This window comes from Brevibacillus brevis, assembly GCF_001039275.2.
GTDB lineage: Bacteria > Bacillota > Bacilli > Brevibacillales > Brevibacillaceae > Brevibacillus > Brevibacillus brevis_C.
The window spans coordinates 2,343,014-2,400,317 of record NZ_CP030117.1; the positions used below are offsets into that span (position 1 = coordinate 2,343,014).

Annotated in this window: 61 protein-coding genes and 2 other annotated features (2 of these 63 cut by a window edge); of the genes, 45 read left to right on the forward strand and 16 right to left on the reverse strand. The window is 46.9% G+C overall.

The window, feature by feature from the left end; genetic code table 11:
* Both AB432_RS11835 and AB432_RS11840 read left to right on the forward strand, forming a co-directional pair.
* Positions 1 to 491 carry the 3' portion of a tetratricopeptide repeat protein gene (locus AB432_RS11835; RefSeq protein WP_048032449.1) on the forward strand. The gene continues 469 nt to the left of window position 1, outside the view, so only the last 491 of its 960 coding nucleotides appear in the window; the start codon falls outside the window, past its left edge; its stop codon occupies positions 489 to 491.
* A 65-nt stretch (positions 492 to 556) separates the two neighbouring features.
* Entirely contained in the window at positions 557 to 943 is a 387-nt protein-coding gene (locus AB432_RS11840) for a VOC family protein (RefSeq protein ID WP_048032450.1), read from the forward strand.
* Positions 944 to 1,023: 80 nt separating this feature from the next.
* Here AB432_RS11840 and AB432_RS11845 read toward each other — a convergent pair whose 3' ends face one another.
* From AB432_RS11845 to AB432_RS11855, 3 genes are read right to left on the reverse strand one after another with little or no spacing between them, the layout of a single operon-like run.
* Positions 1,024 to 1,830 carry an ABC transporter permease gene (locus AB432_RS11845; protein ID WP_048032451.1) on the reverse strand — a complete coding sequence of 269 codons (807 nt, stop codon included), beginning with the start codon at positions 1,828 to 1,830 and terminating at the stop codon, positions 1,024 to 1,026.
* A complete protein-coding gene (locus AB432_RS11850) occupies positions 1,811 to 2,614 on the reverse strand; it encodes an ABC transporter ATP-binding protein (protein WP_048032452.1) in 804 nt (267 codons plus the stop codon). The genes AB432_RS11845 and AB432_RS11850 overlap by 20 nt, the downstream gene beginning before the upstream one ends.
* A 6-nt stretch (positions 2,615 to 2,620) precedes the next feature.
* Entirely contained in the window at positions 2,621 to 3,613 is a 993-nt protein-coding gene (locus AB432_RS11855) for an ABC transporter substrate-binding protein (protein WP_048032453.1), read from the reverse strand.
* Positions 3,614 to 3,739: 126 nt separating this feature from the next.
* Between AB432_RS11855 and rnz the strand changes: the two genes are divergently transcribed.
* From rnz to AB432_RS11875, 4 genes are all read left to right on the forward strand, one after another.
* Entirely contained in the window at positions 3,740 to 4,696 is a 957-nt protein-coding gene (rnz, locus tag AB432_RS11860) for a ribonuclease Z (RefSeq protein ID WP_048032454.1), read from the forward strand.
* 43 nt (positions 4,697 to 4,739) lie between these two features.
* Positions 4,740 to 4,964 (forward strand): hypothetical protein, encoded by a 225-nt coding sequence (locus AB432_RS11865; RefSeq protein WP_048032455.1) that lies wholly within the window; start codon positions 4,740 to 4,742, stop codon positions 4,962 to 4,964.
* Positions 4,965 to 4,990: 26 nt separating this feature from the next.
* Positions 4,991 to 5,647, forward strand: a complete 657-nt coding sequence (locus AB432_RS11870; RefSeq protein WP_082195909.1) for a YczE/YyaS/YitT family protein — start codon at positions 4,991 to 4,993, stop codon at positions 5,645 to 5,647.
* A gap of 127 nt (positions 5,648 to 5,774) precedes the next feature.
* Entirely contained in the window at positions 5,775 to 5,864 is a 90-nt protein-coding gene (locus tag AB432_RS11875; RefSeq protein ID WP_100169674.1) for a YjcZ family sporulation protein, read from the forward strand.
* Positions 5,865 to 5,972: 108 nt separating this feature from the next.
* Here the strand turns inward: AB432_RS11875 and AB432_RS11880 are convergent, their stop codons facing one another.
* Entirely contained in the window at positions 5,973 to 6,245 is a 273-nt protein-coding gene (locus tag AB432_RS11880) for a stage VI sporulation protein F (RefSeq protein WP_048032456.1), read from the reverse strand.
* Between the two features lie 187 nt (positions 6,246 to 6,432).
* On the opposite strand from AB432_RS11880, the gene AB432_RS11885 reads away from it, so the two are divergent.
* Entirely contained in the window at positions 6,433 to 7,365 is a 933-nt protein-coding gene (locus AB432_RS11885; protein WP_048032457.1) for a S8 family peptidase, read from the forward strand.
* Between the two features lie 58 nt (positions 7,366 to 7,423).
* On the opposite strand, the gene AB432_RS11890 is transcribed toward AB432_RS11885, so the two are convergent.
* The gene (locus tag AB432_RS11890; RefSeq protein WP_048032458.1) at positions 7,424 to 7,750 is read right to left on the reverse strand and encodes a hypothetical protein; all 327 of its coding nucleotides are present in this window, start codon (positions 7,748 to 7,750) and stop codon (positions 7,424 to 7,426) included.
* 69 nt (positions 7,751 to 7,819) lie between these two features.
* Between AB432_RS11890 and AB432_RS11895 the strand changes: the two genes are divergently transcribed.
* Positions 7,820 to 8,272, forward strand: a complete 453-nt coding sequence (locus AB432_RS11895; RefSeq protein ID WP_048035779.1) for a YaiI/YqxD family protein — start codon at positions 7,820 to 7,822, stop codon at positions 8,270 to 8,272.
* Positions 8,269 to 8,937, forward strand: coding sequence for a phosphatase PAP2 family protein (locus tag AB432_RS11900; protein ID WP_048032459.1), 669 nt, complete (start codon positions 8,269 to 8,271; stop codon positions 8,935 to 8,937). The genes AB432_RS11895 and AB432_RS11900 overlap by 4 nt, the downstream gene beginning before the upstream one ends.
* A gap of 8 nt (positions 8,938 to 8,945) precedes the next feature.
* Here AB432_RS11900 and AB432_RS11905 read toward each other — a convergent pair whose 3' ends face one another.
* Positions 8,946 to 9,827, reverse strand: a complete 882-nt coding sequence (locus AB432_RS11905) for a LysR family transcriptional regulator (protein ID WP_017247917.1) — start codon at positions 9,825 to 9,827, stop codon at positions 8,946 to 8,948.
* A 133-nt stretch (positions 9,828 to 9,960) separates the two neighbouring features.
* Between AB432_RS11905 and AB432_RS11910 the strand changes: the two genes are divergently transcribed.
* On the forward strand, positions 9,961 to 11,178 hold the full coding sequence (locus AB432_RS11910; protein WP_201265933.1) for an MDR family MFS transporter: 1,218 nt from the start codon (positions 9,961 to 9,963) through the stop codon (positions 11,176 to 11,178).
* A 281-nt stretch (positions 11,179 to 11,459) separates the two neighbouring features.
* Here the strand turns inward: AB432_RS11910 and AB432_RS11915 are convergent, their stop codons facing one another.
* Positions 11,460 to 12,848 (reverse strand): amino acid permease, encoded by a 1,389-nt coding sequence (locus AB432_RS11915; RefSeq protein ID WP_048032461.1) that lies wholly within the window; start codon positions 12,846 to 12,848, stop codon positions 11,460 to 11,462.
* Between the two features lie 539 nt (positions 12,849 to 13,387).
* Complete coding sequence (locus tag AB432_RS11925; RefSeq protein ID WP_048032462.1) at positions 13,388 to 14,806, reverse strand: sigma-54 interaction domain-containing protein; 1,419 nt, start codon at positions 14,804 to 14,806, stop codon at positions 13,388 to 13,390.
* 196 nt (positions 14,807 to 15,002) lie between these two features.
* On the opposite strand from AB432_RS11925, the gene AB432_RS11930 reads away from it, so the two are divergent.
* Entirely contained in the window at positions 15,003 to 16,214 is a 1,212-nt protein-coding gene (locus AB432_RS11930; RefSeq protein WP_048032463.1) for an ornithine--oxo-acid transaminase, read from the forward strand.
* A 277-nt stretch (positions 16,215 to 16,491) separates the two neighbouring features.
* On the forward strand, positions 16,492 to 16,629 hold the full coding sequence (locus AB432_RS11935) for a sporulation histidine kinase inhibitor Sda (RefSeq protein WP_007725857.1): 138 nt from the start codon (positions 16,492 to 16,494) through the stop codon (positions 16,627 to 16,629).
* A gap of 77 nt (positions 16,630 to 16,706) precedes the next feature.
* On the opposite strand, the gene AB432_RS11940 is transcribed toward AB432_RS11935, so the two are convergent.
* Positions 16,707 to 17,216, reverse strand: coding sequence for a molybdopterin-binding protein (locus tag AB432_RS11940; RefSeq protein ID WP_048032464.1), 510 nt, complete (start codon positions 17,214 to 17,216; stop codon positions 16,707 to 16,709).
* A gap of 405 nt (positions 17,217 to 17,621) precedes the next feature.
* On the opposite strand from AB432_RS11940, the gene AB432_RS11945 reads away from it, so the two are divergent.
* The 5 genes from AB432_RS11945 to AB432_RS11965 all read left to right on the forward strand — a co-directional run bounded on the left by AB432_RS11945 (position 17,622) and on the right by AB432_RS11965 (position 23,976).
* On the forward strand, positions 17,622 to 19,148 hold the full coding sequence (locus tag AB432_RS11945; protein ID WP_048032465.1) for an AbgT family transporter: 1,527 nt from the start codon (positions 17,622 to 17,624) through the stop codon (positions 19,146 to 19,148).
* A 132-nt stretch (positions 19,149 to 19,280) separates the two neighbouring features.
* Entirely contained in the window at positions 19,281 to 20,450 is a 1,170-nt protein-coding gene (locus AB432_RS11950; RefSeq protein WP_048032466.1) for a MalY/PatB family protein, read from the forward strand.
* 78 nt (positions 20,451 to 20,528) lie between these two features.
* Positions 20,529 to 21,461, forward strand: coding sequence for a glutaminase A (glsA, locus tag AB432_RS11955; RefSeq protein WP_048032467.1), 933 nt, complete (start codon positions 20,529 to 20,531; stop codon positions 21,459 to 21,461).
* 93 nt (positions 21,462 to 21,554) lie between these two features.
* Entirely contained in the window at positions 21,555 to 21,836 is a 282-nt protein-coding gene (locus tag AB432_RS11960; RefSeq protein WP_007725848.1) for an Fpa/YlaN family protein, read from the forward strand.
* 108 nt (positions 21,837 to 21,944) lie between these two features.
* Positions 21,945 to 22,185: a binding site (T-box leader), on the forward strand.
* Between the two features lie 155 nt (positions 22,186 to 22,340).
* Positions 22,341 to 22,578 (forward strand) — a binding site (T-box leader).
* Between the two features lie 63 nt (positions 22,579 to 22,641).
* Positions 22,642 to 23,976, forward strand: a complete 1,335-nt coding sequence (locus tag AB432_RS11965) for a sodium-dependent transporter (protein WP_048032468.1) — start codon at positions 22,642 to 22,644, stop codon at positions 23,974 to 23,976.
* 56 nt (positions 23,977 to 24,032) lie between these two features.
* Here AB432_RS11965 and cax read toward each other — a convergent pair whose 3' ends face one another.
* A complete protein-coding gene (gene cax / locus AB432_RS11970; protein WP_048032469.1) occupies positions 24,033 to 25,076 on the reverse strand; it encodes a calcium/proton exchanger in 1,044 nt (347 codons plus the stop codon).
* Positions 25,077 to 25,179: 103 nt separating this feature from the next.
* Between cax and AB432_RS11975 the strand changes: the two genes are divergently transcribed.
* Entirely contained in the window at positions 25,180 to 25,440 is a 261-nt protein-coding gene (locus AB432_RS11975) for a hypothetical protein (protein ID WP_048032470.1), read from the forward strand.
* A gap of 60 nt (positions 25,441 to 25,500) precedes the next feature.
* Here AB432_RS11975 and sleB read toward each other — a convergent pair whose 3' ends face one another.
* Positions 25,501 to 26,211: a spore cortex-lytic enzyme gene (gene sleB, locus AB432_RS11980; RefSeq protein WP_375154923.1), complete on the reverse strand. Its 711-nt coding sequence runs from the start codon at positions 26,209 to 26,211 to the stop codon at positions 25,501 to 25,503.
* A 218-nt stretch (positions 26,212 to 26,429) separates the two neighbouring features.
* Between sleB and AB432_RS11985 the strand changes: the two genes are divergently transcribed.
* Positions 26,430 to 28,058 (forward strand): thiamine pyrophosphate-binding protein, encoded by a 1,629-nt coding sequence (locus tag AB432_RS11985; protein WP_048032472.1) that lies wholly within the window; start codon positions 26,430 to 26,432, stop codon positions 28,056 to 28,058.
* 75 nt (positions 28,059 to 28,133) lie between these two features.
* Positions 28,134 to 28,475 carry an Asp23/Gls24 family envelope stress response protein gene (locus AB432_RS11990; RefSeq protein ID WP_048032473.1) on the forward strand — a complete coding sequence of 114 codons (342 nt, stop codon included), beginning with the start codon at positions 28,134 to 28,136 and terminating at the stop codon, positions 28,473 to 28,475.
* 46 nt (positions 28,476 to 28,521) lie between these two features.
* Here AB432_RS11990 and ftsW read toward each other — a convergent pair whose 3' ends face one another.
* A complete protein-coding gene (gene ftsW / locus AB432_RS11995) occupies positions 28,522 to 29,691 on the reverse strand; it encodes a putative lipid II flippase FtsW (RefSeq protein ID WP_048032474.1) in 1,170 nt (389 codons plus the stop codon).
* Positions 29,692 to 29,758: 67 nt separating this feature from the next.
* On the reverse strand, positions 29,759 to 30,103 hold the full coding sequence (locus AB432_RS12000) for a YugN family protein (protein ID WP_048032475.1): 345 nt from the start codon (positions 30,101 to 30,103) through the stop codon (positions 29,759 to 29,761).
* A 151-nt stretch (positions 30,104 to 30,254) separates the two neighbouring features.
* Between AB432_RS12000 and AB432_RS12005 the strand changes: the two genes are divergently transcribed.
* From AB432_RS12005 to AB432_RS12105, 21 genes are all read left to right on the forward strand, one after another.
* Positions 30,255 to 30,695: a CBS domain-containing protein gene (locus AB432_RS12005; RefSeq protein WP_048032476.1), complete on the forward strand. Its 441-nt coding sequence runs from the start codon at positions 30,255 to 30,257 to the stop codon at positions 30,693 to 30,695.
* A gap of 114 nt (positions 30,696 to 30,809) precedes the next feature.
* Complete coding sequence (locus AB432_RS12010) at positions 30,810 to 31,847, forward strand: MerR family transcriptional regulator (protein ID WP_048032477.1); 1,038 nt, start codon at positions 30,810 to 30,812, stop codon at positions 31,845 to 31,847.
* A gap of 390 nt (positions 31,848 to 32,237) precedes the next feature.
* Positions 32,238 to 32,948, forward strand: coding sequence for a thermonuclease family protein (locus AB432_RS12015; RefSeq protein WP_048032478.1), 711 nt, complete (start codon positions 32,238 to 32,240; stop codon positions 32,946 to 32,948).
* Between the two features lie 240 nt (positions 32,949 to 33,188).
* Complete coding sequence (locus tag AB432_RS12020) at positions 33,189 to 34,880, forward strand: methyl-accepting chemotaxis protein (protein ID WP_048032479.1); 1,692 nt, start codon at positions 33,189 to 33,191, stop codon at positions 34,878 to 34,880.
* A 24-nt stretch (positions 34,881 to 34,904) separates the two neighbouring features.
* Positions 34,905 to 37,352, forward strand: a complete 2,448-nt coding sequence (locus tag AB432_RS12025) for a bifunctional diguanylate cyclase/phosphodiesterase (protein WP_048032480.1) — start codon at positions 34,905 to 34,907, stop codon at positions 37,350 to 37,352.
* A gap of 43 nt (positions 37,353 to 37,395) precedes the next feature.
* Positions 37,396 to 39,846, forward strand: coding sequence for a bifunctional diguanylate cyclase/phosphodiesterase (locus AB432_RS12030; RefSeq protein ID WP_048032481.1), 2,451 nt, complete (start codon positions 37,396 to 37,398; stop codon positions 39,844 to 39,846).
* Between the two features lie 143 nt (positions 39,847 to 39,989).
* The gene (gene copZ / locus AB432_RS12035; protein WP_007725825.1) at positions 39,990 to 40,193 is read left to right on the forward strand and encodes a copper chaperone CopZ; all 204 of its coding nucleotides are present in this window, start codon (positions 39,990 to 39,992) and stop codon (positions 40,191 to 40,193) included.
* Between the two features lie 99 nt (positions 40,194 to 40,292).
* Complete coding sequence (locus AB432_RS12040; RefSeq protein ID WP_048032482.1) at positions 40,293 to 40,919, forward strand: NAD(P)/FAD-dependent oxidoreductase; 627 nt, start codon at positions 40,293 to 40,295, stop codon at positions 40,917 to 40,919.
* A gap of 91 nt (positions 40,920 to 41,010) precedes the next feature.
* The gene (locus AB432_RS12045) at positions 41,011 to 41,334 is read left to right on the forward strand and encodes a metal-sensitive transcriptional regulator (protein WP_016739861.1); all 324 of its coding nucleotides are present in this window, start codon (positions 41,011 to 41,013) and stop codon (positions 41,332 to 41,334) included.
* A gap of 128 nt (positions 41,335 to 41,462) precedes the next feature.
* The gene (locus AB432_RS12050) at positions 41,463 to 42,209 is read left to right on the forward strand and encodes a PIG-L deacetylase family protein (protein WP_048032483.1); all 747 of its coding nucleotides are present in this window, start codon (positions 41,463 to 41,465) and stop codon (positions 42,207 to 42,209) included.
* A gap of 14 nt (positions 42,210 to 42,223) precedes the next feature.
* The gene (locus tag AB432_RS12055; RefSeq protein WP_048032484.1) at positions 42,224 to 44,041 is read left to right on the forward strand and encodes an ABC transporter substrate-binding protein; all 1,818 of its coding nucleotides are present in this window, start codon (positions 42,224 to 42,226) and stop codon (positions 44,039 to 44,041) included.
* Between the two features lie 92 nt (positions 44,042 to 44,133).
* A complete protein-coding gene (locus tag AB432_RS12060; RefSeq protein WP_048032485.1) occupies positions 44,134 to 45,111 on the forward strand; it encodes an ABC transporter permease in 978 nt (325 codons plus the stop codon).
* Positions 45,104 to 45,958, forward strand: a complete 855-nt coding sequence (locus tag AB432_RS12065) for an ABC transporter permease (RefSeq protein WP_048032486.1) — start codon at positions 45,104 to 45,106, stop codon at positions 45,956 to 45,958. The genes AB432_RS12060 and AB432_RS12065 overlap by 8 nt, the downstream gene beginning before the upstream one ends.
* A gap of 6 nt (positions 45,959 to 45,964) precedes the next feature.
* Complete coding sequence (locus AB432_RS12070; protein WP_048032487.1) at positions 45,965 to 46,921, forward strand: ABC transporter ATP-binding protein; 957 nt, start codon at positions 45,965 to 45,967, stop codon at positions 46,919 to 46,921.
* A 3-nt stretch (positions 46,922 to 46,924) separates the two neighbouring features.
* Complete coding sequence (locus AB432_RS12075; protein WP_048032488.1) at positions 46,925 to 47,971, forward strand: ABC transporter ATP-binding protein; 1,047 nt, start codon at positions 46,925 to 46,927, stop codon at positions 47,969 to 47,971.
* Positions 47,972 to 48,177: 206 nt separating this feature from the next.
* Entirely contained in the window at positions 48,178 to 48,966 is a 789-nt protein-coding gene (locus AB432_RS12080) for a cupredoxin domain-containing protein (RefSeq protein WP_235617671.1), read from the forward strand.
* Between the two features lie 101 nt (positions 48,967 to 49,067).
* The gene (locus AB432_RS12085) at positions 49,068 to 49,817 is read left to right on the forward strand and encodes a cytochrome c biogenesis CcdA family protein (RefSeq protein ID WP_048032489.1); all 750 of its coding nucleotides are present in this window, start codon (positions 49,068 to 49,070) and stop codon (positions 49,815 to 49,817) included.
* A complete protein-coding gene (locus AB432_RS12090) occupies positions 49,811 to 50,113 on the forward strand; it encodes a rhodanese-like domain-containing protein (protein WP_235617672.1) in 303 nt (100 codons plus the stop codon). Before AB432_RS12085 ends, AB432_RS12090 begins: the two co-directional genes overlap by 7 nt.
* Before the next feature lie 131 nt (positions 50,114 to 50,244).
* Positions 50,245 to 50,472 (forward strand): spore coat associated protein CotJA, encoded by a 228-nt coding sequence (locus tag AB432_RS12095; RefSeq protein WP_082195911.1) that lies wholly within the window; start codon positions 50,245 to 50,247, stop codon positions 50,470 to 50,472.
* Positions 50,469 to 50,741, forward strand: a complete 273-nt coding sequence (locus tag AB432_RS12100; protein WP_007725800.1) for a spore coat protein CotJB — start codon at positions 50,469 to 50,471, stop codon at positions 50,739 to 50,741. Before AB432_RS12095 ends, AB432_RS12100 begins: the two co-directional genes overlap by 4 nt.
* Positions 50,742 to 50,762: 21 nt before the next feature.
* Complete coding sequence (locus AB432_RS12105; protein ID WP_048032490.1) at positions 50,763 to 51,332, forward strand: manganese catalase family protein; 570 nt, start codon at positions 50,763 to 50,765, stop codon at positions 51,330 to 51,332.
* Positions 51,333 to 51,423: 91 nt separating this feature from the next.
* Here AB432_RS12105 and AB432_RS12110 read toward each other — a convergent pair whose 3' ends face one another.
* The gene (locus tag AB432_RS12110) at positions 51,424 to 53,091 is read right to left on the reverse strand and encodes a ribonuclease J (RefSeq protein WP_048032491.1); all 1,668 of its coding nucleotides are present in this window, start codon (positions 53,089 to 53,091) and stop codon (positions 51,424 to 51,426) included.
* 163 nt (positions 53,092 to 53,254) lie between these two features.
* Between AB432_RS12110 and AB432_RS12115 the strand changes: the two genes are divergently transcribed.
* Positions 53,255 to 53,674 carry a thioredoxin domain-containing protein gene (locus AB432_RS12115; protein ID WP_048032492.1) on the forward strand — a complete coding sequence of 140 codons (420 nt, stop codon included), beginning with the start codon at positions 53,255 to 53,257 and terminating at the stop codon, positions 53,672 to 53,674.
* Positions 53,675 to 53,768: 94 nt separating this feature from the next.
* Here the strand turns inward: AB432_RS12115 and AB432_RS12120 are convergent, their stop codons facing one another.
* Complete coding sequence (locus tag AB432_RS12120; protein WP_048032493.1) at positions 53,769 to 54,209, reverse strand: protease complex subunit PrcB family protein; 441 nt, start codon at positions 54,207 to 54,209, stop codon at positions 53,769 to 53,771.
* 61 nt (positions 54,210 to 54,270) lie between these two features.
* On the opposite strand from AB432_RS12120, the gene AB432_RS12125 reads away from it, so the two are divergent.
* Both AB432_RS12125 and AB432_RS12130 read left to right on the forward strand, forming a co-directional pair.
* Positions 54,271 to 56,166: a hypothetical protein gene (locus AB432_RS12125; protein ID WP_048032494.1), complete on the forward strand. Its 1,896-nt coding sequence runs from the start codon at positions 54,271 to 54,273 to the stop codon at positions 56,164 to 56,166.
* A gap of 72 nt (positions 56,167 to 56,238) precedes the next feature.
* Positions 56,239 to 56,694: a YlbF/YmcA family competence regulator gene (locus AB432_RS12130; RefSeq protein ID WP_048032495.1), complete on the forward strand. Its 456-nt coding sequence runs from the start codon at positions 56,239 to 56,241 to the stop codon at positions 56,692 to 56,694.
* Between the two features lies 1 nt (position 56,695).
* On the opposite strand, the gene AB432_RS12135 is transcribed toward AB432_RS12130, so the two are convergent.
* Positions 56,696 to 57,073 (reverse strand): hypothetical protein, encoded by a 378-nt coding sequence (locus tag AB432_RS12135; RefSeq protein WP_235617673.1) that lies wholly within the window; start codon positions 57,071 to 57,073, stop codon positions 56,696 to 56,698.
* 27 nt (positions 57,074 to 57,100) lie between these two features.
* Between AB432_RS12135 and AB432_RS12140 the strand changes: the two genes are divergently transcribed.
* On the forward strand, positions 57,101 to 57,304 hold the 5' portion of the coding sequence (locus AB432_RS12140; RefSeq protein WP_007725782.1) for a YlbG family protein. Its footprint extends 141 nt past the window's final position; only the first 204 of its 345 coding nucleotides appear in the window; the start codon lies at positions 57,101 to 57,103; its stop codon lies off the right edge, out of view.

Here is a 57,304-nt window from a genome sequence, read left to right on the forward strand (position 1 = left end):
ATGAGCTGAAAGCGCAGCTTGAGGCGCTAGCAAGTAAAGAAGGCGCTTGGAGACCACAATTGCAGTTGGCACGTGTTGCGTTGAATGAGGAGGATCTCCTGAATGCAATGAAATGGTACACGGTTGCGATTGAAGGAGCGAAAGATCGCTTTGAGGTTGTCATGACTGTAACAGGTGAATTGGGACAAGCGGGATATGTCTATCAGTTGATTCAGATTTGTGAAAAGTTCTGGACGCCACATTTCCCCTATCCGTATGCAGGCTTCAACTATGCCAACGCTCTGCTGGCGACCGATCAAATGGAAAAGGCAATCGTCATTCTGCGAAACATGCAAGAGCATTTACCAGATAACTACAAGCCTATGGTCGATCACTTCCTGAATCGAGTACCTGGAGCCCTCGAAGTGGAAGCAGCGGCCCAACAGAAAGTCGTCGAGAGCCAAATGGACGATTCGACGGCGAAGAAGAGCAAGTGGAAGTTTTGGAAGTAAATCGATAGATGTAGCGCCCGGCAATTCACTGTCGGGCGTTTTTCTGTAAAAAGGAGGACTGTGCGATGCTGCATCACGTGGAAGTGTATGTCTCTAATCTGGCACGCTCCAAAGATTTTTGGGGCTGGTTGTTGGAAGGAGAGCTGGGCTATACGCGCTATCAAGAATGGGCGAGCGGGGTAAGCTGGAAACAGAACGGTACCTATCTGGTTTTTGTCCAGGCAGAAGAGCGATTCCTCGACATTCCGTATCATCGTTGTCGAGTCGGTTTGAATCATCTGGCATTTTACGCACGGGATCGAGAACATGTGGAAAAGCTGCGGGAGGAAGCTGCTCGTCGCGGTATCTCTTTGCTCTATCAGGATCGGCATCCGCATGCTGGAGGCGAGGGACATTATGCTTTGTTTTTCGAGGACCCAGATAGAATGAAGGTCGAGATCGTCGCTCCCTAACCCCGACAGAACATATTGGTCCATGAAAAAACGGTGCAATCATCCCCGGTAGATGGTTGGCACCGTTTTTTAGAAGCCATCTATTTGAACTGGCTGGTGAGCCGCCGCTCTATATAGGCTACACCTTGATACATCAGGGTAGCGATGACCGCGATAATGGCTAAGCTCATCATGACCAGGGTGAAATTAAATACTTGGAACCCGTATATGATCAAATACCCCAAGCCTTGCTGGGATACGAGAAACTCTCCGACGATGACGCCTACCCACGAAAGTCCGACATTCACCTTCAGCGTTGCGAGAAGGGTTGGGATGGTAGCTGGCAAAATGACGAGCGTGAAGATTTGCCGTTTGCTCCCGCCGAGTGTTTGCACAACTTTGACGTAGTTTTGATTGACTTCCTTGAAGCTGGTATAGACGTTGATCGTGGTGATGATGATCGAGATCGCGCACCCCATCGCTATGACGGAGAGCAAACCTGGACCAAATCCGACGATGAAAACCGGACCGAGCGCTACTTTTGGCATACTGTTGGCAATCACGAGATAAGGCTCCAGTACGCGGGAGAGAAAAGGGGACCACCAAATGATCGTTGCCATGACGGTTCCCAGAATCGTTCCTAAGAGAAAGCCGATGATCGTTTCCCATACGGTCAAACCGACATGCGGGAGAAGACTGCCATCTTGCAGCTGCAACCAAAATTGAGCCCAAATCTTGGAGGGATAGCTGAAGATGAGCGCATTAATGGTATTGGTTCGAGCCAATAGCTCCCATAAGCCGAGAAAAACGAGAAAGAGGAACAGTTGGGTGGCAAAGACGGAATAGCTCATACGCTTTTCTAGCTGTAAGTAGCGACGATGGACGGATTCAATTTCCTTTGGCTGCATCAGACACTACCTCCATCTCTTTCCACACGCGATGGAACAAGTCTTGGAATCCATCATGATTTCTGGCGTCGAATGGCAGAGCATCCCGGATCGGGGTGGGTACGATAATCTCGTTGTTGATGCGTCCCGGGTTGCGTGAAAAGATATAGACGCGATCGCCCATCGCGATCGATTCGGAGAGATCATGTGTCACAAGGACTGCCGTTTTTTTATGCCGACGCAGCGTTGAAAAGATCAAGTCTTCGAGCTTGAGTTTGGTTTGGTAGTCCAAAGCCGAAAATGGTTCGTCAAGCAACAGCACATCAGGTTGACAGGCGAGTGTTCGGACGAGTGCAACCCGTTGCCGCATGCCGCCGGACAGTTGCAGGGGAGAGGATTTGCGCACATCAGACAGTTCCATTTCATCCAGTAGATGCAGCGCGTACTCCTCTGTTTCCTTGGAGCGGATGCCTTGGATATCGAGTCCGAGAAACACGTTATCTTCGATGGAGCGCCAATTGAACAAATAATCTTGCTGAAGCATGTAGCCAACTTGCCTTGACGTTCCGTTGACTTCTCTTCCGTCGATCCACACCTTGCCTGCTGTCGGCTTCTCAAGCCCTGCAATGAGTGAGAGCAGCGTCGTCTTTCCACAACCGCTGGGACCAACCAGACAAATGAATTCGCCTTCCTCCACGCGCAGGTTAATGTCTTGGACCGCCATGAACGCCCTGGTCGTGGATAAATAAAGATGGGTCACGTGGCCGAGTTCTATTTTTGCCGGCGTAGAAGAAATCTGCTTCATGACGGCCTATTTCCCTTCCTTGGATTGGGTAGCAAAAGTGGTGTTGACCAGCTTGTTGTAATCAGCACGTTGCTTTAATTCACCAGCGGAATCCATAATATCTTGTAGCTGGTTCCATTCCTTTTCGTCCAGTATGGGATCTGTCGCATAGGAGCCCTGTTCCAGGTAACGCTGTACAGCGGTCTCCAGAATCTTTGGATCGATTTGCTCGAAGTACTTGCCAATCACATCAGCCGTTTCTTTTGCACTGTGGCTGGCAACCCACTGTTGCCCTTTGTAGACCGCATTGGTAAACTTTTGGATAGCTGCTGCGTTGCTGTCGATATAGCTTTGTTTTGTCATGAAGACGGTATAAGGAACGGTTCCGCTCTCTTTGCCAAAAGAGGCGACGACATGGCCGATTCCTTCCTGTTCAAAGCGGGAGGCTTCCGGTTCAAAGAGCTGTACATACGCTCCGGTACCCGATGCGAAGGAAGACGCAATATTTTTGAATTCGATATTCTGAATGAGTTCCAGGTCGCCTTGCGGATTGATATGGTGCTTTTTGAGTACATACTCTCCGACCATTTGCGGCATGCCGCCTTTACGTTGACCCAAGAAGACACTGCCCTTTAGCTTGTCGAAAGTAAAGTCATCCATTTTGGTGCGGGAGACGAGGAAGGTACCGTCCGTCTGCGTGAGCTGCGCGAAGTTGACAACTGGATCGGCAGCTCCTTGCTGAGAGACGTAGATGCTGGTCTCGGAGCCGACAAGCGCTACCTCGATGCCGCCAGATAAGAGGGCCGACATCACTTTATCTCCGCCGGGTATGGTTGAGAGCTCCACTTCCAGACCCTCTTCCTTGAAAAATCCTTTTTCAAGTGCGACATATTGCGGGGCGTAAAACAAGGAACGAGTTACTTCACCAATTCTTATTTTTTCGGGAGTGCTGGAGCAGCCAGTCAAGACGGCTGTCATAACGAGAAAAGCGGCCAGCCCCAGCGCCAAAAATCGTTTCATGATTAGGAGTCCCTCCTTGCTAGGCTTTGTATGTTGTAGGCTATGCGCCCAGACAAAAAAGGGTGAATGCCTAGAGATAGAGACAGGCACATGATGAGGGAAGGCCACAAAGGAGATGGACATAGCGTGATCGTTACATTTTTAGGCACCGGATCAGGTGCACCCACTACGCGAAGAAACGTGAGCGGGATTGGCTTGCGATTTTTACAGGCAGGCAAGTGGTGGTTGTTTGACTGCGGAGAGGGGACTCAACACCAGCTACTGCGAGCACCGATGAAAATTAGTCAATTGGATAAAATCTTTATCACCCATCTGCATGGGGATCATCTGTATGGACTGATCGGACTGCTTGCGAGTCGGTCTTTGCGCAATACCGAACCGACTCCGTTAGAGCTGTACGGACCACAAGGGCTCGACCGATATTTTCGCGGTATCATGGAGGCAAGTCCGGTTCATTTACAATATCCTTTGGAAATAAAAATCGTCAGTGAGGGAGTAATCTACGAGGACGAAGAGATCGTGGTGAGCTGTCGAATGGCGAAGCATCGCGTGCCTTCATTTGCTTATGCCGTGATGGAAAAGGAAAAGACAGGAGCATTTCAAGTAGAACTGGCAAAGCAAGCCGGGGTGCCGTCAGGGCCGTTATTTGGAGCTTTGAAGAGAGGAGAGCAGGTCACACTTGAGGATGGTCGAGTGTTGGACGGCAAGGACTTCGTTGGAGAGCCGCAGCCAGGACGCAAAATTGTCTTCAGTGGAGATACGGAGCCGAGCCAAGCGGTTGTGGAACTGGCAAAAGGGGCAGATTTGCTCGTTCACGAAGCGACCTACGCCCATCATGACAAGGAGCTGGCTACCAGAAGCGGACATTCCACAGCACGCGAGGCGGCTCAAATTGCGAAAGACGCGGGCGTGAAAGAACTGTGTCTGACTCACTTTAGTCCACGTTATGAAGATGAGGACGGAGATTTTTCGATGGAGGATTTGTTGGCAGAAGCTCAGCAAATTTTTCCGGCGACCCAATTGGCTGATGATCTTGGCAGCATTTCTGTAAAGCGAGAGAGAAACGATGGGAGAAAGCCATAATCCCTGCTATAATGAATGATCACGATGGAGGAGGTGGGGGAGCATGAAGCGGATTACTTTTACAACACCAGAAGAACTCATTCAACATTGTCAGTCGGAAGAAGTCAGTCTCGTCGTCGAATATCGAGACGATGTGAACAAGCAGCGCCAGGTCATTTTGACGGGAGAGCAGCTTGCAGAGGCAAAAACTTACCTGGACTTCTCCAAATCCGAAGCGTATTACCGGAAGGACGGGCTTTTTTACGAAGTGATTGCAGGTTGGAAGTAAACCACATCGTCAGGAGATGAGCAGACGTGTCTGGCAGAGGGTTCAACAGGTCGATCGCAGTTCGCTACATGATGTTTGTACTGGGCTTGTTCGTTGGTGCATTCGGTACGGTACTGGCTATTAAAGCAAACCTTGGCGTAGCACCTTGGGAAACCTTTCACATCGGCCTGCAAAAAACATTTGGATTAACGATTGGCCTATGGTCTCAGATCGTAGGAGTCGTTGTCATTTTCGCCACGTATTTGGTGGCAAAAATCAAGCCTAATTTTGGAATGTTCTTAAATATGATTTGCTTTGGTGTTTTTCTCGATCTTATCTTATGGTTGGATTTTATTCCTGAGGTGCAATCAATCTGGGCGAGGCTCTTGATGTTTCTTACAGGCGTTGTTGTTTTGGCTGTCGGGATCGGGATGTATTTGTCTCCTTCTCTTGGAGCTGGTCCGCGTGACAGCTTCATGCTTGCGATGAACGAACGTCTTGGCTGGAGTATCCAGCGAGTCCGCCTTATCATAGAAGTAACCGTTTTACTTGCAGGCGCTGCTTTGGGCGGACCTGTGTCAATCGGCACGATACTAATCGCGCTATTAACGGGACCAATGATTCAACGGACGATTCCGTTTTGGCGTCAAGTTATGAGAAAGCAGTATGGTCTGCCAGACCCAGTTGAAAGACAAGCGAGCTAATCTCCACTCCATTTGCCAGTAACTGTGTAAAAAACGGGAAAAACGGTCTTGTATAGGCGATGGTCCAATCATCCTTGAGCATTCGCACATACAGTATGATTAGTTGCTGGCAAAGGAGGGAAAGCGAATGAGTCTGTTCAACGGAGGATTTGACGACTTTGCTTTAATACTGGTGTTGTTCGTATTGCTCGTTATCGTTGCTTGCTCTTGCGATTAACGAAAACACCGGGTAGCTTCGCCAGGAGGGAGAGCGATTTTTCGCTCTCTCTTTTGTTTTGCAAAAAAAGCTTCGCCATAGAGGGGCGAAGCCAAGGGGAGACCTATCTTATCCGAGGCGATCGTGTACTTGTTTTTTTACACTGGACATTTGCTGGTCGGATAATTTGACACCGACCGCCTTGCTGACTTTTTTGATTAGCTCGCTTAATTTCTTGTCGTCCTTCAAGTCTTTCATGGAGAAGTCTTTGGCCAGCGATCGTACATCACCCATCGTCCATTTTTTCTTGCTTTTCTTGTTAATGGATTTCAATAAATCACGTGGACTGCCCTTCGCTTTGAGCTTGACTTTTGCCTTTGCTTTTCCTTTTGCTTTTGCCATGATGCTTCGCTCCTTTCAAAAGAATACGCCTGCCCTATGCAGTTATATGGAAAAGCAAGGGAGTTCGCTTGGACAGATTCACGCCGCTATTCGCCTATTTTGCTCAACGTTGTGCAATGGCCCAAACCCATAGGGGGAGCCGTGACATAGGATGAGTCAGAACGATGCATGACAGGAGGCTAGTGGGTTGAAAATTGTCAGCTTTCATCGGGATACGCCGTTTACCGAGATACTGTCAGATTTGAAAACCAAGGTTCTGACTAAAACCGAGAGACTTCCATGGCGATGCTATGATGACCTTTCTTGCTTGTGTGTCAAACAAAAGATATTTGAGCAGCATGAGGAGCTTTTTCGAAGGTATAAAGCGATGGTGGAAGAGAACATTACCGTAAGCGTCCATGCGCAAGGGGAGGATGAAATCCCGTGGGGCGTTCAATATGTGGGAGCACAGAGATTGTGGCGAAAGGGGCGCGGAGCAGGCGTCAAGGTCGCTGTCATCGATACGGGAATCTCCCGCGATCACTTTGACTTGAAGGATCAAATAAAGGGCGGCATCCAGCTAGTGCGCGGCAAACAAAATGGACACGGGACACATGTCGCAGGGATTATCGTAGCTGAGATGAACCAAAGGGGTATTGTCGGAGTTTCTCCAGAGGCCCATTTGTATGACGTCCGTGCTTTTGATCATGAAGGTCAATCATCGTTGTCGACCATTTTGCAGGCCCTGCAATGGTCAATTGCCAATAAGATGGATGTGGTCAACATGAGCTTTGGCATGCCCCAGTATAGCGAAGCAATGGCGAGAGCAGTTAATCGGGCCCATCAGCAAGGAATCGTACTGGTAGCTTCGGCAGGCAACGGAGGGGGAGAAGCGGAGTATCCAGCGCGGTACGATGGTGTCTTAGGGGTTAGTGCGATTGATCAAACGGGAAAATTGGCATCGTTCAGTGCGAGAGGCAAGGGCGTAAATATGAAGGCACCCGGGGTTGATATTTTGTCTACGTGGCCGGGGAATCAGTTTAAAAAGCTGAATGGTACTTCGATGGCTGCCCCGCATATTGCAGGACTGAAGGCGTTAGAAATTGGTCGCAAGCGAAAAAAAAGCATAGCGTTCCTATAAAAAAACAGCTCCGCGGCTAAAAAAGAAGCCAAGGAGCTGTTGGATTTTCATAAACGAATTATTGATGGATTTTGGTGTCATGGTCTTGCTGGACGCGGAACCATATATTAAGATCGTTAATAACACTGGCCAATTCGTGGATCTCGCTGTTCAATTCGCAAGATCTTACGAAATTTTCTTCTTCGGACATTTGTTTGGTTTTTTCGATGATGACCTTCTCTACCCGGTGTATTTGATCCGGAATGGTCGCGCGGATTTCTTCCCATTCCAGCAACATATCCGCTCTTTCTACAGTCGAATAATCTTCCCATTCCAGATGCAGCACGGGAAGTCGTATACCTAGCCGTTCATCATGGATAAATTGATAGCGCAAAGGTGAACTCACTCCTCTCCACCTCCATCATACCAAAAATGAATCAGTACGGGGAGAGAAATACACTTGAAAGGAGCAACCATGTCAAAAGGACGTGTTCTTATCGATGCGGATGCTTGTCCGCGCCAGGCTCTCTTAACTGCCCAAGCATTGTGCAAGGAGCTCGACTGGATCTGTTTGACCTTTGCCAGCTATAATCATCAAATCGGCAACGCAAATCATGTAACAGTAGATGCCGGCCCACAAGCGGTAGATATGAAGCTGGCGAACGAAACGAGTTCAGGAGATGTCGTGGTGACGCAAGATATTGGTCTGGCAGCGCTCATTCTCGGGAAGAGAGCCCATGCAATGACACCGCACGGGATGGTTTTTGACCCGGAACGGATTGCGTTTCATTTGGAAGAACGAAATGAAAAAGCGAGATATCGGCGCGGGGGAGGTCGTACAAAGGGGCCTGCTGCTCGCACGCGTGAAGACGATCAGCGATTTGCTGAGTCCTTGCGCTTTTTGATGGAAAGAGGAGATCAACAATGAATCAGACAACGAGAAAAAATGGATATGTAGGCGGAGCACTAACGTTTGCTGTTCTTGCTACGATTATGTTTGCCCTCTACGTAGCGGGGAAAGTAGCAGGTATGGATCAAGCTGCCATCGCATTTGCGGAGGCGATCCGCTCGGAGATTGGGACCGCTTTTTTCCGATTGGTAACCATTCTGGGCGGAGGCATGTTCCTTGTACCAGTAGCGGTAATGATGATCGCTGTCCTGTACATAAAGAAATATCGAGTGGAGGCAATGTTTGTTCTCATTTCCCTCGGTGTCAGTGAAGTTGCAAATGAACTCTTAAAGCTGTTCTTTGCCAGACCTAGACCGAGTGGCGTCAATCTGGTTGAGCTGCCAGAGTCCTTTTCGTTTCCGAGCGGTCATGCGATGATTGGACCAGCCTTTTATTGCATGGTTGCATTTTGGATTGCCCAATGGTTTGCGGAGAAAAGATGGTCGTCGCTCGTACAGCCTGCGGTTTTTATTTTCGTAGCATTGCTCGCGTTCAGCCGTGTGTACTTGGGCGTTCATTATGTAAGTGATGTGCTTACCGGCTTTTTCCTGTCGATGTGCTGGTATTTTCTCCTTCGTCTTGGCTATGAAGAATGGATGGGGAGACGAAGCACGGTCGTCGACCCCATACCGCATTCCAGATAAACGGCAAGCTAGGTGGAATATCCTAATTCACTCATTAAACTCAGCCATTTTTCTACGCTGGGTTTATTTTTTTTGTCCTTCGGCAAGACGATGTACGCCGAGCGTTTGGGAGGCTTATTGCCAGTTATAATCAGTTCCTTCAAGGTACCTGCCGCAAGCTCGGCTTTGACGGTAGAGCGTGTTAACAGGCTAACGCCGAGACCTTCTTTGATCAGATCGATGGCGAGCTCTGCTTTGTCTACTGTCAGCTTGGGGACGTAATTACGCGGCAGTGTCTGTCTAATCCACTCGTTAAAAGGAGGGCCCCAATTCATGTACAGCAGCGGCAGATTGCGCAGCTCGCGCGAATCGACGTGTGTAGATGCGGCAATGGGGCTCTCTGGACAGCAAACCAAGACAATTTCATCATCCCACGTTGGAATAACATCAAAATTGGGCAAGGATGGGGGGACGTACACAATTCCGATTTGAATCACGTTGTCCAGCAAATACTGGATGACATCGGACGAATGCCCTGTCTTGGTGCTGATCGCAATTTGTGGATACCGATAGTGGTACTCTTTCAAGATCGGCTCGAGGGTAGAAGTCCAGATCGCGTTTAAGCTGCCGATCGATAAATAATCTTCATAAGGCTGGAGTGAAGCGACTTCATTTAGCGCTTCATGGGACAGTTTGAGGATTCTCTCCGCATACGGTAAAAGGGTTAATCCCGCTTGGGTAATCTCAACACTTCTTTTATCACGAATGAAAAGAGGTTTGCCAACTTTTTCTTCCAGTTGCTTGATTCGCATTGTCACCGTAGACTGGACTAAGTGGAGCATTTCCGCAGCCTTGGTGAAATTTTTCGTTTGGGCCAATGTGTAGAAAGCGCGTAATTGTTCGAAGTCCATACAGTTGGAATCCCTCTTATCTAAATATTTGATTACCATATACAAAAATGTTCGTTTCCCAAATTATACCCTGTTCGCTAAGCTGGGGATATCCTTATTTCATGTGGCTATCGGGAGAGCGAGGGGTATGGGGATGAAGTGGGAATGGTGGCGAGAAACGCCCTTTTCAGTGAAGCTCTTGTTAAGCACATCTTTTATGATGAATATGGGTTTTTATGCATTAATCCCGTATCTCACTTTGTATTTAACGGGTAGTATCGGTTGGACACTGGCGATGGCAGGGATTGTCCTGAGTGTCAGACAGTTTTCCCAACAAGGTCTTGCCTTTTTAGGCGGTGTGATCGCGGATGCCTTCGGATACAAAGGGGCGATGTTCCTCGGATTGGGCGTACGTGCGATTGGTTTTGCGATGTTCGCTTTTTGTACTGAGACGTGGCACTTTTTTGTTGCCGCGATTCTTTCCGGTTTGGGTGGGGCGCTGTTTGAGCCTGCTTGCTCTGCTGCCTATGCGATTATTACACCTGAGGCGATCCGAAAAGAAGTATTCTCCCTTCGCAATGTGCTTGGCAATATTGCGGTTGTCGGTTCCCAAATCGTGGGGACAGCACTCTCGGCTATTGATTTTACGTACATTTCATTGTTTGCAGGGGCCGTCTTCGGAGTGAATGCCATCGTGATCTTCTTTTTATTCCCACCGATTCGCGCTACAAATACACGGCATAGTATATGGGAAAGTATGTCCTCGGTAGTGAAGGACAAGCTGTTTGTACGATATACCTTTATTTTGATGGGGTATTATTACTTGAATATGCAGGTATTTTTAACGATTCCGCTGTTTGTTGAGAATGTTACGCATAGCAAGGTGAATGTAGGGATCGTGCTTTCTGCGCTCTCGCTGTTTGTTATCTTATTTCAAATGAAAGTGACACAGTTGCTGGAGAGTTATCAGCAAAGGCTTACCTTGATTGGCATTGGGACGTTGTTTATGAGTGTGGGACTATTTTTGTTCACCTTTGCCGATTCATTGTGGCTCATTCTCTTGGATGTGTTCCTTTTTGCACTGGGCACTATGATTGCTGTTCCAAATCTGGTGGATGTCGTTCCTCGTTTTGCTCCCAAGGACTTGGTGGGCGCCTATTACGGCTTCAATGGGTATTCGATTGCCATCGGAGGTTCGTTCGGACAAATAGCCGGAGGATGGGTGTACGATGTAGGGCTGCGCTTGCAAACGCCGTGGCTGCCGTGGACCATTTGTTTGGTCATCGGGTTTTGGGTGGCCTGGATGCTATATCGTATGGAACAACAAACCGGACAAATCGGGAATGATCTGAAGAAAATAGCTCGATCGTAAATATTTTTGGGCGAAATGAAACATTTTCCATCGTTCACACGTATATAACGATAGAGAAGATTGGCGCAAGAAAGTGAGGGAATTTTATGGAAGATATGAAAAAGCTAAAGCGCATGTTGCTTGTAACGAGTTCCCTTGGATTTGCAGTTTTTGCCATGGTAGTCGTTACGGAAATTGTCCGAATCTCATTGTAGCATTGCCAAGCCTATTGCATCGCATATAAAACAAGAAAAGCTTGCAGTCCCTTCTTGAAGAGGGGGCTGCAAGCTTTTCTTTTTAATTTACGCTTCGAGTTTCTTTTTAAAATGGAATTGGTACACGCATATCGCGATGATCATAAACGGAACTCCGCAGTACAAGGCGATGCGCTGTTCTGGATCGAATGCCAGACTCACGAGAACGAGCAAGTTCAAGATCAAGGAAATCAAAGGCAGTATAGGGTACAAAGGCGTACGGAACTTCAGATCCTCCAGCTTGCCTCCATTTTTCAGGTAATGGCGACGGAAAGCGAGTTGTGAAGCGGAGATGGAGATCCAACCCACCTGTGCACCGAGACCAGCGATAGACAACAGTACCATGAACACCGTATCTTCTGCAAAAATACCGGACAGAAGAGACAAGAGAGCAATGGCAAACGTAATCAACAAAGCGTTCATGGGAATCCCTTTTCCATTTACGGCCCCAAGCTTTTTCGAAGCCATGCCTTCTTTGGACAGGGAGTAAAGCATACGAGTTGCTGCGTACAAACCAGAGTTCGCCACAGACAGAAGTGCTGTCAGGACAACGAAGTTCATAATGTCAGCCGCATAAGGAATCCCAATACTGTCAAAAACGACGACAAACGGACTTTCAATCACACCCGCCTGTTGGTGTGGAATCATCCCTGCCACGATGGCAATCGCCAGAATGAAGAAAACGAGTGTACGCCAAACGGTCGTACGAATGGCTTTCGGGATCGTCTTCTCTGGATTCTCACTTTCTCCAGCTGCAATCCCGATGAGCTCGGTACCTTGGAAGGAGAAGTTCACGGTGATCATCGTCATCAGCAAGCCTGTGATTCCAAACGGGAGAAGCGGGCTTTCTGTAAAGTTGGTGAGCATTGGCGCAGGCTGACCGTTTTTCAGGTCGATGAGGCCAAACATCGCAGCTCCACCCAAGATGATGAACAAGATGATAGCGCTTACTTTAATGCTGGAAAACCAGAACTCAGATTCACCGAACGCTCGAGCAGATAAAGCATTTAATAAGAAGAGCACTACACCGAAGATCGCGCACCACATCCAAACAGGTGAGTCAGGGAACCAACGTTGCATCAGCAATCCTGATGACAACAACTCTAAAGCAACGGTCACGGCCCAACCAAGCCAATACAACCAGCCTACACCAAACCCAAGTGCTGGGCTAACAAAGCGGGTCATATATGTTTGGAACGAACCCGCCACTGGCATGGCAACTGTCAGCTCGCCCAGACATAGCATAGTCAGATACATGATAAAGCCGCCGACTAAATAGGAGAGAATGGCACCAACTGGTCCTGCCTGACTAATTGTATAACCTGATCCGAGAAATAACCCGGTTCCGATTACGCCGCCAAGAGAAATCATAAAGAGGTGTCTGCTGTTCATCGTGCGTTTCAATTGATTGTGCTGATCCATGTTGCTTTGGGACATATAACCCTCTCCTTCACGCGAGTATGTTAAATGGATGTATGCGTTTTCAGGCGCGATAGCGATATATGCTCTGCAAGAATGATACCAAACGAAATACTTTATGAAAATATTATTTTTGAGGTATATACTGCCAAAAAGCGCAAAATCATTCGGCAGTTGATGCAAAATAATTAAAAAAACGCCAAATTTCTTGGCGTTTATTAAAATGGATAAGGTAATAATTGGATTGATAGAAGTGAAGTTAACAAGCTTTTAAAAAGGAACGATGAACCAACAAAACTGTCGAGAAGAAAAAGCGCAGAGCTCGTAGACCTTGACAAAGCCTACCCAGTCGGAACTGCAAAAAGGGGACCACGCTTGTCGAACACTTCTTCCTCGAGAACCTTCCGCCCGTAGGGTGCTTTGGCTCGACGGACCCCTTTTTGCAGTGGAGACGGACAGTGAATCACCTTTGCAAGCGTGTCAGAGTCGAAGGGAACTGTGCTTTTTCTTCTCCTCCACTATGTTGACTCAAACCAAAACGTTTTTATTGGTATGCTTTACCCCTTAATCCCCAGCTTACGCAAACGATACTGCAAGCTTTGACGACTGATCTGCAATTCCTTGGCTGCTCGTGAAATATTCCCGTTATAGCGTTCCACAACATGGTGAATATATGCTGTTTCAAATTCTTGCATGGTTTCCTTCAATGGTTTTCCTTCGTCCACAAAAGGCAACGTGTGAGGGGAGGGTTGCTCGATTGTTACGGAAGCGGCTGGCATACGACGCAAAAAGTGCAAGGGTAAGTGTTCATAGCGGATCGTTGATTCGTCAATCATCAGATTCATGGCCCCCTCAATCAAGTGTTGAAGTTCACGCACATTACCAGGCCAGTCATGCTGGATAAAAAATTGCAGGACCTCGTCGCTGATTCCACTTACTTCCATTTGAAACAGCTCATTGTATTTCTCAATAAAATGGCTGACCAGCATCGGAATATCTTCCTTGCGTTCCCGAAGCGGGGGGAGAAATAACGTGACGACGCCGAGACGATAGTACAAGTCTTTTCGCAGATGGGAATTGGCGATTGCCTCAACAGGATCTTCATTGATAGCGGCAATGATTCGTACATCGATCGACCGATCCTTGGTGTCCCCAATACGTCTAATCGACTTCTCTTGCAGAGCGCGCAACAATTTTGCCTGGAGTGGCATACTAAGCGAGTTGATTTCGTCGAGAAAAAGTGTTCCGCCTTCTGCTTGCTCAAACAATCCGGGTCGCTCTACTGCCCCAGTAAATGCTCCGCGAGCCGTTCCAAACAAAAGCCCTTCGATCAGGCTATCCGGAAGCGCAGCGCAGTTTTGTGAAATAAGGGGACCAGAAGCACGGAGACTGGCATTATGAATGCTTTGCACGAACAGCTCTTTCCCGGCACCAGTTTCACCGACTACCAACACGGACGAGGAGGTGCGTGCTGCACGTTTGGCATTTTCTATGACATCGAGAATAGGACCGCTTCTCCCGATAATGTGCTCGAATGTGTAGCGTGACCCGTTTTTTTGCAGCAAGTTTTCTCTGATCAACCGTTCCATTTTGGTAACATCATTTGCGATTTCCATTGCGCCGATGATCTTGCCATTTTCAATGATGGGATAGGTATTGTTGATGGTTGAAATTTCTTTTTGCTTGTCATTGAAATACGTTTGGCGTGTATTGCGAATGCTATTTCCGGTACGCAAGCATGTGAGCAAGGTACTTTCCTGTCCAGACGGGAACTGAAAAACCTCTGCCAAAGGTTTGTGCAAAACGTCTTGTCTGGTCATCGATTCCAGCTCGGTCATTTTGGAATTGTAGACAATCGTTGTCCCGTCCGAATCGATGACATGTACACCTTCATTCATTCTGTCCAAAATATGTTCATAAATGCGCAAGAGAGTATCAGCCGAAGAATTATGCGTAGAAGACGACACCGTGGTCACCAGCCTTTCCTTATGAGGGTATCATAGCATAAAGGGAATGAGTGCAAAAACATTATGCACTGCAAAAGAATATGAATGCCAGATGCAAAATTTTTTTGCTCGTCTGATCGGATTGGATCGAATTTATGGGGTTTTCCTATTTGGCACCGTTCTTGCTAGATAATTTTAGCAAGTGATCTTGAAGGAGGCTAACGACATGAGTAAAACAAACGTGGTTATTGAACAAACAGAAAAATTTGGTGCGCACAACTATCATCCGCTACCGATCGTTATTTCCAAAGCTGAAGGCGTATGGGTACACGATCCGGAAGGCAATAAATATCTGGATATGCTGAGTGCATATTCTGCGCTGAACCAAGGGCATCGTCATCCACGTATCATCCAAGCTCTGAAAGATCAAGCAGATAAAGTAACGCTCACTTCCCGAGCTTTTTACAATGACCAACTGGGTGAATTCTACGAAAAGCTTTCTGCGGTGACAGGAAAAGAAATGATCCTGCCAATGAACACTGGTGCAGAAGCAGTAGAGACTGCACTTAAAGCGGTTCGTCGCTGGGCTTACGACGTGAAAAAAGTACCAGAGAACCAAGCAGAAATCATCGTATGTGAAGGCAACTTCCATGGTCGTACGGTCACAGTAACTTCCTTCTCTTCTGCAGAAGAGTACAGACGTGGCTTCGGACCATTCACGCCTGGTTTCAAAATCATTCCGTATGGCGATATCGAAGCACTTAAGCAAGCAATTACACCGAATACAGCAGCATTCATGCTGGAGCCAATCCAAGGAGAAGCAGGCATCATCATCCCGCAAGAGGGCTTCCTGAAGCAAGCACAAGAGGTATGTAAAGCAAACAACGTACTTTTGGTCAGCGATGAGATCCAGACGGGCTTCGGTCGCACAGGTAAAATGTTTGCCAGCGATTGGGAAGATGTAGTACCAGACATGTACATCATGGGGAAAGCTCTTGGTGGTGGTGTGTTCCCGATCTCCGCAGTAGCAGCAGATAAAGAAATCTTGAGCGTATTTGAGCCAGGCTCCCACGGTTCTACCTTTGGCGGAAATCCACTCGGATGTGCGGTTGCTGTTGCAGCTATGGATGTATTGGCTGACGAAGGCCTTGTACAGCGCTCCCTGGAAATGGGCGCATACTTCATGGAGAAATTGAAAGAAATCAACAACCCGATCATCAAGGAAATTCGCGGTCGCGGTCTGTTCATTGGTTTGGAGCTGACAACTGCGGCTCGTCCATATTGCGAAAAACTAAAAGAACTGGGACTTCTGTGCAAAGAAACACATGAGACGACCATTCGCTTTGCACCACCGCTCGTTATCAGCAAAGAAGACCTGGATTGGGCAATTGATCGCATCAAGCAAGTTCTGCACGTGACAGAAGCTGCAAACGCATAATAGCAACGAAAAAAGCCATCCTGTAATAGGGTGGCTTTTTTTCTTGAGGGGTCATTATGACAGAATAGTCACATCATTCGTTCGACAAATTTCGACTGACTGTGGATAAATGGAAAAAAACATCCACAAAGGAAATGCTTGGATACTTATAAGTTACACACAATTTGCCCACATGTTACCAACAAGATGTCCACATTGCTTGTGGATATCCGAACGGTTGTTCGATGCAAGTGCTTCTGTTACAATGGGCTCATATTAAAGATGGAGGTGAGCAAAGGTGAAATACTTAAGTGACCAAATGTTGATAGAAGTATATCATCGAGCTGTCGACCTTCAACTAGATGCAGCTTTTATCGAATTGCTTCGCGAAGAACTACAGCATCGGAATATCCGTATCACGCAGTTCAGCGCCTAAGAGCAAAATCATCACACATACGTAACATATGGCAAAAGCCATCCTCTTATTTCGAAGGGAGGATGGCTTTTGTTATCTTACGCTTGCTCTGTAATAAACTCTAAAGCGGTAATTCCTTTGATCGGTGCTTCATTTGCCAGCAATACTTCCGGCAAATAAAAGTACACAGGACCATCTTCTTTAATAGGCTTGCCGTCTTTGGAGAATTGCAGGATGGCTCTTCTTGCCTCTGCAAGTGGAAGAACGATCGCTTCCTGATCCTCGCGGTGAAGACGGACATGAGTCACCTCTGGTAGGGGTTCAGCATTTGTAATGAAGGGATCGAGACGAATTCCGTACTCGCCTTCAAGCACTTTACGTTCTTCGGCTAAGCTTTTTCGTTCGGAAGGAAGCGTAGCCCCTTCGCGCAATTCCTTATCCCACTGCGTCCCCGTGCCAGCCAAATACTTTGCTTGCGTAGCCAGCGAGCTATCATCTTCGCCCGAGTATGTTTTCAGATCGAATTTGCGTTCATCAAAAACCCAAACGGTTGGATCTAATGTAATAGGGAAAGCAATGGCCCCTTTGAACACGATAACATCAGACATACGTCATTCCTCCGTGATCATTCATAATCAATCTCTATATTACTATAGACTCGCAAATGACAGCAATTATCCAAAAAGCGAAAATTTCATAAAATAGTCTAAAAATTATTGACAAGCATTGTATAGATTATATAATCATATTAGAAAGTTATTATGTGAGAGTGAACTTTGTCTGCTACATTTGAATTCTGACTAAAAAGTTGGGGTCAGATAAAAGGCATTGTGTACAAGTCTTTCGATTCTTGAAAAGGCTTTCACGAAAAAGGGAAGCTCACTTCGTCTTTCTCCCGCTGTACCATCAACGGCGATGAGCGCTTGAGAAGGAAGACCACATCATTCATCCCGAGGATGGTTGCAAAGCCGCAGAAACATTCAGGGAATTCAAACGACTTAGGGGGCGAAACTATGGCGAAAGGCACGAATGTGCAAGCAGATCTGATGAAGCAAAAAGGTATCTTAAAGTGGATTGAAACGGTAGGGAATAAGCTCCCGCATCCATTTGTATTGTTCATTATTTTGTGTGGTGTATTGATGGTAGTCTCTGCAATCCTCGCAGCCATGGACTTTTCGGTTATGCATCCTGCAAAAGGCGAAGAGGTTGCCGTTAAGAGTTTGCTTAGCGTCGAAGGGATTCACTGGATTTTAACGAGTATGCTGAAAAACTTTATTGAATTTCCAGCACTTGGTCTCGTTCTGGCGATGACGCTTGGAATTGGACTGGCAGAAAAAATCGGTCTTTTGACGACCGTTCTACGCAAAATGATGGCAGGCATTCCGGCAGCGGTTGTGAGTTATGCAATTGTCTTTGTCGGTATATTAGGAAATCTTGCTTCTGATGCAGCCATGGTGATTATTCCTCCGCTCGGCGGTCTTGTGTTCTTGGCAATGGGGCGTCACCCGATTGCAGGCTTTGCAGCTGGTATGGCTGGTGTATCCTCCGGTTTTACAGCGAACTTTTTCATTGCCGGTACAGATGCCCTCTTGGCAGGGATTAGTACCGAAGTAGCGAAAACGATTGATCCGAATGCAATGGTTACACCAGTAGATAACTGGTTCTTCATGTCAGCTTCCGTTGTCATCCTCGCTTTCATTGGTGGATGGATTACCGATAAAATTATCGAACCACGCCTTGGCACGTATCACGGCGATCGAAACGTACAATTCGAGGAAGTAACGCCTCAAGAAAACAAAGCATTGCGCAAAACGGGTATCGCAGCGTTGATTTTCGTAGTCATTGTAGGATTGCTGGTCGTTCCAGAAGGATCACTGTTGCGTGATCCAAAGACAGGCGACTTCTTGACATCACCGTTTTTGAAAGGGATCATTCCCATCATCTTGTTGTTCTTCGTGACCGTATCGTTTGTGTACGGTAGAGCAATGGGACTGATTAAAACATCGAAGGACATTCCGCATTACATGTCCGAAGCAATCAAGGATATGTCCGGCTTTATTGTGTTAGCGTTTACAGCAGCGCAGTTCATCGCGTTCTTTAACTGGAGCAATATTGGTATCTTGATGGCTGTCAATGGCGCAGAATTCATGACAAACATGGGCTTGACTGGCTTGCCGATCATTATTGCCTTTACACTTTTCACAGGTATCTGTAGCTTGTTTATTACAAGTGGTTCAGCGCTGTGGGCGATCCTGGCACCTGTATTCATGCCAATGCTGATGCTGCTGGATTACAATCCGGCGTTTATCCAGGTCGCTTATCGGATTGCGGACTCTGCAACCAATACGATCTCACCTGTGAATCCGTACATTCCGCTCTTCCTGGCTTTCTATCAGAAGTATAATAAGAATGCAGGAATGGGAACGATTTTCTCTACCATGACTCCGTATGCAATCGTTTTCCTGGTCATATGGATCTTGCAATTGACAGCATGGTACTTCCTGGATCTCCCATTTGGTCCTGGTGTATACGCTCGCTAATCTGTTCTTTCGTAAGAAGAGAGTCGCTCATTGGGCGGCTCTTTTTTTCGTACACCAGAAGCTTGGACAATTGGAAAAAGACGGTTTATGCTGTGTGTATGTATGTGAAGGGAATTAAGGGAGGGAACGAAAGTGTACGATTTTGATCAGCGCATCGAACGCAGAGGGACAGATAGTGTCAAATGGGAGATTCAGAATCCAAAAGTGAACGGTGAAGGAATGCTTCCGCTGTGGGTGGCGGATATGGATTTTGCTTGCGCTCCTGAAATCACGGAAGCACTGATCAAACGAGCAAGTCACCCGATATACGGATACACGTTGAAGTCAAATGCCCTTTATCAGAGCTTGAAAGAGTGGATACACAAGCGATTTGGTGTAGAGGTAGAAGTGAGCTGGATGACGGGGATACCTGGAGTTGTTCCTGGCATACACGTAGCCGTAGAGGCTTATACAGCACCAGGAGAGGGTGTCTTGATCCAGACGCCTGTGTACCATCCTTTTTACCATGCAGTCGAAAATCGCGGACGTCATGTCGTGACCAGCCCACTCTTGGAGCGTGACGGCCGTTATGAAATGAATTGGGATGATCTGGAACAAAAGCTGAGCGACCCGCGGGTGAAGCTCATGCTGCTCTGCACACCGCATAATCCGCTCGGGCGGGTATGGACGAGAGAAGAGCTGGAGCGCTTGGGTAGATTGTGTGTAGAAAATGGCGTGCTTGTGGTTGCCGACGAGATTCATTCGGATTTGGTCTATGAGCCAAATGTTCATACGCCTTTCTATTCGCTGGCACCGGAAATAGCCAATCAGAGTGTAACCTTCCTATCAGCCGCCAAAACGTTTAACTTGGCAGGTCTGTATACTTCCTATCTGATGACAGAAAATCAGCAGTTATTGCGGAACTTCTCCATCACAGCATCCAAAATGGGCTATGAGAATTTGAATCTGTTTGGGATGGAAGCAACGATTGCTGCCTACCAACATGGAGAAGCATGGCTGGAAGAACTGTTGATCTACTTACATAGGAATGCTGCCTATGTGCATGAGTTTTTATCGGCTCGTATTCCTGGGGTATCCATGGCGATTCCGGAAGCGACATACTTGGGGTGGATGGATTTTAGGCAGCTAGGACGTAGTCAGGCGGAGCTGAACAAGCTCATTCGCGAGGAAGCAAAGCTCGGCTTACACGATGGCACGACGTTTGGGCCCGATGGTGCAGGGTTCATGCGAATCAATTTTGCTTGCCCGAGATCGATTTTAGTCGAAGCGATGGAACGATTGGAGCAGGCCGTGCATAAGTAGGGGTAATTTGACATGTCTCATATAGAAATCTACAATCGAATTTATATACATCGACGTAATAGACTGAGGGGTTTTTCGATGGATTTGACACAAGCGTCCGAACAACTGGAGCAAGTACGCAACCAGTCACTTCAGTATACAAACAAGGGGAGTGTAGCTTCCTACATCCCTGAATTGGCAAAAGTCGATCCGCATCAATTGGGAGTGGCTGTATGCTTGCCCGATGGGACGATTTTTTCTGCTGGTGATGCAGATGTACCTTTCTCGATGCAAAGTATCTCCAAGATATTCTCTCTCATCGTCGCCTTATGCCAGAACGGGAAGGACCACGTGTTTCGGCATGTGGGAAAAGAACCAACGGGAGACCCGTTTAATTCGATTATTAAACTCGAGACGACCGAATCCCATAAACCACTGAATCCGATGATTAATGCAGGAGCTATTGCGGTTGCGGGCATGATTCGCGGTGCCAACGTGGACGAACGGCTAGATGCTGTGCTGGCTTTGATGCGAAAAATGACGGGGAATCCTCATCTTTCTATCAATCAAGCGGTTTATTGTTCGGAAAAGAAAACGGCAGATCGCAATCGTGCCCTGGCTTGGTTTCTAAAGGACAGCGGCATACTGGAAACGGATGTAGAAGAAACGCTTGATCTGTATTTTCGCCATTGCTCGATAGAAGTGACAGCGAAGGAAGTAGCTACACTAGGGATGGTGCTTGCAGCAGACGGAATTCTCGTGAATACGGGTGAGCGAGTGATTCCAGAAGAAGTAGCGCGAATCTGCAAGACCTTCATGGTGACTTGTGGGATGTACAATGCCTCTGGTGAGTTCGCCATTGATGTAGGAATTCCCGCGAAAAGTGGAGTTGCTGGCGGTATTATGGCAACAGTGCCACAGCGAATGGGTATTGGTGTGTTCGGTCCATCTTTGGATGATAAAGGAAATTCGGTAGCCGGTGTCAAGCTGTTGGAGCAGCTCTCAAAAGAGTGGAAGCTTGGTATCTTTTAGCTTCTTGCAGTTGATCTGTCTTCTCCCCTTTTCAAATGGCCCAGAATCGCGTACTATGTATGATAAGGATGGAGGCAAACGGAGGGATAGGTTTTGACAGAAATTAAGGTTCCCGATCTGGAACAAAAAGCGCTAGCGTTGCTTCAAGCAGACGCCGACAAAATTTACAAGCTGATCGACGTACAGATGGAAAACCTGACCATGCCGCAGTGCCCACTGTATGAAGAAGTGCTGGATACCCAAATGTTCGGGCTTTCTCGTGAAGTAGAGTACGCGGTCCGCTTAGGACTGATTAGTGAAGACATTGGTCGAGAAATTATGGGTTCATTGGAACGTAAATTGGCCCATCTTCATGAACTGTTTAATCAAAAGTAAGGCGAGGAGAGCGGCGATTATCCTCGCTTTTCATTTTGTTGAAAGAAAAAACACTTGCCTATTTCGTATATTTATATTAAATTAAACTCTAGAATTTTTGATTAATTTTGAAATGCAATGACGGAGACTAGTATGCGGAATCACCGCTTGTCAGGGAGAAGCTGCCTTAGACTGAAAGCAGCTTTGAAGCGCGCCCCGTAGAATTCCCTCCTGAGCAGCCCTCTTAATGGTTTTTTGCCTAGTAGGAGGAATCGGGTCATTCCCGTTATCAATGATGGAGAGAAGTGCGTAGGGAATTTGTATCCCGTGCACTTAATCAGGGTGGTACCGCGAATAACTCGTCCCTTTTTGGACGGGTTTTTTTTACGTATAGGAATTTATAAGCGTATGCTTATGAATTCCGGAACGCATGAAAACTTTCCGTAAAAGCGCGGTCGCTCTCCTTGAAGAGGCCTCGGTAGAGGTTTTCTTATTTTCGGGAGATGCCCGACAATCGAATCATAAAAACAAGCAAGGAAAGAGACTAGTAAACGGACCTGCTGCATGACAGGGAAGGCTGCCATAGACTGAGAGCAGCCTGATGTAAGCCCCGTTGAATTCACTCTTGAGCTGACCTCTGAACGCAGGCGCCGCCAGTAGGAGAGTCCGGGTCATTCCCGTTATCAATGACGAAGCGAGGCATTGCCAATTGTGGATGTCTAAGTAGGGTGGTACCGCGAGAAATGAATAACTCGTCCCTTTTTGGGGCGGGTTTTTTTGTATCCATTTATGAGCATAAAAAGAATATCTTTGGAGGGTGAAAACTATGAAACAAGCCGAACAATGGACGAGCAGGCTCGGCTTCATCTTGGCAGCAGCAGGCTCGGCGATCGGACTGGGGGCCATTTGGAAATTTCCTTATATGGTTGGAACGAGCGGTGGTGGAGCATTCTTTCTGCTATTCATCATCTTTACGCTAGCAATTGGTCTTCCGCTGTTGCTAGGAGAATTCACAATCGGACGCAGTACACAAAAAGAGGCGATCAGTGCCTATAAAACAATTGCGCCAGGTTCACTCTGGCATTGGATCGGCCGCCTTGGGGTGCTCACTTGTTTCTTGCTCCTGTCCTTTTACAGTGTGGTGGGAGGCTGGATTCTTAGTTATCTTCTTCGCGGGTTTACTGGTCAATTGCAAGGGCCAGCTTATGATAAGGTGTTTGGAGACGTTATCGGTGATCCTGTTGGTGCGGTAGTTGCCCAGTTGGTTTTCATGCTCATTACCGCATGGGTAGTCGCAAGAGGCGTACAGGGTGGAATTGAGTCCGCTAACAAGTACATGATGCCTGGTTTGTTCCTTTTATTTATGGTATTAATGGTTCGTTCCTTGACGTTGGATGGGGCGATGGAGGGCGTTTCTTTCTTTCTGCGTCCTGATTTTTCCAGGCTGACTGCTGAATCGATCCTGTACGCATTGGGTCAATCCTTTTTCGCGCTGAGCGTAGGGGTGTCCGTCATGGTCACGTACAGCTCGTACCTTGCCAAAAACGAAAGTCTGGTTCGTTCTGCTGGTTCGATTGTCAGTTTGAATCTGCTCGTATCGCTGTTTGCCGGTCTGGCGATTTTCCCTGCCGTCTTCTCCCTTGGAGTAGAGCCAACAGCAGGACCGGGATTACTGTTTATCGTACTGCCTTCTGTGTTTGAACAAATTGCCTTCGGTAGTATTTTTCTGTTAATCTTTTTGGCTCTTTTCCTTTTTGCTACATTGACTTCGGCTTTTTCGATGCTGGAAATTATCGTTGCTTCTTTTGCAAAGGGGGACGAAACGAAGCGCAAGCGTCTCGCTTGGGTGATTGGTCTGTTCATTTTTATCGTTGGTGTTCCGTCGGCTTTGTCATTCGGCGTATGGAGCGAGATTACGTTGTTCGGCAAATCTATCTTTGATGCCATGGACTTTTTGGTCAGCAATATCTTGATGCCGATGGGAGCGCTGCTCATTGCGATCTTCGTTCCGTTGAAAATGAAGCGTGAGACATTGATCAACGAGCTGGGGGCACATACTTCTTTGGGCAAACGCATGTTTTTCATTTGGCTTCTCCTGATTAAATATGTAGCACCTATCGCGATTCTCGCCGTTTTCCTGCAAATGCTGGGTATCTGGTAAAACAACGAAAGGCTTCGCCACTGAGGATGGCGGAGCCTTTGTTTTGTTACTGAACCCTACGCGAAGAAAAAGACTGTACCCAAAATAACATACACCGTCAGCAGAAGTACGCCTTCAAACCAGTTCGTGGCGCCATCCCGCGTGATGGAAATGGTAATAAAGGTAGCAACTCCGATTGCAGCCAATTCAAAGGTAGTGAACACGATGTCCATAGGATTGCCTAGCAAAAGACTGAGGATGACGAGAGTAGGGGCTACGAATAAGGCAATCTGCAAGCTGGAGCCGATCGCGATCTCTACTGCTGCACCGATGCGTCCTTTTAGTGCCAAAAGCAAGGCAGCGCTGTGCTCTGCGGCATTCCCGATGATCGCAATGACAAAAGCACCGACGAATAACTCCGACCATCCTAACGATTCGGAGACATGCTGTACACCCTCTACCAGCCATTCCGAGACAACGGCCACGAAAAAGGTGGAGACAGCAAGCATCAAGAGAGAGACACCCTTTGACCATACCGCGTCACTTTCTTGTGGCTCGATATCCGATAAAAAATCGCTGTGGGTAATCATTGAAAAGATGAGCCACAAAATGTAGGCAATGATGAGCAGGCTGGCGATGACGATGCTGATGATCTCCACCTTGATCATTGGCAGATCGAACATGAAGACTGCTGGTATGAACAATGCGACGATCGCGAGTGTCATTAGCGAAGCATTGTGACTTGCCAGCCTGCTATTGAAGGTTTGTTCCTTGTACTTGAGACCGCCCAGAAATGTACTCAAGCCAAGAACCAACAGCATATTTCCGATGATCGCACCCGTAATAGAGGCTTTGACCATATCGAACAAGCCTTCTTTCACAAGAAAAAAAGCAATAATGAGTTCTGCGGCATTTCCGAAGGTAGCGTTAAGAAAGCCGCCGACTCGGTCCCCAGCATAATGGGCGACGCTCTCTGTCGATTTTCCTAGCCAAGCCGCCAAAAAAATGATGGCAAGTGAAGACGTAACGAATTGGAGCATTTCATTTCCAGAAAAATAGTGGGCGTAAAGAGCTAACAGCATGCTCCCGCCTACTAATGAGAAAAAGAGTTTCAAGTTCATCTCATCACCTCAGTAGTTTTTACTCGTCCCTAAAAACCTCATAGGTATAGAGTTCCTGTTCTGGACAAAACTAACCATGAACAAGAAAAGTGAGGTGTTTTTTATGACCCAGCCTTTGTTGTGCCCAACATGTAAATCGAATCGGATGAGGTTCACTGTCATCGAGCAGACCCCTCGCTATATAAGACTGGACCCACAGTCAGGCGAAGTCGTAGCAGAACTCCATCAAGAACAGCTCGATATGTTTCACCAGCCTTATAAAGGCGAGAGCTACATGATACAATGTGGAGTTTGCGGGACCACAGAACCGGAAGAGCGATTCGTCAAAATGGCCCAGCATATGCAATCACAACGTTCGAAATGAAACTCGAAAAGGAAAACAGGCACACAGTTTACGGCTGTCGTGCCTGTTTTTTATGGAATGCTAGCGGCAAAAAATGTGTCTGCCGATCTTTTTGATTTGAGGGCGGCTCCAAATCCAACCGGAAGTAGCTGTATCCGGGTTGAAATAATAAATGGCTCCGTCTGATGGGTCCCAACCTTTGAGAGCGTCATTCACTGCTTTTTTTGCCTGCTCGTTCGGTGTCAGCCAAATCTGACCATCCGCCACAGCTGTAAAGGCACGAGGTTCGAAGATAACACCCGCGGGTGTATTAGGAAAGGACGCGTTCTTCGTCCGGTTTAGAATGACAGCGGCTACTGCCACTTGACCAATGTAAGGCTCTCCACGGGCTTCTCCGTAAACGGCATTCGCCATTAGACGCAGGTCATTCTCGGATATTCCGGCTGCGTGATACGTAGGCTTAGAAGGCGTAGAAGGTGTAGAAGGCTTCGATGGTGCAGGTGTTGCGGTTTGTGGCACCCCGAGATCAGAAGCAGTGGGCTTATAATTTTTCGTTGCGTTGTACAGCTTTACTTTCGTCTTCGCTCCGAGGACACCGTCTATGGGTAAGCCGAACTCATACTGAAAGTTACGCAACGCCCAATAAGAACGCCACCCGAAAACGCCGTCTACTTTCCCCGTATAAAAACCAAGGTGCTTCAAACGATACTGCATCTCACGAACGTCTGAACCTTCTGCCCCTACTTTGACGATCTGCTTACTGAATGCATCTGAGCGCAACGGAGATACCATAACCGCAGTCGTAACCAGAAGTGCGAATACTACTACAGCTAGCAGCCATTTGACAGGCTGTTTCATTTCTTACCCTCCTTCGGGTATGGATTTGAATATCAGTTGATTATTGTTAGGTTCTCCAACTTCCGTCATTTTGGTCTTAGTAAAATATTGGAGATTGTGCAGACTACGAGTAACGCATTTGCACTCTAGTTCTGGAAGGGGAAGATGTTTTCATGCAGGTCGCGCAATATTTGACGGAACAATTAATCAGATGGGGAGTAAAACGAATATATGGAGTGGCAGGTGACGGAATCTTTGCCTGGCTGGATCAGATTGCCAAGCAATCCGACATTCAATACATTGCGTGCAAGCATGAATCTGCTGCGGCCATGATGGCAAGTGCAGAAGCAAAACTGACGGGAAACCCGGCTGTTTGTACCGCGACGATGGGGCCGGGTTTCGTCAATCTGCTGAATGGACTGGCAGATGCGCATACGGATCGTGCACCTGTCATTGCGATTACAGGTCAAGTGGAGACATACAAGCTGGGTGGCGCGTACAAGCAGTTTATCTCACAAGAAGACATGATACGTCCCATCAGTTTTTATTCGACGACGATTACACATCCAGATGCCATCCAAAGTGTTTTGCACAAAGCATTTGTGACGGCTATGCAGCAAAAAGGAGTGACACATCTCTCCATATGCAAGGACGTCTTTACCCAAACGACTTCAGATGCTGTCCTTCCAGGACTTCCACGCATTCCACATGCCTTTTACCCTGATCGGATGGAGATCGAGCTCGCATGCGAACAGGTTGCGAAAGCCCAAAAGCCTCTCATACTGCTTGGTATCGGTGCCCGCAAGTCGGCGGATTCGTGTGTAAAGCTAGCGGAACAGCTAGGGGCGGGCGTGTTGCTTTCGCTCGGAGCAAAAGGAGCGGTAGATGAATCTCATCCACTTGTGATCGGCGGATGGGGAGAGGGGGGCAGCGAAACAGCTTTACATGCCTTAGCGGAAGCCGATCTGTTGCTGATTTTGGGAGCGAGCTGGTTCCCTCGCGCTTTTTTACCAAAGAAGCTGTCCGTCATTCAAGTAGATCATCAGCCTGGATCGATACATGCACATCCCTACCTTCAGTCTGTCACGGCTGAATTGGATGATGTCCTGCCAATCTGGATGAGACGCTTGCAATCGCGCAGACAGAACGATGCGTGGCAGGATCAGATCAAGCGGTGGCATGGAGAGTTTGGCGAGGAGACAGAACAAGCGGTCATTCAACAAGCGAGTGAGCAAGTAAAACCACAAACCTTGATGCATACGCTTGGGGGCGTGGTCAATGAAGATGCGATTATCGTCCTGGATACGGGGGAGCACACGATCTGGTTTAATCGTGCGTTTCGTGGGAAAAAACAGACCCCACTCTTTTCCGGGAAGTGGCGAACGATGGGATTTGGATTGCCTGCGGCTGTGGCTGCAAAGCTAACCTATCCGGAGAAGCAGGTCGTCTGCGTCGCTGGGGATGGGGGATTGCAAATGAATCTGGCAGAACTTATGACAGTGGCCCAGCTCCAACTTCCGATTGTAATTCTCTTGGTGAACAATGGGACATTAGGATTGGAAGAGGTCAAAATGAGTCAGGCGGGCTTGATCCCTTTTGGAGTGAAATTGCAAAATCCAGATTTTCAACAATTGGCGAATGCATGCGGAATCAGTGGGAAGGTCGTCAAAGAGGTACATGCTCTAGAGCCAGTATTGCGGGAGGCGCTTCATGCAAATCAGTTGACACTCGTTGACATTCATTGCACGTCTCCGACACTAACCGAGAGAAAAAAACAAATTTCCTTCCAAGCCCAAGCATGAATTGTTTATAATGAAAGAAAAGGCAAATGAAACCAGTGGGGGAAGTACGAAACGGGCGAAGAGGAGGGCGTCCTGATGGCTGACAGACTTGGCGAAATCAGAGTAGCAGATCAGGTGATCGCGATCATTGCTGCTGTTGCTGTAGAAGAAGTGTTGGAAGTCACAGTTCGTTCAGGCGGAATTTATCAAGATTTGGCGAAAAAGCTGAATGGCGGCGCGAAAGGCATTACCGTATCTGTAATAGACGACAGAGTCATCATTGACATGCGTGTGTCCGTCCGTTATGGGGCGCAGATCCATCACGTCTGTCACGCCCTGCAGGAAAAAGTAAAAGAAGCGGTGGAAACATTGACAGGTCTTTATGTGGAAGCCGTGAATGTACGGGTGGAAACAATCGAATTCCTTCGAAATGAGTAAGAAAAAAGGGATACTGGACGCATCCGGTATCCCTTTTTTCTGTTTCTTACATGGCATATGGCTGTTTTTGTAATTGCTCTTCTACCTTCTGGCGACTGACTTCCCGCGAAATACTGAGCAAAAAGCCAGTGGCGAGCAGACAAACGAGTAAGGAAGAACCACCATAACTGATAAACGGCAAAGGTACACCTGTCAATGGAATCAAACCCGTTACTCCGCCAATGTTTAAGAGGGCCTGAATGGCGAACATGCTGACGACACCGATTCCTGCCAGACTGGCAAAAGTGTCTTTTACCCGCAGACAAATATGGATGCCGCGCAGCAAGAAAAGCAAATAGATCAAAAGGAACACAGAGGCGCCGATAAAGCCTAGCTCTTCTGTCATGATCGAGAAAATAAAATCGGTATGCATCTCTGGCAAATACAAATACTTTTGGATGCTTTTTCCAAAGCCTGTCCCCGTCAAACCGCCATGTGCAATGGCAATCCAGGATTGAATAATGTGGTAGCCTGTACCATCCATATCATTCCACGGGTTGAGAAAGGAGTAGATCCGATTCAAGGCATGTGGTTTCGCTGCGATGTATGCTAACAAGGCAACAGTCACAACGGGGGCGCCAAGTCCAAACAGGTGACGGATTTTGGCACCGCCACAGATCATGACGATCAAAGCGCATCCGAGCAAGATGGCAGCAGAACCGAGGTCGGGTTGGACTACAATCAGCATAAAAAACATCCCCGTTACCATCAGTGGAGGCATCAAACCAGATTTGAGCTTCTGTATCCCGTTCCCTTTTTTGGAGATGATCGCTGCCAAGTACAGAATAAGGCCAAGCTTGGCAAACTCGGCAGGCTGTATGGTGATTGAACCCAATCGAAACCAGGATCGAGCCCCGTTATTCTCATAGCCGATCCCTGGTATGAGCACCAGAAACAAGGAAAAGAAGCTGACCAGCGCAATCAATAAGAAATTCCTTTTATAAAAGGAGAAGGGAATGTTCATGGCGACAAGCATTCCAACGACACCCGCCAGTAAGAAAATGGATTGTCGCTTCACGAAATAGAGCTCATCCCCGCCACAATATTTACAGCCGCCGCCTGTAAAGCTTGTCAACGCGAAAATGGAGCTGGAGCTTAGCACCATGGTTATCCCAAACCCAACAAGTAGGGCGGTCAAAAACAGGAGCAAGAAGTCAGGTACGCCCCTCGTCTTCATAAAAATAACCCCCCTCTACGTGAAACAGAGAGGGGATTCCTCTCTGTACACCGTGCCAGTTCATTTTTTAGTGTGAGGACAGCTTTTCGCCCAGCATTTGCAGCTTCAATTTCGCTGTTTTTACAACGGAGTCTGGCATTGGGTAATCGTAATCCAGACCGTGTGGGAAAAGATGTTTGCCCATATAAGGATCTTCGAGCTTCAAGACGGCGTGCGTATCCTCAAGTTTGCCTTCTGTCACGTTCGCTTCGATGCGCAGGTAGAAGACAGTGCCTTTATCTTGGATTTTATAATCGTATGTAGCATGCTTGTAATCCCAGGCGCCGCGATCAAAGCCAAGTTCGCTCATGTAGTGTTCCAGATCGGCGAAAAAGACTTCTTTCGTGCCAATCCCCGTGTCCTTAATGACCATTCTTTTTCCTCCTAAAAATGGGTGAGATATTCACTTATTAATCATAGTCTGTTTTTGGAAGAAGCGCAATATATCATACTCTTTCTTGCGCATGAAACGATAGGGGAGAGGACAAACTACAATCGTTGATTAGCAAAAGGAGGAGAATGAAATGGCGAAGCTGGAAAATCGCACACTGCGCGAAATTATGACAAAAGATGTCGCTACTGTGACGCTTAAGGATAATGTGTATGAAGTGGCTTGCAAAATGCGCGATTGGAATGTAGGAGTCATTCCGGTTGTGGATGAAAAAGAAGATGTGATCGGTGTCATTACAGACCGCGATATTGTGATTCGCGGTTTGGCTGAAAAGCATGAAGGATCGACTGCCACCGAGGTGGTCATGACACGGGACATTATTCTCGGTCAACCGGGGATGACAGTTGATGAAGCGGCAAAGGTGATGGCTCAGCATCAAATTCGTCGTTTGCCTGTTGTTGAGAAGGGCAAGCTGGTCGGAATTGTGGCGTTGGCAGATATGGCTGTTCGCCAAGTTCATCATGATGAGGCGAGTGACGCTCTCCAACAAATTTCTGAGCCGACAACACATTAATCAGATAGAAACGAGCTGTCGGAAGGGAATCCGGCAGCTTTTTTCTTTCGTTCTGTACATTCACGCTGCGTCAAGGTTTATGATAGGGAAAGAATGATACAGGGAGAGAGTTCCATGCAAATCAAAGATATGGCCCATCGCTTGCAAATAACCCCGCGTGCGATTCGATATTATGAAGAAAAAGGATTGATCAAGCCAACGAAAGCAGATGCGTCCGGATATCGGCAGTTCACAGAGGAAGATGTCTGGAGGCTGCAAACCATCATTACACTGCGCGAGGTCGGGATGGCGGTAGAAGACATTCGGGAGCTCCTGATTCAAATGAAAGATCAGGAAGGCAGTCTTCTCCATTATTTAGAGCTACAGCGTTCGTTTATGTATACAAGGTGGGTAGAAATGAGCAAGGTCATCCAAACGACTGAAGCGATGATTGAGCGGATAAAGGGTAGAGAAGCGATTGATCCAGGAGAGCTGTTTACACTGGCAGAAGCGAACAAGCGATTGAAGCAGACACGGGATAACTGGGTGGATCGTTGGAATTTTAATGAATGGGCGGACCGCTACGATGAATGGGCACATGGCGGGAATGGTCATGAATCATACGAAAGAGTACTAGATGAAGTTGTTGCGACAGTTGCAGTCAGACCGGGAGAGTGTGGTCTGGATGCCGGAACGGGTACTGGAAACCTCGCAGGGCGTCTCGTGAAAAAAGGAGCCAGGATGAGCGGGTTTGACCAATCTCCGCAAATGCTGAAGCAATGCAGAGCGAAACACCCAGAGGTCGAGACGAAGCTAGGAACCTTTTTCGCATTTCCGTTTTTAGAAAATCGGTTTGACTTTGTGGCTACGAGTTACGCTTTGCACCATTTGACGGATGATCAGAAGCAGCTTGCCTTGGCAGAATGTCGCCGCGTGTTAAAACCAGGGGGACGGTTGATCATTGCCGATTTGATGTTTGAGGATCAGACGCATAGACAAGCTCATCTGGATAGCCTAGAGGAGACAGGTCAAACGAGCGTGATAGCAGATATTCAGGACCGCTGTTATGCAGATCGCTCTCGATTACTACAGGAGCTTGCCAACCTTGGTTTTACGAATGAAGTAAGACAGCTAGGTACTTATACGCATTTGATCTTGTCTACTTGTAAGTAGTACATTCCCGGAGAGGTTTTAAAAGTCGTCTTTTGAACACGCATTTCACTTTTGGGCTCTTCCACCTACTGGCACGTGTCTAGCCTTTTGCATAGGCTGTAGCGAGAAGGAAAGGAGGACTCCGCCATGGGTCTGTTCGACGGTTTTTTTGATCGCGAAAACGAGGAATTTATATGGATTATTATTGTCGTGGTCGTCCTGTTGTTCTTGTTTAGCGCCGATCGTGACTAAAATCTGGACGTATAGACAAAACGACCTTGGGTGAAGGTCGTTTTTTTCGTTAGGAACCAAAAAGCTTGAACGTTTGTACTTTTTCCTCTCCTATTGACCTGTGCTGGCAAATCCACTACGCTGGAAAACAATGCAACGTAGAAGAGGAGAAGGAAGTCTATGAAACGATTACCTATATATCTGCTCGCACTGGTTCTTTTGCTTTCAGCATGTGGATCGTCCGGTCAGCCAGAAGCAAACGGCGAGATGGATGTTGTGATCAAACGAGTAGTGGATGGCGATACATTCGAGCTGGACAGCGGGGAAAAAGTCCGTATGATAGGCGTAGATACACCAGAGACAGTAAAACCTAACCATCCAGTCGAACCGTATGGGAAAGAAGCGAGCAATTACTCCAAGGAGCTTTTAACTGGCAAAAAGGTCAAGCTGAAGTTCGATGTCGAGCCCTATGACAAATACAAGCGTTTGCTTGCTTACGTATATTTGGAGGACGGCACCTTTGTCAATGAAAAGCTCGTTCGTGACGGATACGCACGAATCATGACGATCCCACCGAATGTAGCCCAAGCAGAGCTGTTCCTGGCAGCAGAGCGGGAGGCACGGGAGCAGAATCACGGACTGTGGGCTTTAGAAGGGCAGCAAACAGAGGTTCCTAAGGAAAATGCCAAGCCCAAAAAACAGTCCAACAATACTACCGCCGCAGACACCGCACCATCAGAAGGGAAGACCATCAAGGGCAATATCAACAGCAAAGGTGAGAAAATCTATCACGTTCCTGGCTCCGCTAGCTACGAGCAAACAAAAGCAGAAATGTGGTTTGCGACGGAAGAAGAAGCGCAGCAAGCAGGCTTTCGGGCGCCAAAACGATAAGACATGTAAGAAAAAAGTAGCAGCATAAATGGATAGGTAAGCCTCGTCCGCTTTGGCAGACGGGGCTTTTTCATTGTCGAAAAGAATTCCAAAAATGTTACAGAACGATGTTGTATGATAAAAAGGTCAAAAGACCTATAGAAAATACCGTTACATAAGAGGAAGGGATTATAAAATAACTTACATATTTCACAGAATGAAGGAATAATTCGTAGAATTACGATGGGGGAAACAACTATTATGAAGTTGACGGTAAGGAAAAAGCTTTTTTTAGGATTTTTGGCAGTGTTATTACTTTTAGTAGCAGTAGCAGGGATTGGATTTTCTCAGATTTCTTCCATCGATTCCCGCTATGGGAGGATGATTGAAGATCGAGTCAATAAGGAGATGTTGTCCAAGGACATTATTGCAAGTGTCAGTGAACGACAAAAGTATGCACGTGGATATGTCATTGTAGGCGATGACAGCTACTTGACGGGGTATACAAAAGCAAATGACCGTTATAAAGAGCTTACAGCAGAATTGTTCCGTTTGGGCATGACTTCTGAAGGGCAAAAGCTCGTCACAGAGATGAACGAGCTGCATGCCAAACACGAGGAAATTATTGATCGGGTTGTAGCGTTAAAACAACAAAACAAGGTAGAAGAGTACACGCGCTTGGTCAGAGATGAATGTACGCCAGTCGGCGAACGGTTTATTCAAAAAGCCCAAGAATTTGTTGCTCTCGAACAGAAGCTATTGGAACAAGATATTGCCGAGCTGGATAGCGGTATTCAATCTACGAAGCTCCTGGTTGTCCTGCTTAGCTTACTTGCTCTTCTCACAGGAGCAGGTATCGCCTTCATGATTGGACGAGCCATTTCTCATCCGGTTTTACTGATCACGCATGCAGCCGAACAAATTGCCGCAGGGAACTTGGCCCAAGCAGATATTCAAATCAAGAATCGCGACGAAATCGGGGAACTTGCCCGCCATTTTTCCCAAATGAAGCACAATCTGCAAGATTTATTAGAACGAGTCTCCTTCCATTCACAACAAGTAGCCGCTTCCTCCGAGGAATTGACAGCCAGCTCCGAATTAACACGACAGACAGCAGAGCACGTATCCCATTCGATCCAAGGTATAGCAGCAGGTGCTGAGCAGCAAGTACATGATGCAGAGAACGCCACACAGATTGTTGTGAGCATCTCGCAAGTTATGCAGCAAGTATCAATGAGCATGGATCATGCGATCAGCTCATCCGTTGAAGCGAATAAAACGGCAACCGAAGGCAATGAAGTGATTGCCAAATCCATCGAACAAATGAATGAGATTAATCAAAGAGTGAGCTCTTCTACCGAAGTGGTCAACATACTCGGCGAAAAATCAAAAGAAGTTGGCACAATCGTTTCTATTATCACGGAAATTGCGAGTCAAACGAATTTATTGGCGTTAAACGCAGCGATTGAAGCGGCGAGAGCGGGAGAACAGGGAAGAGGATTCGCAGTTGTAGCAGATGAGGTCCGCAAATTAGCAGAACAATCCGCGCAAGCAGCTTCGCAGATCGCTTTCATCATCGGGGATATTCAAAGAGATACGGAAAAGGCGATTCACGTCATGAGTCAAGGGGACGTAGCTGTTAAAGAAGGAGTCATCATGATCGAACAAGCTGGGGTTGCCTTCTATAAAATTTTGGGGGTAGTAGACGAATTCTCGAAAAGAACACAAGAAATGTCGGGACAAATCAATCAAGCCAATAACGGAACGGTTTCCGTAGTGGAATTTATAGAGGGAATTGCGCATGTTTCAAGAATGGCAGCGGAAAATACGCAAAGCGTAGTTGCTTCTGTACAAGAACAAACAGCTTCTATGGAACAGATTACGACCGCTTCCAGTACACTCGCTGAAATGGCAGAAGAGCTGCAGTATTCCATCCGTAAGTTTCAATTGTAGTGCGAGAACAGGCGGGGGTGTCATGTGTTTAATCAAATCAGAGATGTAAAGTATGCATTATCTGCATTGGAAGAGTCATCTGTCATTTCGATAACAGATGAAAAAGGAATCATCACCTACGTCAATCACAACTTCTGTCAAATATCCAAGTTTAGTAGAGAGGAATTAATCGGAAAGAATCATAACATCGTCGATTCCGGTTTCCATCCGCGAAACTATTTTAAATCGCTATGGGATACCATCAGCCGAGGAAAAGTATGGAAGGGCGAGATGAAAAATCGGGCAAAAGACGGTACGGAATATTGGCTGAGCATGACGTTGGTACCGTTCATGAACGACAGTGGATTCCTTTATCAGTACGTGGCAATCGGGACGGACATCACGAAACGAAAGCAGATGGAAGATTCTCTTTCAAAGACGATGAAGGACTTGCACGATATCAAAAATGCACTGGATGAATCTTCAATTGTAGCGATTACAGACGACAAAGGCGTCATTACTTATGTAAATGACAAGTTTTGTGAAATCTCCAGATACGAAGTGGATGAATTGGTTGGAAATACACATCGGGTCATTAACTCTCGCTATCATTCCAAGTCTTTTTTTAAATTGATGTGGGAAACGATCAAGCAAGGACGAGTCTGGAAGGGCGAAGTGAAGAATCGCGCCAAAAACGGTAATGAATACTGGATGAATACGACTATCGTTCCATTTTTAGACGACCGGGGCGTTCCGTATCAATATGTTTCGATCCGGACGGATATTACCGACCGCATTGAAGCAGAGGCAGCTTTGGCAGAAGCATTGCAGAACGATTTTCGCAGGACGGTCCAAAACTTGCAAAACTGTGTATTCAAGATCGTGACAGATCCGAGAGGGAACATCACCTACACCTTGTGTGAAGGGAAAATTGCGGAAGAGCTCGGGCTAACGTCTGAGAGGATGTTGAGAAAAACGTCGTATGAAATCTTTCCTTATGAGGTCGCAGAGCAAATGGAAAGCTATTTTCGCAGAGCTTTCGCTGGCGAGCCCGTTACCTTCGAACTGAAACTATCCGGAAAAGATTATTACATTACGTTGTCACCTATCGAGGAAAATGGAGAAATCGTGGAAATGGTAGGCTCCATGATTGACATCACTGAGAGAAAAAAGGCGGAAGAAACGATCCGCTACATGGCCCATTACGATTCCTTAACCAACCTGCCTAATCGAACGCTTTTTCATGAAAAACTGGCAGAGGCAATGCTCAAAGCAAAACAAAAAGATCAGAAAATCGGGGTCATGTTCATCGATTTGGATCGATTTAAAAACATAAATGATACGCTAGGTCACTCCATAGGAGATATCCTTTTACAAGCAGTAGCAAATCGTCTCATCGGTTGTTTGCGAAAAGAAGATTCTGTTTCTCGACTAGGCGGAGACGAGTTCGCCATCTTTCTCACAGGTGTCACACACAAAGAGGTTGGTGAAATTGCGCAACGAATCATCACGAGCATGTCCGAATCGATTACGTTAGACCATATCGAAATTTTTATCACACCAAGCATCGGCATCAGCATGTATCCGGATGATGGAGACGATATTGAAGCGCTGTTGAAGCATGCAGACGCTGCCATGTATTTGGCAAAAGAGCAAGGGAAAAATAATTATCAATTTTTCTCGGAGGAGCTACATCAGGTTTTAGCCAAAAAGCTACAGCTTGAAAGAGAACTGCGGAAAGCTTTGGATGAGAAACAATTTACGCTGCACTACCAACCGAAGATTCAGTTGCAGACGGGGCAGATCATTGGCATGGAGGCGTTGATTCGTTGGGAACATCCAGACCTTGGCCTCATCCCGCCTATTCAATTTATTCCGATTGCCGAAGAGACAGGCTTAATCGTACCTCTTGGGGAATGGGTAATGCGAACGGCTTGCCAACAGACAAAAGTGTGGCAGGAAGCAGGCTTTACACAGCTCGCAGTTGCGGTGAATATATCCTTACGCCAATTTATGCAAAACAATCTCATCGAGATGATTACCTCGATCCTTGAAGAAACAGGCTTATCTCCACAATACTTAGAGCTGGAAATCACGGAAAGCATGGCGCTAAATGTAGACTATACGATTCGGATTTTAAATCGCTTAAAAGGTCTCGGGATAAGCATCAGTATCGATGATTTCGGGACGGGCTACAGTTCTTTGAGCTATCTAAGTCAATTTCCGATCGATCGGCTCAAAATTGACCAATCCTTTGTCCGGAATTTGAATCCACGGAATCAAGCGATTATTAAAACGATTATCCATATGGCACACAACATGAAAATTGCTGTTATTGCAGAGGGTGTAGAAACACACGAACATGTTGATTTTCTAAAGGAACAAATGTGTAATGAAGTCCAAGGGTACTTCTACAGTAAACCGCTGCCCGGAAAAGAAATCGATTCCTTCTTGCAGGCAAATCGTTATAGGGAATCAGGCAGCATGGTTTAAGTGAGACCATCGAGATTTTACAAAAGGAAAGCGGTGAAGGAGCTTGGATCACCAGATACATGGGACGTACGACAGTTTCCTAGTGATACTATCTTATTTAATCGCGGTTGCAGCTTCTTTTTCTGCTCTCAACCTGGCAGCCAGAGTGAGTATAAGTAAGGGGAAGCATCAGCTACTCTGGTTGATTTTTGGTGCCACAACGATGGGGCTCGGGATATGGTCCATGCATTTTGTCGGAATGCTGGCACTTACCCTCCCCATTAAGGTTCTGTATGACATGGAGTATGTCATCCTATCTGTCATTCTTGCCATTTTTGTCTCAAGCATAGCCTTGTTTACTGTCACGAAAAGCAATCTCAATGCGAGACAGCTAGGTATCGCGGGAATTTTGATGGCTGCTGGAATATCTGGGATGCACTACGTTGGAATGGCCGCGATGATTATCGAAATTACATACGATATGTGGATCGTTATTTTATCCATTATTATTGCAGCTACTGCTTCAGCAGCGGCACTTTGGCTCTTGTTTTACTTTCGCCGTGATCAGTCGAAATATGCGTATCTATACAAATTGGGCAGCTCACTTATTATGGGAGCAGCAATCGCGGGTATGCATTACACCGGGATGGTTGCAGCGCATTTCTACGTAACGGAACTGCCGACAACCGAGGTAGAAACGCAGATCGAATCGGAGACCTTGGCCTATATCATTGTCTTGGCCACCTTTTTACTGATCGGCATTACATTGTTCGGCTTGTTTATTAACAAACGACTCTCGCAAAAAGATACGGTCATTCAGGAAAATGAAAGCTGGTATCGTTCCCTTTATAAAAATAATGAGTACGGCATTATTTCCTTAGATACAGGTGGCTGTATTATCAAAATGAACCCGGCTGTCACAAAGATTGGTGGACTGCGGGAGGAAGAATTCATCAATCAACACGTATCCAAAATTGGCATGCATATTGTTGAGGAGCAAAGGGAACTTACGAAAGATTCTTTCGCCCAGTCTTTTCAGCCCAATCGAAATAACTTTGAGACGACCATCTTTCATCCAAATGGAAAGCGTGTAGAGCTGAGTGTACTCAATGTCCCGGTTGAGATTGAGGGAGAAGTGGTGGGGAATCACATCATTGTGAAGGATATTACCGAAGAGAATCGCGTGAAAGAAAAAATCAGGTATTTGGCTTATCACGATGAGCTGACCGATCTACCGAACCGAAGAAAGTTTAATCAAGTCCTTCATCAATCGATTGAAAAAAGTAGCCAAGATTCATCGAGCTTTGCCGTCATGGTTATCGACATCGATCGGTTCAAAATGATCAATGATTCCTTGGGACACTCCTACGGCGATATCTTTTTGCAGGGGGTCAGCGACAGAATCGTAAAGAGTGCGGAAGGGTACCACGCAACAATTGCCCGGATGGGTGGAGATGAATTTACCATCCTGTGCGAAACAGGAGCGGACCGCAGGGAAGCGGCGAGTTTAGCGGATAAGATCATTGAAGCGTTGAAACAGCCATTCTCGCTAAAAGACAGTGAGTTTTACATATCAGCAAGTATTGGAACAGCGATATTCCCAGACCACGGAACGGATGCTGTCGTGCTGCTCAAAAAAGCGGATACGGCCATGTACGAGGTGAAAAAACAGGGGAAAAATGGTCACCTGTTCTATACGCCCGAATTTGATGTTCAATTGCTGGAGAATATTGAGATAGAAAGTGATCTCAGAAAAGCTATTGAACGTAATGAGCTGGTAGTATACTACCAACCTCAATTTCATGCCGAAAGTAATCGCATGATCGGAGTGGAGGCGCTTGTCAGGTGGAATCATCCGACCAAAGGAATGCTTTCACCAGGAGTGTTTATCCCTATCGCTGAAGAGACAGGGTTGATCTATGAGATCGGTACATGGGTACTTCGCGAAGCGTGCAGGCAAATGAAGCAGTGGCATGATGGAGGGGGACCGTTGATACCCGTCTCCGTCAACTTGTCCTCCCATCAATTCCACCAACGGAACCTCGTCCAGTACATCAAAAATATCCTCGAGGAAACCAAGCTTTCCCCACATTTTTTGGAACTGGAAATCACGGAGAGCATGATGATGGACCCGGCCGTATCGATCAGTATCCTGCACGAGTTAAACAAAATCGGAACGAGAATCAGTCTGGATGATTTTGGAACCGGTTACAGCTCATTGAGCTATTTGAAAAAGTTCCCGATCCACAAATTAAAGATTGACCGCTCCTTCATAACAGATCTGTCTCGAAATGATAACGATAAAGCCATTGTGGCCACCATTATTTCGATGGCGAAGCACCTGAAATTAGATGTGATTGCAGAAGGAATTGAAACGAAGGATCAGTTAGATATTTTGACAGAAAATCATTGCAAGGAAATTCAAGGGTACTATTACAGTCGCCCATTATCCGCGAATGAGGTGGAGCAAGCGTTTTTTGCTCCCATCAGAAATCATCTCAGCCAAGAAGCGTAAGGAAAACTCCCTGTCTTTTATAGATGGGGAGCTTTTCTTGTATGTACACAGCAGGAAAATATAAAATTGGGTATTGCATACCCTACAGGGGTATCGTAAAATGTATTCAAGATAAACTTCCCAAAAACAAAGGAGGATGTAAAATGAATGTCACCTTGAACGTACAAGGAATGTCCTGCAATCACTGCGTCATCTCTATAGAAGGTGCTCTTCAAAAACTAGACGGGGTTAGCAAAGCAACGGTAAGCCTTGCTGACAATCAGGTAAGCGTGACTTTTGATGAATCCGTTGTTTCGCTGGACAATGTGAAGGAGACCATTGAAGATCAAGGATACGATGTCGTTTAAGTAAGGTTGCGGGAAAGGCTGTGATTGTAGAATTGCAGCCTTTCTTAACCTGGTAGTTGACCGAAAATTGCGAATTTAAATGTGTAGGAGGAATGCTTTTTGAAGCGTGTACAGTTTGCCGTAAGTCCAGAAATTCGTGTCGGTGGTTCTGTGTTTACTCCAGCAGATATGGTGACGATCGGTCAAATCGTTGGCGAGGATGCACAGATTGAACTTTCAACCTTTCAGCAGCTTATTGTCGAAATGAATGAAGAGAAGGCGGAGGATGCCAAACAAGCGCTGCGTGAAAAAGGCTTATGCGTGTACGAAACGGGCTCTGTCGTGAAGAATTTGTCTGTCTGTTCTTTTTGCAAAGGAGCAGAGATTGAAGGGCTAGAGGCAGCGAGAAATTTGAATGATACGATCGCAGGGATGGTCGTTCCCTTTACGATGAGAGTCGGTTATACGGGCTGCCCAAATGCCTGTGGAGAGCCGTTGGTAAAAGATATCGGGATCGTCAAGCGAAAAGAAACCTTTGAAATATACGTCGGAGGCCAATCGAAAACAATGGAGGCCAAAACTGCTGAGCTCCTGGTCGAGCAGGTGAAAGAAGAACAATTATCCTCCATCGTCCAAAGCATCATAACGTTGTATCAGACGCAGGGGAAAAAGAGAGAGAAGTTTTTCAAGTTCGTCGAGCGATATGGATTGGAAAATGTCCGAAAAGAATTGGGGCTGTCCTCCTGATCGATAGGTGAATATGGAACTTGCTACGTTTTGAAAATTTGGATTATAATCGAAGCGTATGTTTGCGAGGATGATTAGAGGAGGAATCTCATTGTCAAGTGCAGAATTGAACGTTGTCCAGTCTTGTCATACATCTGATCGAAACAGTCATCATTCAGAAAAAACCAAGCAAAACTTGCAGGCGCGCCTCAATCGGATTGAGGGACAGATTCGCGGGATTAAAGGCATGGTGGAGAAGGATGCTTATTGTGATGATGTCTTGAATCAAATTGCTGCGGTACAATCTGCCTTAAATTCAGTGGGACGTATCCTTTTGGAAGGTCATATGAAATCCTGTGTGATTGAACGCATCCAAGAAGGGGACAGCGCAGTCATTGACGAGCTGTTAACCACAATGAATAAGCTGATGAAATAAAAAGCTTCAGAAATGAAGCTTTTTTATTATTGCGAAATATAGGTTAGTGGGGTATAGTATTTTCAAGTCAGAATATTTTCATAATACAGAAAATAGCAATCATACAGGATGACAAGGGAGATGAAAAAATGGGCAAGAAAATGTTGCTGTTAGGTGTATACGGCTTGGAAGTGGTGGAGAGTGGCGGTGCTCTTGCCATTAATGTGAACAATGGAGGGGAATCGTACGCCTCGATCATGCTGTCTAGCGAAAAATCACGCCCGCAGGTTACAGAGGCGGCAGCGGTATTGGGGGTTCAGATGTATTTTCCCGGCTTTCAATCCGGTTATGTAGATGTCAGTCCGGAATCCAAGAAAAAGCTCGTACGGATTATCCGGGAAGTGAAGCCAGATATTATCGTTACACAGGACCCGGAGCATTCCTTTCACGACTTGGACCCAGACCGTAGACAGGCCATGATTTTGATTCTGGAAAGTATCGCATTGGCAAGCCGGGAGTTTGCCTTAGATGAAATGCCTGGCTTGGAAGCTCACCCGATCCCGACGATCTATTACATGACTCCGCATCATCCCAACTGTGTCGTTGATATTTCGTCGGTCTGGGAACAAAAAAATCGAGCGATGGATGTCTTGCACAGTCAGATGGAGTTCAGTGGCCGACATTTTGAAGAAGCAGTCGATGCGAAGGCAATGGAGGCTATCGTTCCCGGGTTTTCCGCGTTACCCTCTGACTACGAAAAGGGAAGAGCAGTACACAAGGTACTCGATCAAGCCATTCACGTTTATCACAGTTTGGCAACACATGGTCATTTTGCATTAGCTGAAGCATATAAACGTGATGGGAACTTCCATTTGAAAGAACTGATCAACGAATAGGAGAGAGATATCGGATGAAGCATTATCGAATCGGGATGATATGGCTGCTCATCGCTCTGTTTTCCACGTTGTTCGCTATTCCGGCTGGTGCCGAGAATCACAGGGAGGTGAAGCTAGGGATCACACAGGATGAACGCTCCTTGAATCTGTACACATACAATACCGGCTTTCCTGGACTCGAGCTGGTCAATCTTCTTTACGACCCGCTATTTATCCTCGATAAAAGCAACAACCCCATTCCTTGGCTGGTCAAAGAATTCACGGTATCCGAAGACGGCAAGCAATACAAAATGATTTTGCATGACCAAATCTTGTGGCAGGACGGAAAGCCTTTGACCTCTGAGGATGTGAAGTTCACCTATGAATACTTGTTGAAATATAAAAAATCCCGCTTTACAACCCCGGCAGCACTCGTGAAAACCATTCAAACACCCGACCCAACCACCGTAATCATGGAGCTTGAGAAGCCTGAGCCAGATTTCTTCATTCAACCTCTCGCAGATTTGCCGATTCTTCCGAAACATATTTGGAGCTCTGTGACTGATCCTGATAACTTCAACAATTCCTTGGGAAGCGGTCCTTTCATTTTAGAGGATTACAAAAAGGATCAATTTTATAAGCTGAAAGCGAACCCGCAGTACTTTAAAGGAAAACCGGAAATCGATACGTTAGTCATCCCCATCATCGCAGAAGCTAACGCCATGTTTACAGCATTAAAGGCAGGGCAGCTAGATGTTATCAGTCGTAGAGTCCAGCCGGAACTCGTCAAAGAGTTTGAAAGCAATCCTTCTATTAAAGTGGAAAGAGGCCCCGGTTTTGCTACTACGTTTCTCCAATTCAACGCCGAAAAGTTCCCGATGTCCGATCAAAAATTTCGCCAAGCGATAAGTCTTGCTATCGATCCGCAATACTTGGTAGATACGGTTTTGCTCGGTTTTGGCACAAAAGGAAGTCCCGGCTTTATTCATCCAGCTACTTCTTCTTACAACAAGGCGGTCGTACATAAAACTGATGTCGAACAAGCCAAATCGATTCTTGAACAAGCAGGCTATAAAGACACGGACAATGACGGCCTGCGAGAGGCGCCAGATGGCAAAAAGCTCGAACTCGTCAATCTGGTCCAATCAAACAATCCTTCTAGCATACGCGCTGCCGAAATCATTGCCGGATGGATGAAAACGATCGGGATTGATATGAAAGTTCGACCGATGGACCCCGATACCGTGATTAGTCTTGTCTGGCCCGAATATGATGTCACCAAAGGCCGGAATTATGACATGACGATGTTTGGCTGGTCGTCTACGATGCAACTGTTCCCTGCCAGATTGATTGACTTGTTCCACTCTGATCTCGCTGGCATGGGGGGAACCAATATAGGCGGTTTCAAAAGTGCAGCGTTTGACAAGCTGGCTGAGCAGCTCGGTGCTACATTGGAACCGGAAAAACGCCAACAGATTATCAATCAGATGCAAGAGCAGGTAGCCAAAGATTATCCGATCGTACCTTTGTACTATGCAGAGGAAATTAGTGCGTACAATCCCGCTAAATACAACGGGTGGGTATTCCAGGATGGGAAAGGCATCATCAACAAGCTCTCCTTTGTTAAAAATGGCGAAAAAGCCGCTGTGACAGTAGGACAGCCAGCAGCAACACCTGCAAGTACAACGCCTGCCGCTGCTACAGAAAGTGCTACATCTGCACCCACGCAAAAACAGGCGAATGCGAATACAGGAAAAGGTACGACCTCGATCGTGACCATTCTCGTCATGATCGTCATTGTAGCGGGTGGATGGTATTTGCTCAGCAGAAGAAAAACGAAGAGCGAACGCTAAGCATATTGACAGCTTCCCAGCAGTAATGCTCCTCACTGTTATTGCGGGGGAACCATTTGTTCCTGTTGATCATCGAAAGAAGAGGTGTACTCATGACCCGATTTCTAACAGGCAAGGTCACTCAATATATTTTCGTTATTTTTATTATGCTGACACTGAACTTTCTCCTCCCACGTTTGATGCCAGGCAGTCCCCTCGCGTATATAGCTGGAGAAGACATCATGCTCATGACGACAGAAGAGAAGGAGGCCATATTAGAGGCACACGGATTGAATAAATCACTCTTGGAACAATACGTTATCTATTTGGGGAATATGGCGACGATGGATTTCGGCTATTCCTACCAACAAAAGATGCCAATAACGCAGTTGATTTCGGAGCGGTTGCCGTGGACACTGCTGTTAACTGGACTGAACTTAGTAATATCTACCTTGTTAGGCGTCATTTTTGGGACGATATCTGCCTGGAAATGGGGGAAAAGAAGCGATGTTAGTCTCTTGACGATTTTTATGTTTTTAAGCGCGATGCCATCCTTCTGGCTGGGCATGATTCTGGTAGCGATTTTTGCCGCACAATGGGGGCTGTTTCCCATTTTTGGCGCGCAGACGGCATGGAGCAATCTCACAGGCTTAGATCGCGTTACCGACATCGCCCATCATCTCGTTTTACCTCTGGTGACACTCGTATTGATCACCGTTACGACAACCTATATGACGATGCGCTATTCGATGCTGAACGTGCTGGGCGAGGACTACATTATGATGGCCAGAGCCAAAGGCGTAAAAGAAAAAATGATCAAATATCGTCACGCGATGCGGAATGCGTTACTCCCGGTAGCTACGGTTTTTATGCTCAGTCTCGGTAATATTTTTGGAGGGGCAACGGTGATCGAAACCGTGTTTGCCTACCCAGGTATCGGCAGGCTGATGTTTGAGGCCGTCTTAAGCAGGGACTATCCGGTAATACAGGCTGCTTTTCTTATCATTACGTTGAGCGTAGTCATCGCCAACTTTCTAGCAGACATCTTATACCCGATTCTCGATCCAAAGGTGGGAAGGAATAATGGATAAAGGAAAATGGCTACAATACTGGACCATTTTTCAATCGAGCCGACTCGGGGCGATTGGTAGCATCATCCTTCTTCTATTTGTCATCGTTGCGCTAGCGGCACCATTCCTAGCACCTTTTGACCCGGACGAACGTGTAGACGCGCCATTTCTTCCGCCAGGCGGAGATTATGTACTCGGAACCAATGACGTTGGACAAGACATCTTTAGCGAGCTCTTATACGGCACGCGCATTTCGTTGACGATCGGTATTTTAGCTGCATTGTTTTCTATCTTGCTCGGTTCTCTTGTGGGGATCGTTGCCGGTTACTTCGGGGGAAAAATCGATTCTGCTCTCATGAGACTGGTAGATTTGGTACTCGTTGTGCCTTTTTTGCCTTTGATGATTTTGCTCGCCGCGTTTATTGGTCCGAGTTTTTGGAATCTCATTTTCGTCATTACCGTATTGACCTGGGCATCTCCTGCTAGGGTGGTTCGCTCACAGGTCCTTACGATAAAAACGAAAGGGTTCGTGGAGGCCGCGCGATCAATTGGCAGCAGCGCTCCTACCGTGATGTTCCGTCATATTTTGCCGGGAGTTGTACCGATTGCTTTATCGCAATTCATCATGGCGGCGAGCAATGCCATCCTGTTGGAGGCTTCCCTCAGTTTTCTAGGGCTAGGCGACCCTTTGAATAAAAGCTGGGGAACAACCCTGTATTATGCACAGGCGAGAAGTGCTTTTTTGACGGATGCATGGCTATGGTGGATATTGCCACCGGGTGTGTTAATTACAGCGCTGGTTATCGGCTTTGCTTTTGCTGGCTACTCGCTGGAACAAATCTTTAATCCTCGGCTGCGGAAAGGGTGACTCGCCATGAATAAAGTTCTCGTCGTCGAAAATTTGCACACACACTTTTTTACGGCAAATGGTGTAGTAGAAGCGGTTGAGGACGTTAGTTTTCACCTGGAAAAGGGGGAAATGCTCGGGCTGATCGGAGAGTCTGGCTGCGGGAAGTCCACCGTGATTCAGTCCATTCTGCGATTGCTCGAATACCCGGGGAAGGTCATGTGCGGGAAAGCCATGCTGGGGGGAGTCGACTTGTTGCAGGCGCCAGCAGAGCAGGTCGAAAAGCTCCGCTGGAAATCAATTTCTGTTATTCCCCAAAGCGCGATGAATGCCTTAAATCCTGTATTTACGGTCGGGGAACAAATTATGGAAGCGATTTTGTTACACGAAAAAATAACGATGGAGGAAGCGATTCGACGAACCGAACAGCTATTGGAAATGGTCGGGATTCCAAAGCAAAGGCGTAAGTCGTTCCCACATGAATTCAGCGGAGGAATGAAACAGCGTGTAGCCATAGCGATGGCACTAGCCTGTAATCCGCAGGTCGTCATCTCGGATGAATCGACGACCGGACTGGATGTTTTGACCCAAGCGCAGGTCATCGCGATTTTGAAAGATTTGCAAAGATCCATGGACTTGTCCATTATTCTTATCTCCCACGACCTGCCGATGGTGACAGCCATCTGTGAAAGGATTGCCATTATGTATGCGGGCAAGATTGTAGAATGTGGGACAACAGAACAATTGATCACGAACCCAAGACACCCGTACTCACAAGGTTTGCTCGCTGCCACTCCCGATATTAATGACCCCGAGAAAGAATGCCGTTCGATTCCGGGGACAGTGCCGCTGCTCATAAACCCGCCCAAAGGGTGCAGATTTCATACGAGATGTCAGCATGCGCAAGACAAATGCAAGGTAGAGTCACCTCCATTAAGAGAAGTGCATGAAGGGCATTTTGTATCCTGTTTTGTAGGAGGGTAAGACATGGCAATCACGCAAAAGTCGCAATCCAACGATGAGTTGGTAACGGTGCAAAATCTGGTCAAACGTTTTGAAAAGAAGCAGGGGGCGTTTTTTCGCAGCAAAAAGACGACGGTCTATGCAGTAAACAATGTGAATTTCTCTATTAAAAAGGGGGAGATTCTCGGGATCATCGGGGAGAGCGGATGCGGGAAAACAACAACGGCTCGAATGATTATGCGACTTACAAAAGAATCATCCGGTCAAATTCTTTTTGATGGGCAAGATTTGTGTCGATTAGGGGAACGGGCAGTGAGGGGAATTCGACAAGAGATGCAAATGATATTTCAAGACCCGTACGATTCATTGAATCCGGGAATGACCATTCTTGAAATCTTAATGGAGCCGCTCCATGCCCATCAAAAAGCGGGTACCTTCGAAAAGAAGAGGGAGCAAGTGCTTCAAATTCTCAACCATATCGAGCTTAGACCTGCCGAAAGCTTTTTGCAACGATATCCGCATCAGCTAAGCGGGGGGCAGCGGCAAAGGATTGCAATCGCTCGAGCCCTCATTTTAAAACCAAAGTTCGTTGCGGCTGATGAGCCGACCTCCATGTTGGATGTGTCGGTCAGAATGGGCGTTTTGCAGCTATTAAAATCATTGAAAGAAGAAATGGGTCTGACGATGCTGTTTATTACCCATGACCTGTCGACGGCTGCCTACATGTGTGATCGGATAGCTGTCATGTATCAAGGGAATATCGTCGAGATCGGACCGACCCATGAGATTCTGTATCAACCCTCTCACCCTTACACACGCGCACTCGTAGCTGTAGTCTCCGATCTCAATCATTTTCTCAAACACAGGCAAGAGCTGATAATAGATGGGGAAGTGCAGAATGAAGGAATCCAAAAAGGATGTCCTTTTCTTGTTCGCTGCCCCCATCAGGTTGAACATTGCCGCAATACGGTACCAATGCTAGAGCGCATCTCATCCGACCACTATGTTTCATGTATTCATCAACAGGGGGAATATGAGAGCACAAAGGCTACCAATAGGCATGCGAACTAGAAAATGTGCGAGCCCTCTCGACAGCAGTCAGAGGGTTTTCTTGTTCGTTATGTCCTATTTTGTTGGCGTAGGACATACTTTACAATGAGGGAAATATACTCGGGGGTGGTATCTTGAGCGCGGTGTATCAGGTCCTGATCTACGTCGGTTTCGCTTACGTTTGCTTCACATGGTTTATATGGCGACGAAAGCAGGGGATCGATCATATGCAAGGCATGATGAGCACGATGTCTGTCAGTATGATGATTGGCTTGATCGGAGGGTTGATCCTTGGCGATGTTTACAGGGGAGACCTGTATGTATCCACCATGTGGGGAATGCTGGCAGGTGGACTGTCTGGTTTTCTCCTAGGAGTTCCATTGTCGATCCTGAGTATTGTGGAAGGAATCTTATCGGGCGTCATGGGCGGGATGATGGGCGCCATGTTGGGAGAGATGGTTCCCGGTGAAAAAGTAGAGCCTCTTTTGTTTGTTTTCGTCATGCTCTATACCGTATGTATGCTGCTCGTAGCCAAGCTGATTGATTTTCATAAAAATGAAACGAAGCGGTCCTCCTTTTTTCATCATCCTGCTACGCCAGCTGTGTTGCTGCTTGCCGTCTTCTTCTGGTTTCAATCATTGCCGTTTCCATCCCCGGCTCTTTATGCAGATGATCGCGCGACAGAAATCAACCTCACAGCCGTAGACTTTTCCTATAAACCGAACCAATTTATCGTGAAAAAAAATACGGAGATCAAAGTCGTCTTTCAAAATGATGGCAATGTAGAGCACGATATCGAGGTGGTGTCTCATGGAAAAATCGTAACGATTTCAGAATCAAGCATGGAACATCATCATGGAGCAATGGCTGATGGCGTGGTTCATTTGCACGCCAAGCCAGGAGAGTCAGTTGAAACCGTGTGGAAGGCATTGGAGGAAGGAACTTATGAATTTTATTGTACGATCCCTGGACACAAAGAAAGCGGCATGATAGGAAGCTTGCAAGTGACGGGATGAAGGAAAGGAGAGGCGAATCTTGCCTTTCTTTTTTTCTTCATAGTTTCCTCACAACCTGTCAGTAAAATAAAAGAAAAGAAAGACCTATTCGGAGGAGAAGCATGGATTGGTATTCGTACTTGTATCAATATGGAGCATGGATCAGCAAGCCCTTTTCCGATTTGTATTACGGAATGGGCGAACAAGCACCGTTGATTGGAGCGTTGTTGCTCGGGATCGTCGGGGCGTTTGCACCGTGCCAGTTATCAGGGAATGTGGCTGCTTTTACTGTGTTCGGGAAGAATGTCGTCGTCAAAGGTGGCTTTCGTAGTCATGTCTGGATGTTCATCCTTGGCAAAGCAGTCGTGTATTCCGCTTTGGGAGCAATTGTATTTGCGTTCGGCGAACAACTTTCTACACAAGCGATCCCTCTGTTTCAGTGGGCGAGAAAATTATTAGCACCGATGTTTATTTTGATTGGATTGTTCTTAATCGGATGGATTAAACTTCCATTTCTACATATGCACTCATTTGAAGAAAAAATCAAGCGTTTTTCGAAGCGATTTGAGGGAAAGACACAATCCTTTTGGCTTGGCGTTGCCTTTTCCCTCGGGTTTTGTCCGACGATGTTTTGGCTCTATTTTGGACTAACAATGCCCTTGATGTTCACGAGCTCGTTCGGTCCGATCATTCCCACTGTATTTGCACTTGGCACGGCGCTGCCGCTACTCATCGTTTTACTGCTGTTAGCCGTCGCAAGTGATAGCTCATCTCTGATGAAGAAAACAAGGAAATGGGGTACGGCAACGCAAAAATTGGCTGGAATCGTGTTTGTCCTGCTCGGTATTTCGGATTTTATGGCATTTTGGTAAGGCTGCAACAAGATAACATACGAAAAGGTGGATCGGATGAAAAAGATATGGTGATTGTGGATTTGCGCGAGCCTGAGCTGTTTGAAGAGGGAAGAGTCCCCTATGCCATTAATATTCCTTTTGCAGAGATCAATGAGAAATACAGAAGCATTCCCACAGACAAAAAAGTCGTTTTCGTTTGCCATACTGGCCGGATGGGAGTAGAAAGTGGAAATCTTCTGCTTGAAAATGGCTACAAGGATGTTGCGAATCTGGACGGTGGCATGGCGAAATGGACTGGACATGTGGAATCTTAGATGTTAACCGCTTTCCTTTTTTGGAGGAGAGCGGTTTCTTCGTTTTGGGGGGATTAATCACGCCTACTGGGTGGGCTGCATAGTGTAGTCATGAAGGAACAGACATTGCAAGTTGGAGGAGGATATTGGCATTGCATTCGCAAACACGCGACTACTTTCCGTACGTTGGTCCCTATGATCCATGTCCGCCGATTCGGGTAAAGACGTACCAGGTGCCCCCTCAGCTGTTTATGACGTTTCAGCCGGAGAACTTACCGCAATATAGCCCGATGGAAGCGTTGAAATTAGGTACGTTATGGCCAGCACTTTTTAGCCCCTATGATCCCAGACTGAGTCATTTGGGGAGGGGGCACTCATGACAGCTGAAAATAGATTTGGCGATGAACAATATTACGCATTGCTTGAACAGTTGCAAGCGATCGACTTTGTACTGGTAGAGCTCAGTCTTTATTTAGATACGCATCCCACCGATCAGAATGCGCTTCAGCAGTTTAATGATTTAACGGAGCAACGCTGGGTTTTGGCAAACGAATATGAGAAATTGTACGGGCCTTTGCAAAATCTTGGCCGCAGCTATTCAGGCTATCCGTGGCAGTGGAATGATGATCCATGGCCTTGGCAAGTTTAGAAGAGAGGGATAACGACACCGATGTGGATCTATGAAAAAAAATTGCAGTATCCGGTTCGTGTCAGTAAGTGCGATATAAGAATGGCGAAGTATTTGATTGAGCAATATGGAGGGGCGGATGGTGAGCTGGCAGCCGCACTGCGCTATATGAACCAGCGGTATACGATCCCGAATAAAGTGGTCGGATTATTAACGGATATCGCTACCGAAGAGTTTGCGCATCTCGAAATGATTGCCACGATGGTGTATAAGCTGACCAAAGACGCGACTGTCGAAGAGTTGAAGGAAGCGGGATTGGGTGAGCATTACGCCAATCATGATCGGGCGCTCTTTTACAACAATGCCAGTGGTGTACCGTGGACGGCAGCCTATATCGCTGCCAAGGGAGATCCGATCGCGGATTTGTATGAGGATATCGCGGCCGAAGAAAAAGCCCGTGCGACGTATCAATGGCTGATTGACATGACCGATGATGTTGATTTGCAGGACAGCTTGAAGTTTTTGCGAGAGCGGGAAGTCGTTCACTCGATGCGTTTTCGCGAGGCTGTAGAGATATTGAAGGAAGAGCGGGATGCGAAGAAGATATTTTGAGGGAAAAAAAGAGAGCTGGAGGGCTCTCTTTTTTTTATGGCTGCTGCGGTTCAAAGGCAGGTGGAATGACTATTATGAGAAGGCTTTTCCCTCACACATCCATAATAATCGGCAGGATCATAGGTCTGCGCTTTGTTTTGGCATATACGAATTTCCCAATCGATTCCCGCATGCCTTGCTTCAAGCGGTTCCACTGACTCACATTCGCTTCCTGCAAATTGGTGATCACCTCGGATGCAATGCGAGTCGCTTCTTCCAACAGGCCCTCTGATTCCGGAGCGTGAATGAATCCGCGAGAAATAAGGTCAGGACCTGACAAAATTTTGCCGTCGGTTTTACTGCGCGTCACAACGATCACGAGAATGCCATCTTCCGAAAGATGTTTGCGATCCCGTAATATTCCATTCCCTACATCACCGATACCTAAACCATCCACCAAGGTATTTCCGGCAGGGATTTTTCTTTCCTGCACAGCCACACCATCCTGAATATCCACGACATCTCCGTTATTTACAATGAAAATGGACTCGATATCAACGCCGACGGATTCTGCTAACAGACGATGTTGATGGAGCATCCGATACTCACCGTGAATGGGGATAAAGTATTGTGGCTTCATGAGAGTGAGCATGAGCTTCAACTCTTCTTGGAAGCCATGGCCGGACACATGCATGCCTGTCCCAGAGCCATATATAACGTTGGCACCCATAATAAACAAGTTGTCGACGATGCGGGCTACATTTCGTTCGTTCCCTGGAATGGGGGAAGAAGAGAGGATGACGGTATCACCGCGTTCTATTTTCACGTGCCGATACCCGGAGGTCGACAACCGGGATAAGGCTGCCATCGGTTCGCCTTGGCTTCCCGTGCATAGAACAGCGACACGGGCTGGATCGAGCTCGTTCACTTCTTCTACTTCTACCAGCATGTCATCCGGTATATGTAAATAGCCTTGTTCCGATGCGATTTTGACCACATTGACCATACTTCGGCCCAACAAAGCAAGCTTTCGATTCGTCGCTTCTACGGCATCAATGACTTGTTGCAGGCGGTATACATTGGAAGCAAATGTCGAGACAAATATTTTCTGCTGTGCCTTACTGAATGCTTCTAATAGACGATCGCCCACGTGTTTTTCTGATGGAGTAAAGCCTGGGCGCTCCGCATTGGTACTCTCTGACAACAAGGCCAATACACCTTTCTGCCCGATTTCAGCCATTCTGTGCAAATCGGGGGATTGCTTATGCACCGGTGTTAAATCAAATTTAAAATCGCCCGTATGCACAATAGAGCCTGCTTTTGTCTCAAACACGACACCCAAGCAATCAGGAATGCTATGGTTCGTCTGAAAAAAGCTGATCGTGAGCGAGCCTAATGAAATAGTAGAGTGACGGTCGATGGAGATGAGGGTGGTCTGATGAAGCAAATTATGCTCCTTCAGCTTCAATTCGATAAGTCCTAATGTTAAGCGGGTACCGTAAACAGGGACGTTTAATTGTCGTAAAAAATAGGGAATGCCTCCGATGTGATCCTCATGCCCATGCGTGACAATCAAAGCTCGGACTTTTTCCTGATTTTCCAGCAGATAACTAATGTCTGGTATGATCAGATCAATTCCTAAATAACTCTCATCCGGGAACTTCGAGCCACAATCAATGAGGACAATTTCATCCCCGCATTGAATCCCGTACATGTTTTTGCCGATTTCATATACTCCTCCTAAAGCAAAAATAGAAAGAGTTTCATTCCGTGCATTCATATGTAGTCACTGACCTCCCCAGAGCTTCTTGTGGTTACTTTTACCTATTGGAAAGCTGAGTATGTATGATAACTAGTTAGATCATGAGGAAAAAATGGATGAATGAACCAATCAGGTGTCGGGCACACTGGGGTAAGACTCATTTTGGAAGGGAGCAGCTCCGGTGAAAACCAAACGATTTCTTTTCCGCTTGTTTCTATTGATTGCCATTGCGGCTGGTGTGGAATGGTTTGTGTACGCGAACCAACAAGCGCAAACCGAAGTGGTAGCAGACGAGTCGCACGCTCATCATGCGGCGCCGACACTCGCTGTGACGCATACCCTTGTGAAGGATGATTTGCAACTCAAATTGGCCGTTACGAATTTCTCTTTTTCCCTCGAAAACATGGGGAAGGAAAACAAGCATGGAGAAGGGCATGTTCATCTGTACCTCGACGGCAAAAAGATCGCCAAAGTATTCGAGCCTAGCTATGTCATGAAGGATATCCCGGCTGGGAAACATGAAGTCAAGGTAGAATTGGCCCATAATAACCACGAGTCGTATGGTGTTGCAGAGAGCTTTTCCATTGAGGTAAAGCCCTGATAAGCAAGGGTAACTGTTGGGAAAAGGAAAAAAGCCGACTTCGATACGCCTTGTGGCTTTCGAACTGTCGGCTTTTTTCATGGATAGAGATAGACTAGCGCATATGCACACTGACTTTTGCTTGCTGGTCTGGCAGGGCAATCACCAAAGTCGGATAGCTGATGACTTGTGTTTTCATCGAACCTGGAGTTGGTGCTTGGACCCGAACGTGTACGGCAAAGGCATGAGGACCTGTCCGCTTGACTTGGTCCGCCACTAAACGATATCCTCCTGTAGGGCGCTGTCCTGCACCCACGACTACATAGGATTTTCCATTGGCACGAACAATGGTGTGTCCGCCATTTTTACGAACTTTCTTCAAAGCTTCCTGCACAGCCGGCGGATAGGGAGCAGCAACGGCCTCGTAAGCAGCATCTGCTTGTACAGCCTCTTTCGCCACAGGCTCAGATACGGTAGGATGTTGAGGTGACAAGACTTGTGTACCCGTTACTGCCAAGGTTGCTGTTAAGAGTAAGCTAGGAAATACATGCAACATCAAGATCCCTCCAATTGGTAAAAGTAATGAATCGAACATCATATAGACTGAGGTGACAGGCGTGCGTGTGAAGGATTCGCTGGAATACCTGTCCGAATCAACGCGACAAGCGATTCTACATGAACAGACCAAACGATATCAGATTGACGAAGAGCAAGATTTAACAGCGAGATTATTGGACCCCGCTTTTATTGGGCAAGTATGGGAACAGGCAGATGAGCTGGAACGAACCGTTATCCGGCTTTTCGTAACCAAAGCGACGAGAGGCTTTTTTAGCAAACGAACTTGGGAACGCGAAACGGCAAAAGAGCACAGACATCTGTCAGTCGGCTTGACGAAATTGCGACGGCTTGGACTGATCTTGACTGTACGGAAAATGTGGAGTGAGATTGGCTATTTGATGCCACAAGAGGTTCGAGAGCAGTTGACAAATCAAATGCTGCCGGAAGCCTCCCTGGCTTTTGTTTCTCTTTCAAAAACGCTCCCTTATTATATATCAGCAGGCAGAGGGATACAGCTGGATCTTTTTGGGCTTCTGTTGTTTATTCGAGACAACCAAATTCCCATTACGCAAAGAGGAAGTATTCATCGCAGGATGTCGCAAAAAATGCTGCCACTTCTCTCGTTTACAGACGAGCATGTAAAAGGAATCGTGATTCCGCCGCTCGATCAGGAACAAAGAGAGGGTTTATCCTTGACCATTGTCCTTGATATTGCGCTCAGACTGGGCTTGGTGCATAGAGAAGAGCGAGAACTCGTGCTTGATCTCAATCGAACGAAGCAATGGCTGCATCAACCGCCGCTCGTACGTTGGGAAGAGATGTACCAACTGGTCATGGAACAATTTTTGCCGCATGGCGACTGGTGGGAATTTTTCATTCAATTGATGAGACAGGTTCCTGTCGAGCAGTGGTGTTCCATTCATGAGCAATTGCGCATGCTAAAAGAAGCAGGATTCCCTTTGCCCGAGCATGCAGGGGAGCTCATTGTGGAGCAATGGATGCATTTGCTGTTAGGCTTGGGATGGATTCAGCTTGGGCTGGACGAGGAGCGAGGGGTTTTTTGGCGTTGGAGCAGCTTGCCGCGATTATCGTCGGAGGAGGGCTGGTTTGTAGACCCTACAGGTGCCCTTACAATCCCTCCACTTGTTCCGTTGCTGGATGTATGGGAAATCAGCCGATTTTGCCAGCTCCAATTTGATGGGCAATTGATTCGGGGTGAATTGCAAGCAAAGCTGTTGCAATCGTATTTGGCACAAGGAGGGACGGAGGAGCAAGTCATCGAAAAGCTCCGTGCCTCCTGTGTTCATCCGTTGCCTGAGAGCTTGATTGAAGTTGTCAGCCAATGGGCGAGAACAGCAAGGCAGATTCAAATGGAGCCGTACTTCCTCGTTCGGACAGCACATGCTGGATTTCTGGAGGAATGGCGCGAAATTCCTGACTTTCGCTCATTCCTTACCCAAGTGATATCGCCGACTTCGTTTTTGATTCCGTACTCACAGGAAAAAGAGCTGATCCGTTTACTTCGTCACTTCGGTTATGAGCCGCAAGTGCTGTCACATGTTGCTAGCGCAAGCAAAGAGCTCCAGCCGCACCAAAACAGTCAAGCGGGAAATAAAGGCTTGCTTCTCATCGAACGACCTTGGGACGGATATGCTATAGAAAACACGTTTCCTGAGCAAAATGAGCAAATCGCAGCACTACCCAAAATGTGGACGAAGCATTTCCAATCGTATCATCCACAATCCATGCGGGATTTGTTTAAGCGCGCAATAGAACTGAAGCTGGAAGTCGAGATCCAGCAAAGCGGAAAAGAAAAGCTGCGAGGGCTACCGACAGAAGTACGCCTGGAAATGGGGTACTGGATGGTTACGATTGCCGGACAAGGCGGCAAACAGGGTTACCGTCTCGACAACATTGAGCGAGTGCGCATTGTAGTGCCTGAATATCTGTACTAAGGGTGTGCATCGTGATACAATCAGGAATGACGTAAAGTTTTCTTGCTTTACGGCGAAAGGAGGTCTCGCTTTATGAAAACATTGGAGGCTGTGGATATGTCACAGTTGATCATGGAGTCTCATGAGCTGTCCACGATGATTAACCAATCGCGCGAGGTCTCGGAGTATCTGGAGGCCAAACGCCAAATGGAAGCAGATGAGGAAGTGCAACGTCTGCTCGTCGTGTTCGAGGCTAAGAAGGAACAGTACGAAGATGTGCAACGGTTCGGGAAGTATCACCCGGATTACAATCATATATCCAAAGAAGTACGGGAACTGAAGCGCAACATTGAACTGAGGGATTCCGTACAGGCATTCAAGCGAGCAGAGGATGCTCTGGATGAGCTCTTGTATCAGGTGAGTAGAACCATTGCTCATTCTGTCTCGGAAACGATTAAGGTACCGAGCAACAATCCATTTTTAGAGGCGCAGGGTAGTGGTTGCGGGACAGGTGGAAGCTGCGGCTGTAGTGTGAAAAAGCCATCGTAATTTACGTTGTTCCCGGTTCATTTTGGCGCAACAAAAAGCAGTCTTCACAAAGATTGCCACAGCAAAATTGCTTTTCGTCAGGTACGCGAAAGCGGAAGCGATACACATGCTGCGCGTCATCAGAACGCACGTAAATGCATTCTGGCTGTAATTTGGTATCAGTGGTCAGGCGCTCTCCTGTCTCCATGAGCTGCTTTGTCAGCATAGGAGCGGGGAGCGTACTGCATACATAGAAAAAGAGCTGGCCAGCATATGTTCGCCAACTGCTATGGGTCACGATATTTTCGTGGTGAAGCGCTTCCTCGAATTGATGATAAAACGTAGCCAGCATAGACCACGATTCCTTTCTGTAATTAGCTTTCACCAGTAAGTATACCACGATTGGGAAGGAGACCGACGGCCAAACATGAGAGAGCGACGTCTGGGGGTCGCCGTGTGGGTGAAAAACACGCGTGCCGCCAAAAATTTACGCAAATTTGGCACCATTCATTACATCTCCAAACGCTTAAATTACGTTTCGATGTATGTGGATGCCAATTTGTTGGATGAAACGATTCGCATTATGGAAAAGCTGCACTTCGTAACAAAAATTGAACGTTCCCATCGCCAT

Excerpts from the sequence above, each read along its gene's own strand:
- AB432_RS11840 (WP_048032450.1), top strand. The coding sequence starts at position 557 with ATGCTGCATCACGTGGAAGTGTATGTCTCTAATCTGGCACGCTCCAAA.
- AB432_RS11845 (WP_048032451.1), bottom strand. The coding sequence starts at position 1,830 with ATGCAGCCAAAGGAAATTGAATCCGTCCATCGTCGCTACTTACAGCTA.
- AB432_RS11850 (WP_048032452.1), bottom strand. The coding sequence starts at position 2,614 with ATGAAGCAGATTTCTTCTACGCCGGCAAAAATAGAACTCGGCCACGTG.
- AB432_RS11855 (WP_048032453.1), bottom strand. The coding sequence starts at position 3,613 with ATGAAACGATTTTTGGCGCTGGGGCTGGCCGCTTTTCTCGTTATGACA.
- AB432_RS11865 (WP_048032455.1), top strand. The coding sequence starts at position 4,740 with ATGAAGCGGATTACTTTTACAACACCAGAAGAACTCATTCAACATTGT.
- AB432_RS11875 (WP_100169674.1), top strand. The coding sequence starts at position 5,775 with ATGAGTCTGTTCAACGGAGGATTTGACGACTTTGCTTTAATACTGGTG.
- AB432_RS11880 (WP_048032456.1), bottom strand. The coding sequence starts at position 6,245 with ATGGCAAAAGCAAAAGGAAAAGCAAAGGCAAAAGTCAAGCTCAAAGCG.
- AB432_RS11895 (WP_048035779.1), top strand. The coding sequence starts at position 7,820 with ATGTCAAAAGGACGTGTTCTTATCGATGCGGATGCTTGTCCGCGCCAG.
- AB432_RS11900 (WP_048032459.1), top strand. The coding sequence starts at position 8,269 with ATGAATCAGACAACGAGAAAAAATGGATATGTAGGCGGAGCACTAACG.
- AB432_RS11905 (WP_017247917.1), bottom strand. The coding sequence starts at position 9,827 with ATGGACTTCGAACAATTACGCGCTTTCTACACATTGGCCCAAACGAAA.
- AB432_RS11910 (WP_201265933.1), top strand. The coding sequence starts at position 9,961 with ATGAAGTGGGAATGGTGGCGAGAAACGCCCTTTTCAGTGAAGCTCTTG.
- AB432_RS11915 (WP_048032461.1), bottom strand. The coding sequence starts at position 12,848 with ATGTCCCAAAGCAACATGGATCAGCACAATCAATTGAAACGCACGATG.
- AB432_RS11930 (WP_048032463.1), top strand. The coding sequence starts at position 15,003 with ATGAGTAAAACAAACGTGGTTATTGAACAAACAGAAAAATTTGGTGCG.
- AB432_RS11940 (WP_048032464.1), bottom strand. The coding sequence starts at position 17,216 with ATGTCTGATGTTATCGTGTTCAAAGGGGCCATTGCTTTCCCTATTACA.
- AB432_RS11945 (WP_048032465.1), top strand. The coding sequence starts at position 17,622 with ATGGCGAAAGGCACGAATGTGCAAGCAGATCTGATGAAGCAAAAAGGT.
- glsA (WP_048032467.1), top strand. The coding sequence starts at position 20,529 with ATGGATTTGACACAAGCGTCCGAACAACTGGAGCAAGTACGCAACCAG.
- AB432_RS11965 (WP_048032468.1), top strand. The coding sequence starts at position 22,642 with ATGAAACAAGCCGAACAATGGACGAGCAGGCTCGGCTTCATCTTGGCA.
- cax (WP_048032469.1), bottom strand. The coding sequence starts at position 25,076 with ATGAACTTGAAACTCTTTTTCTCATTAGTAGGCGGGAGCATGCTGTTA.
- AB432_RS11975 (WP_048032470.1), top strand. The coding sequence starts at position 25,180 with ATGACCCAGCCTTTGTTGTGCCCAACATGTAAATCGAATCGGATGAGG.
- sleB (WP_375154923.1), bottom strand. The coding sequence starts at position 26,211 with ATGGTATCTCCGTTGCGCTCAGATGCATTCAGTAAGCAGATCGTCAAA.
- AB432_RS11985 (WP_048032472.1), top strand. The coding sequence starts at position 26,430 with ATGCAGGTCGCGCAATATTTGACGGAACAATTAATCAGATGGGGAGTA.
- AB432_RS11990 (WP_048032473.1), top strand. The coding sequence starts at position 28,134 with ATGGCTGACAGACTTGGCGAAATCAGAGTAGCAGATCAGGTGATCGCG.
- ftsW (WP_048032474.1), bottom strand. The coding sequence starts at position 29,691 with ATGAAGACGAGGGGCGTACCTGACTTCTTGCTCCTGTTTTTGACCGCC.
- AB432_RS12000 (WP_048032475.1), bottom strand. The coding sequence starts at position 30,103 with ATGGTCATTAAGGACACGGGGATTGGCACGAAAGAAGTCTTTTTCGCC.
- AB432_RS12005 (WP_048032476.1), top strand. The coding sequence starts at position 30,255 with ATGGCGAAGCTGGAAAATCGCACACTGCGCGAAATTATGACAAAAGAT.
- AB432_RS12010 (WP_048032477.1), top strand. The coding sequence starts at position 30,810 with ATGCAAATCAAAGATATGGCCCATCGCTTGCAAATAACCCCGCGTGCG.
- AB432_RS12015 (WP_048032478.1), top strand. The coding sequence starts at position 32,238 with ATGAAACGATTACCTATATATCTGCTCGCACTGGTTCTTTTGCTTTCA.
- AB432_RS12020 (WP_048032479.1), top strand. The coding sequence starts at position 33,189 with ATGAAGTTGACGGTAAGGAAAAAGCTTTTTTTAGGATTTTTGGCAGTG.
- copZ (WP_007725825.1), top strand. The coding sequence starts at position 39,990 with ATGAATGTCACCTTGAACGTACAAGGAATGTCCTGCAATCACTGCGTC.
- AB432_RS12050 (WP_048032483.1), top strand. The coding sequence starts at position 41,463 with ATGGGCAAGAAAATGTTGCTGTTAGGTGTATACGGCTTGGAAGTGGTG.
- AB432_RS12055 (WP_048032484.1), top strand. The coding sequence starts at position 42,224 with ATGAAGCATTATCGAATCGGGATGATATGGCTGCTCATCGCTCTGTTT.
- AB432_RS12060 (WP_048032485.1), top strand. The coding sequence starts at position 44,134 with ATGACCCGATTTCTAACAGGCAAGGTCACTCAATATATTTTCGTTATT.
- AB432_RS12065 (WP_048032486.1), top strand. The coding sequence starts at position 45,104 with ATGGATAAAGGAAAATGGCTACAATACTGGACCATTTTTCAATCGAGC.
- AB432_RS12070 (WP_048032487.1), top strand. The coding sequence starts at position 45,965 with ATGAATAAAGTTCTCGTCGTCGAAAATTTGCACACACACTTTTTTACG.
- AB432_RS12075 (WP_048032488.1), top strand. The coding sequence starts at position 46,925 with ATGGCAATCACGCAAAAGTCGCAATCCAACGATGAGTTGGTAACGGTG.
- AB432_RS12080 (WP_235617671.1), top strand. The coding sequence starts at position 48,178 with ATGCAAGGCATGATGAGCACGATGTCTGTCAGTATGATGATTGGCTTG.
- AB432_RS12085 (WP_048032489.1), top strand. The coding sequence starts at position 49,068 with ATGGATTGGTATTCGTACTTGTATCAATATGGAGCATGGATCAGCAAG.
- AB432_RS12100 (WP_007725800.1), top strand. The coding sequence starts at position 50,469 with ATGACAGCTGAAAATAGATTTGGCGATGAACAATATTACGCATTGCTT.
- AB432_RS12105 (WP_048032490.1), top strand. The coding sequence starts at position 50,763 with ATGTGGATCTATGAAAAAAAATTGCAGTATCCGGTTCGTGTCAGTAAG.
- AB432_RS12110 (WP_048032491.1), bottom strand. The coding sequence starts at position 53,091 with ATGAATGCACGGAATGAAACTCTTTCTATTTTTGCTTTAGGAGGAGTA.
- AB432_RS12120 (WP_048032493.1), bottom strand. The coding sequence starts at position 54,209 with ATGTTGCATGTATTTCCTAGCTTACTCTTAACAGCAACCTTGGCAGTA.
- AB432_RS12130 (WP_048032495.1), top strand. The coding sequence starts at position 56,239 with ATGAAAACATTGGAGGCTGTGGATATGTCACAGTTGATCATGGAGTCT.